At 55.8% G+C, this 57,671-nt stretch carries 54 protein-coding genes and 2 tRNA genes (2 of these 56 cut by a window edge); 8 read left to right on the top strand and 48 right to left on the bottom strand.

Features of this window, described 5'->3' with window-relative positions; all coding sequences use genetic code 11:
• The 20 genes from K8I01_13205 to K8I01_13110 all read right to left on the bottom strand — a co-directional run.
• Positions 1–444: the 5' end (the start) of an efflux RND transporter permease subunit gene (locus tag K8I01_13205; protein ID MBZ0221373.1), read on the bottom strand. It extends 2,676 nt beyond the left edge of the window; only the first 444 of its 3,120 coding nucleotides appear in the window; its start codon is at positions 442–444; the stop codon falls past the left edge of the window.
• A gap of 12 nt (positions 445–456) precedes the next feature.
• Positions 457–1,581: an efflux RND transporter periplasmic adaptor subunit gene (locus K8I01_13200; GenBank protein ID MBZ0221372.1), complete on the bottom strand. Its 1,125-nt coding sequence runs from the start codon at positions 1,579–1,581 to the stop codon at positions 457–459.
• Between the two features lie 343 nt (positions 1,582–1,924).
• Positions 1,925–2,012, bottom strand: a tRNA-Ser gene (locus K8I01_13195).
• 28 nt (positions 2,013–2,040) lie between these two features.
• A tRNA-Ser gene (locus K8I01_13190) sits at positions 2,041–2,130 on the bottom strand.
• 262 nt (positions 2,131–2,392) lie between these two features.
• Positions 2,393–2,965, bottom strand: a complete 573-nt coding sequence (locus tag K8I01_13185; GenBank protein ID MBZ0221371.1) for a hypothetical protein — start codon at positions 2,963–2,965, stop codon at positions 2,393–2,395.
• 77 nt (positions 2,966–3,042) lie between these two features.
• Positions 3,043–4,371 (bottom strand): tetratricopeptide repeat protein, encoded by a 1,329-nt coding sequence (locus K8I01_13180; protein ID MBZ0221370.1) that lies wholly within the window; start codon positions 4,369–4,371, stop codon positions 3,043–3,045.
• A gap of 57 nt (positions 4,372–4,428) precedes the next feature.
• Complete coding sequence (locus K8I01_13175; protein ID MBZ0221369.1) at positions 4,429–5,139, bottom strand: GAF domain-containing protein; 711 nt, start codon at positions 5,137–5,139, stop codon at positions 4,429–4,431.
• Positions 5,140–5,326: 187 nt separating this feature from the next.
• A complete protein-coding gene (locus tag K8I01_13170; protein MBZ0221368.1) occupies positions 5,327–6,271 on the bottom strand; it encodes a DUF4115 domain-containing protein in 945 nt (314 codons plus the stop codon).
• 221 nt (positions 6,272–6,492) lie between these two features.
• Positions 6,493–7,248 (bottom strand): tetratricopeptide repeat protein, encoded by a 756-nt coding sequence (locus K8I01_13165; protein ID MBZ0221367.1) that lies wholly within the window; start codon positions 7,246–7,248, stop codon positions 6,493–6,495.
• A 45-nt stretch (positions 7,249–7,293) separates the two neighbouring features.
• Complete coding sequence (locus tag K8I01_13160) at positions 7,294–8,205, bottom strand: bifunctional hydroxymethylpyrimidine kinase/phosphomethylpyrimidine kinase (protein ID MBZ0221366.1); 912 nt, start codon at positions 8,203–8,205, stop codon at positions 7,294–7,296.
• Between the two features lie 87 nt (positions 8,206–8,292).
• A complete protein-coding gene (gene mtnP, locus K8I01_13155) occupies positions 8,293–9,165 on the bottom strand; it encodes an S-methyl-5'-thioadenosine phosphorylase (protein MBZ0221365.1) in 873 nt (290 codons plus the stop codon).
• A 190-nt stretch (positions 9,166–9,355) separates the two neighbouring features.
• Positions 9,356–10,381 carry a 23S rRNA (adenine(2503)-C(2))-methyltransferase RlmN gene (gene rlmN / locus K8I01_13150; GenBank protein ID MBZ0221364.1) on the bottom strand — a complete coding sequence of 342 codons (1,026 nt, stop codon included), beginning with the start codon at positions 10,379–10,381 and terminating at the stop codon, positions 9,356–9,358.
• A gap of 58 nt (positions 10,382–10,439) precedes the next feature.
• Positions 10,440–11,324, bottom strand: coding sequence for a phosphate-starvation-inducible PsiE family protein (locus K8I01_13145; protein MBZ0221363.1), 885 nt, complete (start codon positions 11,322–11,324; stop codon positions 10,440–10,442).
• Between the two features lie 13 nt (positions 11,325–11,337).
• Positions 11,338–11,757 (bottom strand): nucleoside-diphosphate kinase, encoded by a 420-nt coding sequence (gene ndk, locus K8I01_13140; protein MBZ0221362.1) that lies wholly within the window; start codon positions 11,755–11,757, stop codon positions 11,338–11,340.
• Between the two features lie 18 nt (positions 11,758–11,775).
• Positions 11,776–12,522, bottom strand: a complete 747-nt coding sequence (locus K8I01_13135) for a hypothetical protein (protein ID MBZ0221361.1) — start codon at positions 12,520–12,522, stop codon at positions 11,776–11,778.
• Between the two features lie 388 nt (positions 12,523–12,910).
• The gene (locus tag K8I01_13130) at positions 12,911–13,570 is read right to left on the bottom strand and encodes an endonuclease III (GenBank protein ID MBZ0221360.1); all 660 of its coding nucleotides are present in this window, start codon (positions 13,568–13,570) and stop codon (positions 12,911–12,913) included.
• 302 nt (positions 13,571–13,872) lie between these two features.
• Complete coding sequence (locus tag K8I01_13125; GenBank protein ID MBZ0221359.1) at positions 13,873–14,478, bottom strand: hypothetical protein; 606 nt, start codon at positions 14,476–14,478, stop codon at positions 13,873–13,875.
• A gap of 231 nt (positions 14,479–14,709) precedes the next feature.
• Positions 14,710–15,111, bottom strand: a complete 402-nt coding sequence (locus tag K8I01_13120; protein MBZ0221358.1) for a hypothetical protein — start codon at positions 15,109–15,111, stop codon at positions 14,710–14,712.
• Positions 15,112–15,466: 355 nt separating this feature from the next.
• Positions 15,467–17,125: a chaperonin GroEL gene (gene groL / locus K8I01_13115; protein ID MBZ0221357.1), complete on the bottom strand. Its 1,659-nt coding sequence runs from the start codon at positions 17,123–17,125 to the stop codon at positions 15,467–15,469.
• Between the two features lie 52 nt (positions 17,126–17,177).
• A complete protein-coding gene (locus tag K8I01_13110; protein MBZ0221356.1) occupies positions 17,178–17,465 on the bottom strand; it encodes a co-chaperone GroES in 288 nt (95 codons plus the stop codon).
• 437 nt (positions 17,466–17,902) lie between these two features.
• Here K8I01_13110 and K8I01_13105 point away from each other — a divergent pair, with 437 nt between their 5' ends.
• Complete coding sequence (locus K8I01_13105) at positions 17,903–18,103, top strand: cold-shock protein (protein MBZ0221355.1); 201 nt, start codon at positions 17,903–17,905, stop codon at positions 18,101–18,103.
• Between the two features lie 266 nt (positions 18,104–18,369).
• Positions 18,370–18,942, top strand: a complete 573-nt coding sequence (locus K8I01_13100; GenBank protein MBZ0221354.1) for a hypothetical protein — start codon at positions 18,370–18,372, stop codon at positions 18,940–18,942.
• Between the two features lie 122 nt (positions 18,943–19,064).
• Here the strand turns inward: K8I01_13100 and K8I01_13095 are convergent, their stop codons facing one another.
• Positions 19,065–19,904 (bottom strand): hypothetical protein, encoded by an 840-nt coding sequence (locus tag K8I01_13095; protein MBZ0221353.1) that lies wholly within the window; start codon positions 19,902–19,904, stop codon positions 19,065–19,067.
• Positions 19,905–20,103: 199 nt separating this feature from the next.
• On the opposite strand from K8I01_13095, the gene gcvT reads away from it, so the two are divergent.
• The 4 genes from gcvT to gcvPB are packed head-to-tail and all read left to right on the top strand — an operon-like array spanning position 20,104 to position 24,507.
• On the top strand, positions 20,104–21,201 hold the full coding sequence (gcvT, locus tag K8I01_13090) for a glycine cleavage system aminomethyltransferase GcvT (protein MBZ0221352.1): 1,098 nt from the start codon (positions 20,104–20,106) through the stop codon (positions 21,199–21,201).
• Between the two features lie 38 nt (positions 21,202–21,239).
• Positions 21,240–21,626, top strand: a complete 387-nt coding sequence (gene gcvH, locus K8I01_13085; protein ID MBZ0221351.1) for a glycine cleavage system protein GcvH — start codon at positions 21,240–21,242, stop codon at positions 21,624–21,626.
• Between the two features lie 6 nt (positions 21,627–21,632).
• Complete coding sequence (gcvPA, locus tag K8I01_13080) at positions 21,633–22,976, top strand: aminomethyl-transferring glycine dehydrogenase subunit GcvPA (GenBank protein ID MBZ0221350.1); 1,344 nt, start codon at positions 21,633–21,635, stop codon at positions 22,974–22,976.
• A 55-nt stretch (positions 22,977–23,031) separates the two neighbouring features.
• Entirely contained in the window at positions 23,032–24,507 is a 1,476-nt protein-coding gene (gcvPB, locus tag K8I01_13075) for an aminomethyl-transferring glycine dehydrogenase subunit GcvPB (GenBank protein MBZ0221349.1), read from the top strand.
• Between the two features lie 95 nt (positions 24,508–24,602).
• Here the strand turns inward: gcvPB and K8I01_13070 are convergent, their stop codons facing one another.
• The 4 genes from K8I01_13070 to K8I01_13055 form a co-directional block, all read right to left on the bottom strand.
• Complete coding sequence (locus K8I01_13070; GenBank protein ID MBZ0221348.1) at positions 24,603–24,941, bottom strand: cupin domain-containing protein; 339 nt, start codon at positions 24,939–24,941, stop codon at positions 24,603–24,605.
• Between the two features lie 185 nt (positions 24,942–25,126).
• Entirely contained in the window at positions 25,127–25,768 is a 642-nt protein-coding gene (locus tag K8I01_13065) for a TlpA family protein disulfide reductase (GenBank protein ID MBZ0221347.1), read from the bottom strand.
• Positions 25,769–25,787: 19 nt separating this feature from the next.
• A complete protein-coding gene (locus tag K8I01_13060; protein ID MBZ0221346.1) occupies positions 25,788–26,813 on the bottom strand; it encodes a transporter in 1,026 nt (341 codons plus the stop codon).
• Between the two features lie 228 nt (positions 26,814–27,041).
• Positions 27,042–27,443, bottom strand: coding sequence for a hypothetical protein (locus K8I01_13055; protein MBZ0221345.1), 402 nt, complete (start codon positions 27,441–27,443; stop codon positions 27,042–27,044).
• A gap of 222 nt (positions 27,444–27,665) precedes the next feature.
• On the opposite strand from K8I01_13055, the gene K8I01_13050 reads away from it, so the two are divergent.
• Positions 27,666–28,178 carry a DUF2062 domain-containing protein gene (locus K8I01_13050; protein ID MBZ0221344.1) on the top strand — a complete coding sequence of 171 codons (513 nt, stop codon included), beginning with the start codon at positions 27,666–27,668 and terminating at the stop codon, positions 28,176–28,178.
• Positions 28,179–28,280: 102 nt separating this feature from the next.
• On the opposite strand, the gene K8I01_13045 is transcribed toward K8I01_13050, so the two are convergent.
• From K8I01_13045 to mnmA, 23 genes are all read right to left on the bottom strand, one after another.
• Complete coding sequence (locus tag K8I01_13045; protein MBZ0221343.1) at positions 28,281–29,822, bottom strand: sodium-dependent transporter; 1,542 nt, start codon at positions 29,820–29,822, stop codon at positions 28,281–28,283.
• A gap of 113 nt (positions 29,823–29,935) precedes the next feature.
• Entirely contained in the window at positions 29,936–31,465 is a 1,530-nt protein-coding gene (locus K8I01_13040; protein MBZ0221342.1) for a mannose-1-phosphate guanylyltransferase/mannose-6-phosphate isomerase, read from the bottom strand.
• 73 nt (positions 31,466–31,538) lie between these two features.
• Positions 31,539–32,333: a glycosyltransferase gene (locus K8I01_13035; protein MBZ0221341.1), complete on the bottom strand. Its 795-nt coding sequence runs from the start codon at positions 32,331–32,333 to the stop codon at positions 31,539–31,541.
• Positions 32,330–33,463 carry a glycosyltransferase family 4 protein gene (locus K8I01_13030; GenBank protein MBZ0221340.1) on the bottom strand — a complete coding sequence of 378 codons (1,134 nt, stop codon included), beginning with the start codon at positions 33,461–33,463 and terminating at the stop codon, positions 32,330–32,332. The genes K8I01_13035 and K8I01_13030 overlap by 4 nt, the downstream gene beginning before the upstream one ends.
• Positions 33,460–34,410, bottom strand: coding sequence for a GDP-mannose 4,6-dehydratase (locus tag K8I01_13025; GenBank protein MBZ0221339.1), 951 nt, complete (start codon positions 34,408–34,410; stop codon positions 33,460–33,462). Before K8I01_13025 ends, K8I01_13030 begins: the two co-directional genes overlap by 4 nt.
• Positions 34,403–35,368, bottom strand: a complete 966-nt coding sequence (gene gmd / locus K8I01_13020; GenBank protein MBZ0221338.1) for a GDP-mannose 4,6-dehydratase — start codon at positions 35,366–35,368, stop codon at positions 34,403–34,405. The genes K8I01_13025 and gmd overlap by 8 nt, the downstream gene beginning before the upstream one ends.
• Before the next feature lie 272 nt (positions 35,369–35,640).
• Positions 35,641–36,057 carry a helix-turn-helix domain containing protein gene (locus tag K8I01_13015; GenBank protein ID MBZ0221337.1) on the bottom strand — a complete coding sequence of 139 codons (417 nt, stop codon included), beginning with the start codon at positions 36,055–36,057 and terminating at the stop codon, positions 35,641–35,643.
• A 23-nt stretch (positions 36,058–36,080) separates the two neighbouring features.
• Positions 36,081–37,523: a phosphomannomutase/phosphoglucomutase gene (locus tag K8I01_13010; GenBank protein ID MBZ0221336.1), complete on the bottom strand. Its 1,443-nt coding sequence runs from the start codon at positions 37,521–37,523 to the stop codon at positions 36,081–36,083.
• A 60-nt stretch (positions 37,524–37,583) separates the two neighbouring features.
• Positions 37,584–38,069, bottom strand: coding sequence for a tRNA adenosine(34) deaminase TadA (gene tadA / locus K8I01_13005; protein ID MBZ0221335.1), 486 nt, complete (start codon positions 38,067–38,069; stop codon positions 37,584–37,586).
• 210 nt (positions 38,070–38,279) lie between these two features.
• The gene (locus tag K8I01_13000) at positions 38,280–38,999 is read right to left on the bottom strand and encodes a phage Gp37/Gp68 family protein (GenBank protein ID MBZ0221334.1); all 720 of its coding nucleotides are present in this window, start codon (positions 38,997–38,999) and stop codon (positions 38,280–38,282) included.
• 11 nt (positions 39,000–39,010) lie between these two features.
• Positions 39,011–39,841, bottom strand: coding sequence for a three-Cys-motif partner protein TcmP (locus K8I01_12995; protein ID MBZ0221333.1), 831 nt, complete (start codon positions 39,839–39,841; stop codon positions 39,011–39,013).
• A gap of 84 nt (positions 39,842–39,925) precedes the next feature.
• A complete protein-coding gene (locus tag K8I01_12990) occupies positions 39,926–41,026 on the bottom strand; it encodes a hypothetical protein (GenBank protein ID MBZ0221332.1) in 1,101 nt (366 codons plus the stop codon).
• 202 nt (positions 41,027–41,228) lie between these two features.
• Complete coding sequence (locus K8I01_12985; GenBank protein ID MBZ0221331.1) at positions 41,229–42,044, bottom strand: type I restriction enzyme HsdR N-terminal domain-containing protein; 816 nt, start codon at positions 42,042–42,044, stop codon at positions 41,229–41,231.
• Between the two features lie 511 nt (positions 42,045–42,555).
• Positions 42,556–45,402 carry an excinuclease ABC subunit UvrA gene (uvrA, locus tag K8I01_12980; protein MBZ0221330.1) on the bottom strand — a complete coding sequence of 949 codons (2,847 nt, stop codon included), beginning with the start codon at positions 45,400–45,402 and terminating at the stop codon, positions 42,556–42,558.
• Between the two features lie 28 nt (positions 45,403–45,430).
• A complete protein-coding gene (gene pdxA / locus K8I01_12975; protein MBZ0221329.1) occupies positions 45,431–46,423 on the bottom strand; it encodes a 4-hydroxythreonine-4-phosphate dehydrogenase PdxA in 993 nt (330 codons plus the stop codon).
• Positions 46,424–46,567: 144 nt separating this feature from the next.
• Positions 46,568–47,512, bottom strand: coding sequence for a peptidyl-prolyl cis-trans isomerase (locus K8I01_12970; protein MBZ0221328.1), 945 nt, complete (start codon positions 47,510–47,512; stop codon positions 46,568–46,570).
• On the bottom strand, positions 47,509–48,462 hold the full coding sequence (locus K8I01_12965; protein MBZ0221327.1) for a peptidyl-prolyl cis-trans isomerase: 954 nt from the start codon (positions 48,460–48,462) through the stop codon (positions 47,509–47,511). Before K8I01_12965 ends, K8I01_12970 begins: the two co-directional genes overlap by 4 nt.
• A gap of 12 nt (positions 48,463–48,474) precedes the next feature.
• Entirely contained in the window at positions 48,475–51,948 is a 3,474-nt protein-coding gene (gene mfd, locus K8I01_12960; GenBank protein MBZ0221326.1) for a transcription-repair coupling factor, read from the bottom strand.
• Positions 51,949–52,054: 106 nt separating this feature from the next.
• A complete protein-coding gene (locus tag K8I01_12955) occupies positions 52,055–52,411 on the bottom strand; it encodes a hypothetical protein (GenBank protein ID MBZ0221325.1) in 357 nt (118 codons plus the stop codon).
• Between the two features lie 119 nt (positions 52,412–52,530).
• Positions 52,531–53,337 (bottom strand): radical SAM protein, encoded by an 807-nt coding sequence (locus K8I01_12950; GenBank protein MBZ0221324.1) that lies wholly within the window; start codon positions 53,335–53,337, stop codon positions 52,531–52,533.
• Positions 53,327–54,079: a ribonuclease III gene (gene rnc / locus K8I01_12945; protein ID MBZ0221323.1), complete on the bottom strand. Its 753-nt coding sequence runs from the start codon at positions 54,077–54,079 to the stop codon at positions 53,327–53,329. The genes K8I01_12950 and rnc overlap by 11 nt, the downstream gene beginning before the upstream one ends.
• Before the next feature lie 89 nt (positions 54,080–54,168).
• On the bottom strand, positions 54,169–55,476 hold the full coding sequence (mtaB, locus tag K8I01_12940; GenBank protein MBZ0221322.1) for a tRNA (N(6)-L-threonylcarbamoyladenosine(37)-C(2))-methylthiotransferase MtaB: 1,308 nt from the start codon (positions 55,474–55,476) through the stop codon (positions 54,169–54,171).
• Positions 55,473–56,579, bottom strand: a complete 1,107-nt coding sequence (mnmA, locus tag K8I01_12935) for a tRNA 2-thiouridine(34) synthase MnmA (GenBank protein MBZ0221321.1) — start codon at positions 56,577–56,579, stop codon at positions 55,473–55,475. Before mnmA ends, mtaB begins: the two co-directional genes overlap by 4 nt.
• A gap of 87 nt (positions 56,580–56,666) precedes the next feature.
• Here mnmA and K8I01_12930 point away from each other — a divergent pair, with 87 nt between their 5' ends.
• Positions 56,667–57,671, top strand: the 5' portion of a protein-coding gene (locus K8I01_12930) for a pentapeptide repeat-containing protein (protein ID MBZ0221320.1). It continues 285 nt past the right edge of the window; 1,005 of the gene's 1,290 nt are visible here — the first part of the coding sequence; it begins with the start codon at positions 56,667–56,669; its stop codon lies beyond the right edge, outside the window.

The raw sequence follows: 57,671 nt of genomic DNA, 5'->3' as shown, positions 1-57,671 counted from the left end.
CATCCTGTCGCTCGTGAGACTCATCCACAGGATGACGTCGTCGCTGGAATCGGCCTTTTCTATCTCTGGCGGGTCTGCCTCGGAAGGGAGCGTGTCGAGCACGCCGGAGACCCGGTCGCGGATGTCGTTTGCGGCGTCGTCGATGTCGCGCTCGGTGCCGAACTCGACCGATATGCGCGAACGGCCGTCGCTGCTGGTCGAGGATATGAACTGTATGCCCTCCACCCCGGCGATGCTGTCCTCGATGACCTGCGTAATGCGGGTCTCGACGACGTTCGCGGAGGCCCCCGGGTAAGACGTGTTGATCGAGACCACTGGCGGGTCGATGTCCGGATATTCGCGTAACGGGAGCTGTGAAAAAGATACTACGCCGAAGATTATGAGGAGGAGCGAGAGGACCGAGGCGAATACGGGGCGCGTTACGGAAATATCTGAAAGCTTCATTGGTCTTCCAGGCTACGGTTTACGCTGCTTGAGGAGTTCGTCGAGGGACTGGCCGCCTTCGTCGACGGCGCGGACGGTTATCTCCTGGCCGTTACGCACCTGCATGAGGCCGTGGACGATGACGCGCTCGCCCTCCTTGAGGCCCGAGGTTATCTCCACCTTGCCAGGGACGCGGCTGCCGATACTGACCGGCTTCTGCACGGCAACGGGCTTGCCGTCCTTGGAACCCGCCGCGAACACGAAGAACTTGCTCTCCCTCTGGACCAGGGCCTTTTCCGGCACGAGTAGCGCCTGGCGGGGGTTCTTGAAAAGCACGATGCTCATGAGGAGGCCGGGTCTCAGGACGCCGTCAGGGTTGGGGAGGATCGCCCTCACCCTCACGGTGCGCGTGACCGGGTCTACCTGCGTGCCTACCATGCTGACCTCGCCCTTGAAGGCCTTGTCCCCGAACGCCTCGACCCGGCCTTCTACACGAAGGCCCGGGCGGATGTCCCTCAAAAACACGGAAGGCACGTCGAAATCGACCTTTATGCGGCTCAGGTCATCGAGGGTCGTTATCACGTCTCCGGGCCTGACGAGCGCTCCCGGGCTTACGTTTCGGAGCCCCAGGACGCCGTCAAAGGGGGCCTTGATGACCCGGTCGTTTATGCGGGACTGGATGGCTTCTATTTCGCCCTCGATCTGGCGAAGGAGCGCCTGGCGCTCCTTGAGGGTCGCGGTGGAAAGGGCCTGCTGCTTCTCAAGACCCTGGGCGCGTTTATACGAGGCCGTTCGCTCCTCAAGGAGCGCCCTTGCGGCCTTGAGATTGGCTTCTTCCTCGCTCTTTTCGATCATAAGGAGCACGTCGCCCTTTGCGACACGCTCCCCGTCCTCGAATTTTATTTCGGTTACGGGCCCGGCCACCACAGCGGTTATCGTAACCGTCTCATTGGCCCTGGTAGTGCCCAGGGCCTCGACCATGTCGGCGAATTCCAGTTTCTGGACCGGGGCGACAATGACAGGGAGAGCGGAAGGCGCGCCCTTGCCTGCGGACGCCGCATGTGCGCCGCCCGTTGATAGCAGGGATGAAAGGGAAAAGAAAAGGAGAGTAAAAATGGATGCTGTGCTCTTAGAGGCAGGTTTTACCGAGCGGTTCATTTTGCCATATTCTTGCATTCACACCTTACTCGGATTGCACGGAGTACGGGCTCACTGGCGAGTTCAGGCATGCCCGCAGAGACAGGCGAAGCAGAATCGCTGAACCGCATGGATGGATGTGATTCTAAGCCCCTTTATACAATAACGCGAATGGCAGAGCTTTTGTTCCGTGCGCGGCTTAAAAAATGGCGGAGAGAGAGGGATTCGGCCTTCGCTCGTCGGCTTCCCTGCCTCCTCCCTCAGGCCCCGCGTTCTCGCTTCCGGGCGCGTCCATGCGCCCCTCTTCCTCGCTCCGCTCGGCGCTCGAACGCCTTCGAATCCTACTGGCGCGCGATAGAAAAAATGGCGGAGAGAGAGGGATTCGAACCCTCGATACATTTCTGTATATACGATTTCCAGTCGTACCCCTTCGGCCTCTCGGGCATCTCTCCGTTACTGGCCTGCGGAATTATTAAAATATGGCGGAGAGGGAGGGATTTGAACCCCCGGTGCCGTTTCCGACACAGCTGATTTCGAGTCAGCCACCTTCAGCCTCTCGGTCACCTCTCCTTTGCACCCTCAAACCTTTGTTTTTTCAAAGAATAAACGAGGGCAGCAGCAAAAAAACGCTCCCCCTTCAGGCAGGACGGGTCAAATTCCCCGAAAGAAAAATTAAACATATTTCGCTACGGTTGTCAAAAGTTTTAAGGTCCTCGCGACTGGCGACTGCGCCTGGCACGCGTTTATTTAAAGCGGCTAAAAATTATCGTGGCGAGACAAAAAAGGCCCCCGGACAGCTCTCTGCCCGGGGGCCTCGGGTAACGAACTGGCCTTATTTCTTTGCCGCTGCCGGTCCCGCTGAGAGGAATCTCATCGGGAACCTTCTGTCGTTATAGGAGTTGAACTCCGGGTAATCCCTGAAGACCCAGCCCCTGGTAATGCTCTTTTCATTCTCGACGAGGTCCACGAGGACCGCCGGGTTGTTTAGCTCGTTGGACCTGGTCTCTATCCTGCTCTCGGCGATGGTGTAGTCGGGCACGACCACTTCGACCTTGAGCCTTATGCCTTCCTTGAGCTTAATGTCGCTGCCCACCTTTACAGTGACCGTCTGGCTCGCGCCTGATTCGGCGTCCAGTATCTCAAGCTGCGCTTCTTTCCATTTCGCCTTGACCTCGTCGGAAATGGAAACGGTTTTCTGCGTCTTGATATTCGCGTGCTGGACCTTGCTTATGTCCTCCTGCATGGACGGAGCCCCGGGATGGCCCTTGGGCAGCTGCTCCTGCGTCGCTGCGGGGGCATCTTCTGCCTTCTCGGCCTTTTTTTCCCCTCCGCAGCCCGAGACCGCAAGAAGGATGACGGAAGCGGAAACCAGGAACATGCCTTTGTAAGAACCTGTCAGACTCATGATACAATCTCCTCAAGGGGTTGTAATCGAATCAATGTCGCAATATACCACATAAGGGCCCTTTGCAAAACATTTTTTTACCTCGAAGCCAGGGAGTCCTTCCAGGACTTTTCGAGCTCCTTGTAGGACAGGCTGAGGGCGGAGTAGACGGCCTCGTCCATGCCCATTCCGCGCCCCAGGTTTTCGAGTATGTTGCGGACGGAAAAGATCCCGAACTCCCGTATAACGTACTCTGTTGCGGAGAGGCTCAAGAGATACGCGAGCTCGGCCTGGTCGCTTCGGAGGCCCATGAAGGAGCCCTCCAGGGACCTGAGGCTCAATTTTCCGCTATTTGAGGCCCTCCGGAGGGCCTCCTCGTAACCTGACGTGCTTCTCCCCTCGAAGTACTGGGCTATGCCTTCGTTAAGCCATACCGGCGCCCTGCCATTCGACGCCTCCTTTACCACCGCATGCACATACTCGTGATATATGACCCGCTCCAATAACGCGGTCTTTTCGGTTATGCCGCCTGCCGGGAGCTTTATCCTGCCGTCGTATATGGCGCCCGCCCAGGAAGGGCTCCGGGTGATGTCCCTGAAAGCGTCCCTCGAGTAAAGGAGCGCGTCCACGCGCTCCTCGGGCCAGAGTCCGAGCTCGCTTCCGACCTTTATATAAGCCTCTTCAAGGAGGATGCCTATCACATAGCCCGCGACCGCGTTCTCGCCGCCCTCGAACCTTACGAGAAAACGGCTCCCCTCCCTGGTTCCCATCCTGTCCTCGGCCGCTTTCTCACCGTCGACCCTGGCGAGCTCCGCCCTGAGCCCCTTATCCGAAGGGTCGAGCGCGAGCGCCTTTTCGAGAGATTCCGCCGCCCCGGGAAGGTCTCCCTTGGAGTACCGCTCCCTCCCGAGCCGGTGATATATGCGCTTAAGCTCGACAGCGGCTCCAGGGGCTCCGGAGGCCGCCTCGAGCGTTTCAGCCGCGTCCTCAAGCTCCCCTGCCCGGGCCTGCACGCGGGCAAGGTTTATGAGGATGACCGGGTCGGATGAAAGCCCCGAAGCTTCCTTAAGGAGCGCGGCCGCTTCATCAAGCCTGCCGGAGCGCGCCTCTTGAACCGCCATTTCATTCAGGACCGCCGCGCGCCTCGGGTCTCCTCCTTCGAGCTCGACATCCTCTTCTCGGGCCGCACGGCTTGAATATGCGGCGCTCTCTTCCGGATACGCGCCTTCATCTCCGGACTCGGCTTCGATACCTGGGTCCGTTTGATCTAAATCAGCAATGGGCGCTTCAGGAACGGCTGCACGCTCCGGGGAGGCGGGTTTAACATACGTAGGCCCGCCCTTCAAAGAGTAGAAGAGGAAAGCAAGTGCGGAAATGGCGAGTAATAAAGCTATAAGGAGAAGGGCCGCGCCCCCTTTATTGTTCAACCGGGGGCCCGGTCCGATGCGTGGCAAGGCAGGTGGCATCTTCACGGCCGGGCGGGCCTAAAGGCGCTTTCTCATCTTGACCGCGCCGAGGATTATATTAGCGATCGTGGACATGAAGTATATCTCGTCGTCCGTGAACTCGCGCGTTACGACCGTCTGCGCGTTAAGGACGCCGAAGGGCTTCTCACCCAGGAATATAGGGTACGAGTACATGGTCTTTATGCGGTACTGCTCTTCCTTGGTCTCGGGGAAGTACCTGTAGCGCTCATCTTTTGAGACGTCGTCTATGAGTAGCGGCCTCCTTGCCTCAACGGCAGAGCCTGTTATGCCCTCGCCGATCTTCAAGCGCGCCTTGCCCACGGCCTCTTGCGCAAGGCCGTATGTGGCCCGGAGCACAAGGTGCTCGCCGTCCCAGAGGTATATCGAGCAGATATCCACCCCGAGCCTCCGGGCGGTCTTCTCCGCCACCCTTTTAAGGACGTCCTCGAGGTTATAATCCGAGGAGGCGAGCATGCTTATCTCCTCGAGCGTTATTATCTCCTTCTGCTCGCGGTCGGCCTGCTGCTGAAGTAGAAACCGCCCGGTGTCGTCGAAGGTAAGCGGCAGTAGGCTCTCCTTGGAGAAATGGGGGTTTATGGCCTTTGAGGCGGCCGGGGCGGTCCTGTACTCGGAAAAACCGCAGCTGCAGGAGAACTTCATCCTGTAATCGTCGACACGGAGCGGCTTCATCTTCTTGCCGCATTTCCTGCACCTTAAAATCGACTCCATGTGTTCTCCCTTCCCGGTTGTCTCCCTGTGAATTCGCCTTAGCCGTTTTAGAGGCCCGATCGTCCCGAAACGGGAACCCGATAGCCCCCGGCCCCTCGGCACAGGCTTAGTATAGCCGAACCTGCCCTTTTTTGCATTACCAATGTATTCCCGGGGCAACTGTGCGCCGCCCGCCCGGGTTGATGTCTCAAGTAGCCTTTTCCGGTGCCTTCATCTTCTCCTGGTCCTCGGCGGGGAGCCTTAGCATTATGACCTCGCCCTGGGCCCCGAGGGCCGGAAGTTCCCTTCCATTATATGTAAGCGTAACGCCCCCGGCGTTCCCTACAACGACGGAGAAGCCCTCGGCGCCTTTCCATGTAAACCTCTCCCCCTCACGGAGGAGTACCTCTACAGGCGCGCCCCCGTCTACCCCTATTTTTATCCATACCATTTCGCTTGCTCTGGCCGTAAGCGTGTGGATGGCCTTTGGAGCCTCCTGAGCGTTCGTTACAGAAGCTGCCTGCTTCTGGACGTCCTTTTCGATTGCCTTCTCAGGCTGGACCTTTGCGGGAGACGGGGCGACGACCGCTGGAGGGGCAGCTTCAGGCGCGGTCTTTTCGGGAGAAACAGCCGGGCTTTCAGGTACGGCAGGAGAAATGGGAGGAACAGGGCTCAAGGACGTCGGGGCAGCAGCATCTTCGACCTCGCTTATTCCGCTCCCCTGTCCTTCGACCTCAACTGACGAGTCCTTTTTAAGGGAAACAGCGTAGGCCGCGGCTATAATGAGGACCGCTGCCGCGATAAACGCGTACTTCCTAAGCCCCTTAAGCAGCCTGAGAGGCGCTGCCTGCTCCTTTTTGTTCGGTTTTGAGGGGCCGGGTACCGCCCTCCTTTCATCGGATGCGGTCTCAGCCTCCCTTTCCTTCAAATAGACCTCATACCTCAGGACAGCGTCATTCTCGTCAAGGCCCAGCACCTTGCAGTACGACCTGATGAAGCCCTTTACAAAGGCCTTGTGCGGAAGCCCCTCGGTCCTATCCGCCTCTATGGCCTCGAGGAACTTCATCGGCACCCGCGTGGCCTCGAATATTTTCGTGAGGGATACCCCTCGCAGCTCCCTTTCTCTTTTCAGGTATTCGCCTGGACTCTCCATTTTTACCCCCCTGAGGATGCGGAAAGGCCATCTCCGGGCTTTTCCGCCGTGCCCCGGCCAAGGCAAATTAGGTCGAGGCTTCGCTGACCGCCCATTGCCCCTCACGGCACGCGGTCCGTATGTTTTCAATGCCCGGTCCCTCTGGCCCTTAAAAATTCGAGCCATTGGGCCAGGCGGCCTAATGGCTTCGGTCGAGACAAAAAAAAGATTTCCGCATTACCCTACTTTATGAGGTTGATGTACTCTTTCGCCGACTGGGCCTTGTCGCTCTCCGGCGCAAGCTCTATGACCTTATCGAACGCCTTTACGGCCCCGGCCTTGTCCTTGTATTTCGCGAGCGCCATCCCGAGGTTGAAGTAGGCGTCCAGGAAATTCGGGGCCGCGTTCACCGCCGCCCTGTATGCTTCGATCGCTTCCTTGAGCCTTTCGGCCTTTTCATAGGCAAGGCCCATGTTGTAGTGGGCGAGCGCAAAATTGGGGTTTGCCTGGAGCGCCTTGGAGAAATACTCGACCGCGCCCCTGTAGTCCCTCTTGTTGTAATAGGCCCAACCCATGTTGTTATAGGCAAGCTCGGGGGTCTTGTAGAAGATATTTCCGGCGGCCTTGCCGGCGGACGCTATGGCCCTGTCCCATTCGCCCTCCTCAAGGTAGAGGGCGGACTTGTTCAGGTGGGCGTCTGAAAGGCTGGGGTCGAGCGAGATGGCCTTGTCAAAGGCATTATGCGCCTCTGCGCCCATGCCCCTTATGAAATAGGCATAGCCGAGGGCGTTCCGGTAATGGGCGTTGTCGGGCTGGAGCTCGACAGCTTTGGTAAGCTCCTTAAGCGCCTCGGCGATGTTCCTTTCCATCAAATGGACCTCGCCGAGCCTGTAATGGATGTCGGCCTGGTCCTTCTTTTTGGCGAGCGAGGGCCCGCACGCGGAGAGGCCCGCCGAGAGGAGGACCAGGAGAACTATCCTTGAAAACCTTCCGTTCATCTATTCACCGCGCTGGGTTAAATGCGTAAGTACTTGAAAATCATATCATATGCCTTCAAAGTGGGTCAACACCTTAAATTGCGCGAACCTCTCGTTTATCTCCGGGAGAGTGAGATTCTCCAGTCTCTCCAGGCTGAAAGCCTCGACATTGAACGAGGCCATTACAGAGCCGAATATGATGGCCCGCCTGATGTTCTTTTCGCTTATGTCGCCGGTATTGGCGAGATAGCCCATGAGCCCGCCGGCAAAGGTGTCGCCCGCGCCCGTGGGGTCGAATATGTCTTCGAGCGGATAGGCCGGGGCAGAGAAGACCGAGCCGCCGTTGAACATGAGCGCGCCGTACTCGCCGCGCTTTACGATCAGCGTCTTGGGCCCGTAGCCCAGTATTACCTTTGCCGCCTTAACGAGGCTCGACTCGCCGGAGAGCTCCCTTGCCTCTCCCTCGTTTATGACGAAGAGGTCGACCTTCTTAAGGAGCTCCTTAAGCGCCTCGGATTTCCCCTCTATCCAGAAGTTCATGGTGTCGCAGGCAACGAGCTTCGGGTTCTTTACCTGCTCGAGCACCTTCATCTGTAGCTCCGGGTCGATGTTCGCAAGGAATACGAAAGGGGCGTCCGTGTATGCCGCGGGTATCTCGGGGTTAAAGGAGCTGAAGACGTTCAAGTGCGTCTCGAGCGTGTGCGCCTGGTTCAGGTCGTATCCGTAATACCCCTTCCACCTGAACGTCTTTCCCGGCACCTTCTTGAGGCCCGCGAGGTCGATTCCCTTTGTAGAGAGGGTCTTTATGTGAGCTTCAGGAAAGTCCTCGCCCACGACGGCGACGAGGTTCACCCCGGCGAAGAAGCTCGCGGAGGTCGAGAAATATGTAGCAGAGCCGCCAAGCACCTCTTCCGCCTTGCCGAACGGGGTCTCTACCGAATCGAAAGCCACAGAGCCTACCACTAATATCCTGGACATTCAGAAAGCTCCTTATGGGGGATTGGCTGCCATATGTTCCGGGCCGGGAAAAGGCCAGTTCCGAGCGCATTAATGAGAGCGAAAGCCTTACGCAACTGTATCCGGCGCGAGGTATTTGCCTATGAGGAGGCCCATGTCTTCCCTGACCCTGTCGGGTATGGCCTTTGGATCTGTTATGGTGGCGTACTTGAGGGCGCTCGCGCACTTACATTTCCTTTCAGCCGCGATAGCCGGGACCGCCTTCCTTATTATCTCCTTTGCCATGGCCACGTTCGCCTTGAGGGTGGCTATTATGGCCTCGACCGTGACCGACTCCTCGGTCGTGTGCCAGCAGTCGTAGTCGGTCGAGAGCGCTACGGTGGAGTAGCAGAGCTCGGCCTCGCGGGCGAGCTTGGCCTCCGGGAGGTTGGTCATGCCGATGACGTCCACGCCCCAGGTCCTGTAGATCCTGGACTCGGCCCTTGTCGAGAACTGCGGCCCCTCTATGCAGATGTAGGTGCCGCCCTTGTGGACGGTAGCGCCTGCCTCGAGCGCGGACCTGTGGAGCACACTCCCCAGGTCAGGACATACTGGGTCCGCGAACTCGACATGGCCCACTATGCCGTTTCCGTAGAAGCTCGACGCCCTGCCCTTTGTCCTGTCGAAGAACTGGTCGACTATCACGATGTGGCCGGGCTTTATCTCCTCTTTCATGCTGCCGACCGCGGAGACCGATATGACCCATTCGGCCCCGAGCTTCTTCATGCCGTAGATATTGGCCCTGTAGTTTACCTCGGACGGCAGGAGCCTGTGCCCCCTGCCGTGCCTGGGGAGGAATATCATTTTCACATCCCCCAGCATGCCGGTTATATACTCGTCGGAAGGCTCCCCGAACGGAGTTGAAACGGCGACGAGCCTTACGTCCGTAAGCCCTTCCATCTCGTAAAGGCCGCTTCCGCCTATCACACCGACTACCCTCATTGGCGCATTCTCCTTTTGAAAAAGATAAGCCTAACCCTAAACTTGTAACATCTGCGGCCCGCTTTGGCAAGGCCATTAATGTGTTCCCGCCGGACGGACAATTGCACTGGAACGCCTTTATAAAATTCTCGGCAGCCTGTCCGACAAAAATACTTGATCGCCAACGGGAGAGCGCCTCCGTGGTCCGCCCTCAGCCGGGGTAAGCGCCCCGGAGCTGGCCGCAGGCCGCCTGTATCTCGGAGCCCTTGCTCGCGCGCACTATGACCGTATAGCCCGCTTTTTTTATTATCGAATGGAAAGAGTCGACCCTGGCCTCGGATGGCCTTTCGAAAGGCGCGCCCGGGAAGGGGTTGAAGGGGATGAGGTTCACCTTGCAGCGTATGCCGCGAAGAAGCCTTATGAGCCTCCTCGCGTCGTCGTCTGAGTCGTTCACGCCGGAGAGGAGCACATACTCTATTGTTATGTACCTCCGTTGCTTGAGGGGATATGAGCGCAAGGCTGAGATGAGATCGGCGAGCGGGTACTTTTTGTTTATCGGCATGAGCCTGTCCCGCGTCTCGTCTGTCGTCGCGTTGAGGGATACCGCAAGATTTACGTTCGAGTCCTCTCCGAACTTTTTAATCGCCGGGACGAGGCCGGCGGTAGAGACGGTGACCTTGTTATGGGAGAAATTGAAGCCCAGGTTGCTGGTGAGGACGCTCGCGAACCTCACGACGTTTTCGTAATTCGCGAACGGCTCCCCCATGCCCATGAGGACGATATTCGATATCTCCTCGCCCTCGTCGAGTATATCGTAGGCGGTAAAAACCTGGTTAGAGAGCTCGGCGAGGGCAAGGTTACGAACGAAACCGCCCATCCCTGTCATGCAGAACCTGCACCCGAGGGCGCACCCGGCCTGCGAGGAAACACACAGGGTGAGCCTGCCGGATTCGGCTATAAGGACCGACTCGATTCGGGAGGAGTCCTCCAGCTCCGAAAGGAACTTACGGGTGCCGTCCGAGGAGCGCCTTACGTCAACGAGCCTGTTCCCCCGTATCTCGTACGCTTCCGAGAGCCTGACTCTAAAGGCCTTAGAGACGTCGGTCATGGCCGAGATGTCGGAAGCGCGCCTCATGAAGACCCACCTGAATATCTGCTCGGCCCTGTAGGGGCGCTCTCCCATGGAGGCGACCTCAGAGGCAAGCTCCTCTAATGTGAAATCCCTTAGGTTCTTCATTGTGCCTTTTCAGGTGAAAGTGTGGAGAAAGGGGCGGAAGAACAGGCAGGAAGCTCCCTCAGCGCTCGACCTTTGAGATCAGCCAGTAAATGCCGCCCAGGACCGCTACCGCCGCAACGAGCGAGAGCTGCGCGCCGACAGCCTCGCTCGAAAGGCTGGTGACGAGTATCTTCCTTATCACGGCCACAAGGGCTACGCTTATGAAGACCCTTATCGCGAACTTGCCCCCCCGGAGGTGCTTTATCTCGGTGTCCATGAGCTCTATTACCACCCAGAGCATGAGAAGGCTTCCGAGCGTGCTCAAGAGCCCCTTTTCGATGTCGCCGTCGAGTATGTGAAGGAGGTCGTAGGCGAAAAGGCCCATTACCATGAAGCCCAGGAGCACGAGGCCGACGACCAGGATTAGGTTCAGGCCGTGGGAAAAGCGGTTTGCCATCTGGACGAGGTAAGATTCGACCCTCTGCGAGAAGAAGAACTTCTTCTCCTCCTCCACGTAGGAGTTAGTGAAGACGTCGAGGTTTATGTCCAATATCTTCTCGACAGATTCGAGCATACGGGCGCGCTCGTTTATCTCCGATACTTCCCTGTGGAGGATGCCGTGGATGTATATCTTTACGAAATGGAAGGCGGCGTTCACGTAATGGGTGTGGAGGCCCACTTTTACGTGGACCTCTCCCACCTTCTTCAATTCGGAGAGATAGTGACCGCCGTAGGAGCCGGAGAAGAGCTTCATGAACCAGAGCTTCAGGGCGTCCTGGTGGCGCTTTACGGTGGCCTCGTCCTTAAGGAACCGCTTCGTTTCCTCGAAGTCCTTGACGAAGTTGTAGAACTCCTCGACGAACTCTTCCCTGTACCGCTCCATCACGGGCCTGAGCCTCATGAGAAGCGATACGTCCTCGTCCGTGAAGCGGTAATGCTCTTTTATTTTCTCAATCGACTCCATGCGGCCCGCGTCTCTACTCGAATATCTCCATCGCGCTGAAGAAATAGCCTATCTCGAAGGCGGCGGTATCCGGGCCGTCCGAGCCGTGCACGATGTTCGACTCTATCGAATCCGCGAAGTCCTTCCTTATGGTGCCCGGAGCTGCCTTCGCAGGGTCGGTAGCGCCCATGAGCTCCCTGTTCTTCGCTATGGCGTTATCGCCCTTCAATACCATGAGGACCACCGGCCCCGATGACATGAAGTCGGTAAGGCTCCCGAAAAAGGGCCTTTCCCTGTGGACGGCGTAGAAGCCCTCGGCCTCCGCCTTCGAGAGGCTTGCCATCTTAATGGCGGCGACCTTGAGGCCAGCGGCCTCGAACCTCCTTATTACCTCGCCTATTATCTTTTTCCTTACACCGTCCGGCTTGATTATCGAGAGCGTCTTTTCAACCATCTTCCGTCTGCGTCCTCCTTAGGGTATCCGCTGTACTAGCGTCTCTATCGCGTATTTGGTAATTTCCTCGAATGGTATGGGCTTGGCCATGAGCTTCTCGCTCGCCATGTTCGCCTCTGCCGAGCCCACCCACGCTATCCTGCCGGTCTCTGTGTTCCAGACCTCCATGTAGAGCTTTATCTGGGATTCGTGCGTCTTGAAGAGGCTCAGGCCGAATACGCTCAACCTGTTCGACTGGCCCTGCGTGAACTCTATAAGCTTCGGGTAGATTATGTACCTGACACCCAGGAGCCGCCCTATCTTCTGTAGCCTGGTGCTTTCGAGTATCCCGGTCGAGTAATATTCCTTGAGCATCCTGGCGAAGTCGGCCGAAAGGCCGCCGCCGTTAATGATGCTCAGGGTGTCCCAGTAAGGGACTATCCTCACCTCGGGCTTTATGCTCCGGAGGGCCTCCTCCGTGTAATCGCCTATGAGCTCCCTGTACTCAAAGCCTTTCTCGGAATTCGAGGCCGCGAGCAGGGCGACCGAGACCCCGTTCCCGAAGATGGAATCAACGGAACGGAAGGGCTCCCTTGCCCTGAAGTTCATCTGCGTGAGCGGGTCGGAGGCGCAGGCCGTTAAAATGAATACAAGGAGCGCCGGGAAAAGATACCTCGCTTTTTTTAAGAGAGACCCGCGCCGGGCCGGATCCGTTGCGCGCGATTGCCCGGCATTGCCGTGCCGCACCCCATCAAGACCTGCGTCCGAGAGGTCCCCTTGCTCCATGTGAGCTTTTCCTCCTTTTTTAAGGAGAGGCGTTAACCTGACTGGGAATAGGTCAGCAGCCTTTCCGGGCAGCTTTGGGGGCCGCGTGCGGAAAGGCTATCCTGCCGGATAAAACCTAATTATACCCTAAAAAGCTCCAGGCAGGAGTCGCCGGGGCCTCAAAATATAACACTTAACAGGTACTTTTTACAAGTTTTTAAAATGGAGGCGGCGGGGCGGCCTTTTACCGTTGCGTTGAGACCCTCCCCTCCCTTGATGGGAGGGGATAAGAGGGGAGGGTGAAATATCTTCACCCCTCCCAGCCTCCCCCCCTCAAGGGGGAGGAGTGATATAAAAGCCGCAAGCGGCGGGGAACTCAACCCTTAGAGACTAAAGCCCCCGGACATTCTCACCGGCTCTTTCCCACTCCGGCCTTGGCGCAATAGGGAGCAATGCGGCAGGTACTGCAAAACGGGGAGACAGGCCTGCAGAGGTTCTGCCCGTAAGCCACAAGAAGGTCGTTTATCTCGATCCAATGCCTTTTAGGTAGCTTTTCGCGGAGGGCACGCTCGGTCTCGTCAGGGGTTTTCGTCTTAACGAAGCCCCATCGGTTGGTGATCCTGTGTACATGGATATCTACGCAGATGCCGGGCTTTCCGAAGCCCAGGGTCACGACCAGGTTCGCGGTCTTCCGGCCAACGCCTTTTAATTTCAGTAGCTCATCTATCTCGTCGGGGACTTTCGAGGAATGCTTCTCGACCAGCTCTCTTGATATGTCCCGTATGACCTTCGCCTTTGTCCTGTAGAACCCTGCCGGGTATATGGCCTTCTCTATCCGGGAGAGCGGGAGCGAGGCGATTGCCTTCGGCAATGCTCCGAGCTTAAAAAGCCTTTCGGATGCGTCTCTCGTTACGTCGTCTTTAGTGCGAAGGCTTATGATGCAGGAGACGAGCACCTTGAATGGGTCTCGACGTAGTCTCTCCGAAACCTCTGTGACATAGGGCGTGCGGAAACTCTTATATTCGGCCCTTAGTATCTTTATGATTTTGGTGATGTCTTCGAGGCGCATGGAAAGAAATTATAGGATTTGAGAAATAGCGTTGGTGTGGTAATTTTTTACAGTAAATACTACCCTCTTAGACTAATTCGCCTATTTAAAATCAGAATATTCAATTGTAAACCGAGCAGTATTCTCAGGAAACAAATCGAGCATAAAGAATTTTTCTTTGTAATTATAAAAATCCGCTCTTGTATCACCTAAAGCGCGAGATATGCTATTTATGCTTGGCAAATTCTTTAATTTACTTTTTTTAATCTGTTTACGAACAAATCGTGCACGCTCTTTAAGCGCATTTGGCGAACAGCGTTCTCTTATATATTTATCGAAAACTTTTTCAAAAAAAATCTCTGACGTGTAATGTAATATAAAGTATCTTCTTCTTTTGCATTACTATTCAATACTTGAACAGCTCTGCCACCGTCCCCTGTTACGAGCATCTCTTTATAAAAATCAGTAAAATCTCTTAATATCGCATTAGAATCAACCTTCTTTATTGGCCCTATTAAAGCACAACATGGGGCTCTGTCCGTTAAATCCAAAATTTCAACAATATGGGCACCATAACAAGCAGCCAAAACAATAAAAAGATTGTTCCTTGTTGCCATAATAGAAGGAGTTTTCAAATCACTCCAACTCACAAATTCTCCTGAGGATAAAATAATGCCTTCTTTATCCTCACTGCCGTGTGCTTCAATATGAATAATTGGATATCCTTTTGAGCTTACCTCTTTAATCAATTCCTCTAATTTCGCTATTAAAAAATTCTTTGTACTTACCTCAAATAACTCTATTTCCAAGCCAAAGTCATATGCGTCATTGAGTACACATAAGTCCTCACGCAAACGAGAACCTGAATGCAATTGTTCTGCTGGCAAGGATTGAATTATTATGATCCTGCTGAAGTGGAATACGTTCATAGATGGTGCGCGTAAGCGCATAGTGTCGTAGGGTGCGCTGTGCGCATCAATCTTTTCTGAATGATTCCGACTTTGCTGTCCTGCAAAAAATTGTCGGGCTCTCCGCTCCCTCAGAAAAGATGGTGCGCAAAGCGCACCCCTACCAGGTAAAAGTAGCTTCCCGCCTTGTTTCGCTCGCCTTTGGCTGCACGACCTCAACCGAATGTCTTTAGAGCCACACCTGTGTACATATCAGTTCAGCACCTTCGCCTTCTTAACGAAAAAGCTCATCTCGTAAAAAAGCTCGTCGTCGAGGTACATCTTGAGGTCGTATCTGCCTTCGTGGTTTATGCCGAACGGCGAGACCATGAAATTTACGTGGCTGTAGCCTTCCCTTGCGGTCATGTTGAAAGGGGTGAACCTTGAGAGCAGCTCGTCCCCGTTCGGGTCCTTTATGCTGAACTTCACGCTGAAAGTCCCTTCTCCACCTTTCATACGGGTGAAAAGGCACAGCTTGCTCATCATCGCCGGAAGCGCCTCCACTATGATGTCCTGCGTGTAGAGGCCTATGAGGGAGAACTTCCCGCCCCTCTCCTCTCTTATGTCGTCCAGCATCAGGGTAATCTCGTGCCTGGGCAGGGTCTTCGGGGACATAACCACCTCGCGCTTTCTATTTTTTTGTCCGTAAATGTGCCTGGATTCTTCCGACCTTTAAAGCATTTCCACAATGATATGTCAACAATTCCGGCTTATAAACTGTGTTTACCCCATCTTTTCTAAAGAGACGCCAGGAGATTGCCTTGAAGGTAGTTCATAATCCCCCTGAGTCCCCCTTTAGGAAGGGGGAAATCCGCTCTACCTTTCTCGCGCCCGAGTGCCGGGATTTTTCCCCTTCGTTTCACTCAGGCTTCGAGCTCACACGCTCAGAATTACAATGTATCTCTCAGAAAAAAAGGGGGACGGAAATTTTTCCGTCCCCCTTCGGTCGTTCGCGGTATGCGAAACGGGCTTACATCATGTCCATTCCGCCCATTCCGCCCATTCCACCCATGCCGCCCATTCCGGCGGGCATTCCGCCGCCGCCCTTTTCTTCCCTGGGCTTCTCTGCCACCATGCACTCGGTGGTGAGCATGAGCGAGGCGATGGAGGAAGCGTTCTGGAGCGCGATCCTCGACACCTTGGTCGGGTCTATGACGCCGGCCTTCACGAGGTCCTCGTAGCTCTCGGTCGCTGCGTTGAAGCCGAAGGCGTCCTTGCCGTTCTTTACCTTATCGACGACTATCGAGCCTTCGAGGCCCGCGTTCGCCGATATCTGGCGGATGGGCTCCTCGAGGGCGCGGAGCACGAGCTTAACGCCGAACTGCTGGTCGCCTTCGAGGTTGAGCTTCGATATGGCGTTCAAGGTGCGGAGATAGGCCACGCCGCCGCCCGGGACAACGCCTTCCTCAACCGCTGCCCTGGTCGCGTGGAGCGCGTCCTCGACCCTGGCCTTCTTCTCCTTCATCTCGGTCTCGGTGGCCGCGCCGACGTTGATTACGGCAACGCCGCCCGCGAGCTTCGCAAGCCTCTCCTGGAGCTTCTCCCTGTCGTAGTCGGAAGTGGTCTCCTCTATCTGGGCTCTTATCTGCTTTATGCGGCCCTCGATGTCGGCCTTCTTGCCCGCGCCATCGATGATGGTGGTGTTCTCCTTGTCGATGACGACCCTCTTGGCCCTGCCGAGGTCCTTTATGTCGACGCTCTCGAGCTTTATGCCGAGCTCCTCGGCGATGAGCTTGCCGCCGGAGAGGATGGCTATGTCGTCAAGCATGGCTTTCCTTCTATCGCCGAAGCCGGGGGCCTTCACCGCGGCGGCCTGGAGCGTGCCGCGGAGCTTGTTGACGACGAGGGTAGCAAGGGCCTCGCCCTCTACGTCCTCGGCGATGATGAGGAGGGGCTTGCCCATCTTGGCGATCTTTTCGAGCACGGGGAGGAGCTCCCTCATGTTCGACACCTTCTTCTCATGGATGAGTATGAAGGCGTCCTCGAGCACGCACTCCATCCTCTCGGGGTCGGTCACGAAATAGGGCGAGAGGTAGCCCCTGTCGAACTGCATGCCCTCGACGACGTCGAGCTGGGTCTCCATGCCCTTGGCCTCTTCGACGGTGATGACGCCTTCCTTGCCGACCTTGTCCATTGCCTCGGCGATTATCTCGCCGATGGTGCTGTCGCCGTTGGCGGAGATGGTGCCGACCTGGGCTATTTCCTTCTTCTCCTTGACATTCTTGGAGAGCTTCTTAAGCTCGCCTATGGCGACCTCGACGGCCTTCTCGATGCCCCTCTTAAGGTCCATAGGGTTATGGCCCGCGGCCACGAGCTTGCTGCCTTCCCTGAATATGGCCTGGGCAAGGACGGTCGCGGTGGTGGTGCCGTCGCCGGCGACGTCCGAGGTCTTGCTCGCGACCTCCTTCACCATCTGGGCGCCCATGTTCTCGAACTTGTTCTCGAGCTCAATCTCCTTGGCCACGGTCACGCCGTCCTTGGTGATGAGCGGAGAGCCGAAGCTCTTCTCTATTACGACGTTCCTGCCCCTGGGCCCGAGGGTTATCTTGACCGCGTCCGCAAGGGTGTTTACGCCCTTGAGTATCGAGCTTCTCGCATTATGGCTAAAGGAAAGTTCTTTGGCTGCCATTTGGTTCCTCCTTAGATATTAAATGTTTTTACGGGTCAATTGCCTTCCCGGATTATTTCTCGACGACGCCCAGAATGTCTTCTTCCCTCATGATGAGCAGGTCCTCGCCTTCGACCTTTATCTCGGTGCCGGCGTATTTGCTGAAGATTATGGTGTCATTGACCTTGACGGCCATGGGCTCGACCTTGCCGTCCTCCTTCTTGCCTGGGCCTACCGCGATGACCTTGCCCTCGGCCGGGGTCTCTTTCGCGCTCTCGGGTATTATGATGCCCCCCTTTGTCTTCTCCTTCTCTTCGAGCCTCTTTACAATGACTCGATCGTGAAGCGGTCTGATCTTCATTCTCTGCTCCTCCTTCTTGTGTTTAAGTTTTCAGATTATTGTCTTATCCGGCAGGGTGTAAAAGTTATTTTCGGACTAAATATATGGCCCACTCCGGACTTTGTCAAGGCGTTTTTTAGCACTCGCGAAAAAGAGTGCTAAAATATCGAAATATCTCGGCTTTTATCCAAATCCCATGTTTTTTGCCGATAGGGCCGGGTCCACTGAAAATTTTTTACAGGCTGAATAAAGCCGATGAAAGGGGGTGAAACGGGAGCAAGACGGGCCTTAAATGATTACCAGGGGCGGAGAGCCACTAAAAACATTTGACAATAGACCGCCAATAGGCTACAGTGTTCAGGAATAAGTGGTTGCAGGTCGGTATTTTGCTGAAAAAAGCTTTGTCTTTCCAGGCAGGACCTCAAGAACTTATATACTTAGAAAGGAGGTCCTGAACAATGGCAAAAGGCAGAGTGAAATGGTTCAATGAGTCCAAGGGTTTCGGGTTCATTGAGAGGGAGTCCGGGGACGATGTTTTCGTCCACTACTCCTCGATCCAGGGTGATGGTTTCAAAACCCTGAAGGAAGGCCAGGAAGTAGAGTTCGAGATAGCCAAGGACGCCAAGGGTTCCAAGGCGGTGAACGTAATACCCCAGTAAGGCCTGAAAACGAAAGCCCCCGCGAAAGCGGGGGCTTTTTTTTCGCCCTGAAAGGGGCCAGCCCCTCCCTCCGAATGTCTTCCAGCTAAAAATGCAAAAAATAAAGCAATTTCAGGTTATTTGCCCTCTGGCGGCCTGTAGTCCAACAACTTTCCTCTTGTAAGTTGAGCCCCCCTTGAAGTATAATAAATGTAACTTTTGTAACCTGCTATAATCAGATTGGGAGTCAGGTTCGGAAGCGGGTTACTGGCAAGGAGGTGTGGGCTATGGTTACCGAGATGAATCCCATAGAGCACTTCAAGGAGCTGGTTTCCGGCGCGATGAAACGCCAGAAGGTCAAGGCCGGCGAGCTGGCCGAATTCTATCTCTCGTCCCTTCTCACCAGCTTCCTGACGGTAGAGAGGATCCCGGACGAGCCCCTGGCCGTAACCTACCTCAAAGCCCTGGGCGCGACCAGGGAGGTGCAGTTCCGGCAGATGAAGCAGCTCGGAGACGTCTCGCTCTTCACCTCCGGTTTCTTCTCGGACAGCCTGAAGAGGAAGATAGTCGACATAGACTACTACATGGCAATGGGCTCGGCTTCCTACGGCTTTCTTGCGAACATGCACAGGGGCGGCAGGAACGAGGAGGTCTCAAAGCTCTTCGGCGAGCTTGCGAGCAAATTCGCCGCCTTTGCCGACGTGCTTACCGAGGTAAGCGAGCGGAGCAGGCTCACCTCGCCGGTAGATATCCTCCGCATCTACGAGAGATGGCTCCGTACCAGGAGCAGGCTCGCCGAGAAGGTATTGCGCGAAATGGGAATAGAGCCGCAGGACGCGAGCACGAAGTCGATACACTGAGCTACCGATACTCAAGGCCGCCTGTCCGGGCTTTTCCGGACAGGCGGTTTGTTTTTCAGCTCTCTATTGAATACGGATTCAGCGCACCTTGCGCAAAAAAAAATTATCTGTAACAGAAAACCTCAGAAAAGTGCCCTGGCCGCCCCGATTATGATGGTCGTGAACGCCGCCCCGCGAGGTAGCGGCGAGCGGACCACGAGCCTCCCTTTTTCAAGGCGGTCTTCAACTATATAGCCGAGCGCCAGGTCCCTTTGCGTATCGTCCCTCAAGGAGAGGAGTCTTCCTCCAAGGCCCTCACCATCTTCTTTCGTGAACCTCAAGCCTACTGAGCCGGTCTCTATTACAATCTCCCTCGCGTCCCTGAAATACTCCCTGAACCTCTTCGCCCTCCACTCAGCCCTTGTCGCCGCGCTCTTGGGGACTGCCCGGGGCGGCACCCGCACCCTTAAGACCCTGGGCCGGGACTGGAACCTGTACGCGTCCAGTATGTGCCCGAGCTCGTCTTCCCTTTCGATCCCGACGACCACGTCCGGGGAAAGGAGTTCGATCTTGTACTGCTTGTATATCCTCCCTATGCTTCCGGTCACAAGGCCCGAAGTGTCGATAATAATCCTTTCGCACCTTCTTAAGGCCTCGTCCATGAGGAGCTTCGCGCCTGTAAGGGACGGAACGAGGTTACCCGGAGGGCTCAAGGCCCCGGTAAAATAGAAGCCCTCGACCGCTATCTCCTCCCATCCCCTGAACCCGTTTTTCACCAGCCCCCACGCCATGGTCGCCGGAGGGCCTATGTGCGATTGCCCTGTGTCGAGGTCGAGCGCGCCCGCTTCGCCTTCCATTGAAAGGCGGTCAAAGATCCGGCCCGCCATCGCGGTCTTTCCCGTATCCGGGCCCCCGATGAGCAGTATGCTCCGGGTGTTGCCGGAGGAAACAGCTTTTATGATATCTCCCTCGGAGTAGGCCATGCGTGCCCCGGGCGCCCCGTTCGGGCGCCGTTAAGCGTATGATATCAGAAAAACCATGTTCGGCACGCGCACTCGAAATAGACGCGGAAAACTTCCGATTTTTTCTTTGACATTTTTCGACCTTTTGGTAATATTCAAACTGCCTTAATAATCCGGAGGTAATTTTCAAGGCTTTTTACGCCTGTTTCGCTCATTTCACCTGGTGCTTAAAAGAACCCCGTTATATGACACTCACGTTTCCCTGGGGGCCCGGATGGTCCCTTTCGCCGGCTGGGAAATGCCTGTACAGTACAGTGGAGTGAAAGAGGAACACCTCGCGGTGCGCTCCTCCTGCGGGCTTTTCGACGTAAGCCACATGGGCGAGATAGAGGTCTCGGGCGACAGGGCGATCGACCTCGTCCAGCTCCTTATAACAAACGACATAGAGCGCGTATCCGACGGGCAGTGCCAGTATGCGCTCCTTTGCAGGGATAACGGCGGCGCGGTGGACGACCTTATCGTCTACCGTTTCAATATCGACCGGTACCTCTTCGTGGTCAACGCATCCAACGCCGGGAAGGTCCTCGGCTGGATGAAGGAAGTCCAGGCAAGGGAAGACTTCTCGGACGTGGGGATAGAGGACCAGGGCGGGCAATACGCGCAGCTTGCGCTCCAGGGCCCGGCGGCGGTTGAGATTTTAAAGCCCCTCCTCGACACAGACCCGGCCGGGATAGGGCATTTCAGGTTCCACATGGGCCTCATCGGCGATGATGTCGAGGCCATTGTATCCAGGACAGGCTACACCGGCGCTGACGGGTTCGAGATATACCTTGCCCCGGAAGACGCCGAGGCGGCCTGGAAGGCTCTCATGGAGGCCGGGAGCACACACGGGCTCCGCCCTGCCGGGCTCGGGGCACGTGACACGCTCCGGCTTGAGATGGGTTATCCCCTCTACGGGCACGAGCTGGGAGAGGACATAACCCCGATAGAGGCGGGCCTCGCTAAATATGTAAGGTTCACCAAGGACTTCATCGGAAGGGACGTCCTTGAAAGGCAGGCCAGGGAAGGCACGGGAAGGACCCTCGTGGGCATAAGGATGCTCGAGCCCGGAGTTCCCAGGCAGGGCTATGAGATACACACCGGCGGAAAGAAAGTCGGTGAGGTTACAAGCGGGACCGTCTCCCCTTCCCTCAATATAGGAATAGCGATGGGCTTCGTATCCCCCGAGTCATCAAAGCCCGGGACCGAGGTCAGCATAGTAATAAGGGGGCGGGCCGCGAAAGCGGAGATAACCACCCTGCCGTTTTATAAAAAGTAGCGGCTAATACCCAAAAGCAGGAAAGGAGAAGCACCGTTATGGAGTTCCCGAAGGACCTTAAGTACACCAAGGAGCACGAATGGGTTAAGGTCGAAGGAAAGATAGCAACCATCGGAATAACCGACTACGCCCAGGACTCTCTTGGAGACGTGGTCTACGTGGAACTGCCGCCCGAGGGCGGCTCGGTCACGAAGCACGAGCCTTTCGGGGTGGTCGAGTCCGTAAAGGCGGTCTCGGACCTCTACTCGCCGGTCAGCGGCAGCGTAACCGAGGTGAACGACGCCATCATCGACAGCCCCGAGGCGATAAACGAAGACCCGTACGGGGACGCCTGGATGATAAAGGTCGAGATATCCGGCCAGAGCGAGCTTGACGACCTTCTTACCGCCGACGAGTACCAGAAGTTCATCGAGGAAGAGAAGTAAGCCGCTGTGCCCTACATCCCCCATACCGAAGAAGACATCGGAAAAATTCTTAAAGCAGCCGGCGCGTCCAGTATAGACGACGCGCTGTCGGCGCTTCCGGCAGGCTTACGCTCCAGGACGCCGCTCGAGATACCAGCGGGACTCTCGGAACAGGAGCTTTTTGGGCACCTCAAACGGCTCGGCTCAAAGAACTCGACGGTGGAGGATTATTCGAGCTTCCTCGGCGGCGGGGCATACAACCATTACATACCGGCCGTAGTAGACAGCCTCATATCAAGGTCCGAGTTCTACACATCCTACACGCCTTACCAGCCCGAGCTCTCCCAGGGCACGCTCCAGGCCATATTCGAGTACCAGACCTTCGTATGCCAGCTTACGGGAATGGACGTAAGCAACGCCTCCCTTTATGACGGGGCTACGGCAGTGGCCGAGGCCGCACTCATGGCAAGGAGGATAACCGGCAGAAACGGGGTCGTCCTTTCGGCCGCCCTGCACCCGGAGTACAGGGATACGGTCCGGACCTATCTCTCCGGGAGCGGCGACCACCTCTCGGAAGTAAGTTTTTGCACGGAGACGGGAACTACCCTCCCGGAAGCCGTTGAAAAGGCCACAGGCGACGATACTGCGTGCGTGGTCGTCCAGCACCCGAGCTTTTTCGGCTGCATAGAGGACGTGGAGGCGCTTGCGGAGATTGTCCACAGAAAAGGCGCCCTTTTGATAGTGGCCGTAAGCGAGGCCGTTTCCCTGGGTTTATTAAAATCTCCGGGCGAGATGGGCGCTGACATAGCGGTGGGCGAGAACCAGTCTTTCGGAAACCCGCTCTCCTACGGCGGCCCGTACCTGGGCTTCATGGCTACGAGGACCGGATTTGTCCGACAGATGCCGGGGCGCATTGTCGGCCAGACCGTAGATAAAAACGGCAAAAGGGCCTTCTGCCTCACCTTCTCCACGAGGGAGCAACACATAAGGAGGGAGCGGGCTACTTCAAATATCTGCACTAACCACGGCCTTTCAGCGCTAGCGGCTTCCATCCATTTGGCGGCCCTCGGCGGCGTGGGCCTTAAAAGGCTCGCGCACCTCAACCTTTCCAAGGCCGGATACCTTAAAAAGAAGCTCATCGAGGCCGGGGCAGAGGCCGCCTTCACCGGGCCCACCTTCAACGAGTTCACGATAAAAGTCAGAAAAGACCCTGAGGTGGTGCTTGCGAATCTCCTCCGGAAAAAGATCATCGGGGGAATTCCGCTCAAACGGTTCTATCCCGCGCTCGACCGCCATATCCTCGTGGCCGCGACAGAGATGAACTCGAAAGAGGAAATGGACAGGTTCGCCTCGGAGCTCAAGGGCGCATAGTTTTTTCAGGAAGGCTACTCCCCCTTCCTCCAATCTTTTTTTACAGGTTATTATAATGGAAGCCAACGGCACAAGAGGCCTCCTCCTTGAGGAGCCGCTGATATTCGAGAAATCATCGCCAGGCCGTACAGGCATAGGGCCGGCCCGTTCCGACGTCCCGGAGACCTCGCCTTCGGAAGCGATTCCGGGTAAGTTTCTCAGAAAAGACCTGGACGGCTTTCCCGACCTCTCGGAGATAGATGCGGTCCGCCATTATACGAGGCTATCGCAGTGGAACTTCGGCGTGGACTCGGGCTTCTATCCCCTCGGCTCGTGCACCATGAAATACAACCCCAAGATCAACGAGGCGGCCTGCCGCCTTCCGGGCTTCTCCCATATCCACCCGTACCAGCCTGAGGAGCTTACCCAGGGCGCGCTCGAGCTCATGCATTCGCTCGAAAGCTATCTTGCCGAGATTACCGGCATGGCGGCGATCACTCTCCAGCCTTCAGCGGGCGCTCATGGAGAGCTATGCGGCCTTCTCATGATGGCCGCCTACTTTAAATCAAAGGGAAAGCCGCGCACAAAAATAATAATCCCTGATACGGCCCACGGCACAAACCCCGCAAGCTCGCATCTCGCCGGCTTCAGGGTAGTGCCTGTAAAATCCGAAGGCAAGGGCGTCCTCTCGGTCGAGGCGGTGGCCGCAGTGATGGACGAAGAGACCGCCGGGCTAATGCTCACGAACCCCAACACCATCGGCCTCTTCGAGAGGAACATAAAGGAGATCGCCGAGATCGTCCATTCAAAGGGCGGCTTCGTCTACTGCGACGGCGCGAACATGAACGCGCTCATGGGGCTTACGAGATTAGGCGAGCTGGGCGTGGATGTTGTGCAGCTCAATCTCCACAAGACCTTTTCCACCCCGCACGGCGGCGGCGGCCCCGGAAGCGGTCCGGTCGGAGTAGGAAAGGCTCTGGAACCATTCCTGCCGGTTCCAAGGATAAAAAAGGAAGGCGACAGGTACAGCATCGACTTCGGAAGGCCTGATACCATAGGCAGGATGAAATCCTTCTACGGCAACTTTTCGATCATGGTCCGGGCATACGCATACATCAGGCGGATGGGTGGAGAGGGCTTGAAGCGCGCATCCATTGCCGCAATACTGAACGCCAATTATATAAAAGAGAGGCTTAAGGGCGCCTACCACCTCGCCTTTGACGAGCCCTGCATGCACGAATGCGTCTTCTCGGACCGGATCCAGCTCGGTAGCGGCGTGTCCACCATGGATATAGCGAAGCGCCTCATCGACTACGGCTACCACCCGCCGACCGTCTATTTCCCGCTGGTCGTCCCTGGCGCGATAATGGTAGAGCCCACGGAGACAGAGACAATAGAGACGCTCGATAGGTTCATCGATGTAATGAAAGCGATAGCAGAAGAGGCGAAGACGAACCCGGAGCTACTTAAGAACGCGCCTACAAGGACAAAAACCGCGCGGGTCGATGAGACGCGGGCGGCGAGGGAGCCGGTCCTGAGGTGGAAAAAGTAAAGCTTTTTGCCAAAAAATGAAAGGGCAGGGATAAAACCCTGCCCTTTTCTCATTCGTGCTAAAATAGCCCGGTCTTCTATGCCGGCTATCCGCGCCTATCCCCTCTTCTCGAAGCCCGCGGGCTGGCCGGTGGCCTGCGATACCACGAGCTGGGTCTTGGCCACTATTTTGTGCCACTCCCCTTTGGGCGCGAGCACAATGACGCCGGGCTTCAAGGCCGTGGTCGATTCCTTCCCGTTATCCAGGTAGTAGGTGCCCTCGCCCTCGTGGACGAAGAATATCTGGTCGCCGCCCGGGTGCCTGTGGTAGTCGAGCACCTGGCCGGGCTTGAAGTAATAGGTATCCTGCGCGAGCTGCTCGGTCTTTATGTAGGTGACCTTGTTTACCGCATCGTCCTTGAATTCCTTTTTAGCCGCCACGTCCGCTTGCTGCATGATCATACCTCCTGAGTTTTATCTCTTTTTTTTGAGTTTTAGGGCTGCCCTGAGGCAGCATACGTTGTAATTATACACAAAGGGATGGAGAGCGCAAGGAAAATTTTGGACTATTTAGGTCTTTTTTTACCTATTTCTCGCCGCAGAACTATTTCAGCAGATTTTCCACGCAGTTACGGAAGAAATTATCTCAGGTTCTTCTCGAGGAATTCCGCCGCAGCGGGGCTCCCGTAGTCCCTCGGCCCTGCAAGCACGCCCTCGATTTTTCCGCTCTTTCCGATTATCACCGACATTGGGATGACCCCCACCCTGTAGCTCTTTTTCGCCTCTCCGTACTGGTCGATGAGCATCGGAAAGCCGGCGGGGCTTTTTTCGAGGAATTCCATCACTCGCTTTTTCGAATCAATGGCGACGCCGAGGACGACCAATCCCCTGTCCCTGAAATCGGAGGCGAGCTTCGAGAGCGCGGGGAATTCTTCTCTGCACGGCTCGCACCAGCTCGCCCAGAAGTGGAGGAGGACTGTTTTGCCCTTGAACTCCGAAAGGCTTCGCTCAATGTCGTCCAGGTCCCTGAGCCTGAAATCCGGCGCAGGGCCGCTTTCACTCGAGGGCTGGACTATGAAGGGAAGGAGTATATGATTTCGATGCCGCTCGTCCGCATCGGCCCGATTCGGGGCGACTATCATGAAGACGAGCGCAAGGATTGCCAGGGATAGCGCGGCTACAAAGGCAGGATACTTCCGCGCGCGTTCTGCGCCCCTGGCGCGCCCCCCTTCACGGGGGGCGCGCGGCAGGGTTGAATCCTTGCAATCCAACATGTTTCTCATTCGGATTCGCCTCGACATCTCAGAAGACCCAAACGAGTATCGCGAAAAGCCTCCAGTCAATCACCTGCTGGAAGCCGTTGACCCTCTGGTATACAGGGACCTGGTACTTGAGCTCCGCGCTCCCGCCGGTCTTCGGTATCTTGGCCTGCACGGCAGGGGTTATGAAGACGGAATCTAGGCCGGTGAACTCGGGGTTGTCGGCCATGGAGGTAATAGGCCGCGAATACCTGCCCTCGTGGTCCCTGTCCCTTTCCGCGTGTATGCCGTTCAGCTCAAGGCCTACGTTGATATAATTTGAGGCCTGATATCTGGCGATGAGGTCGAGAGTGGTCTTGTCCCCGAACTCGTATCCGTTATTGCCCTCGGTCGTGAGCTGGTGAAAGAGGTTCGCCTGGAGGACGAGCGGGTAGAGCCCCCTCGTGTAGCTGAGGAGAAATAGAGGGTCCCATGACCCGCTACCGGGCTGCATCATCGCGTGCACCAGGTTCCCTGACGCGGTCCTCTCGCTTGTGGTCCCGGTCGGCGTCTTTACGCCGAGCCCCGCGACCAGCCTGTGCCCCGGCCTTATCGGCGCGTCGGTATAGAGCGTATAAAGGCCCATGAGGGATATGTCGCCGATGCCCGAGACCGTGTCCATGGTCATGTCCATCGTCATTCCCATCGCGCTACGCCTTCTCATGTCCATGTCGTTTATGATATAGGGGACCGATGCCATGAGCTGAAGGCGCTCGCTCACTGGTAGCACGCCGATAAGCGATATCTTCTGCATCCGCATCTCGGTCGGGACGCTGTATGGCTGGCCCATCTGCTGGTTCTCCGCAATCGCCTCGTCCGGGCTTACGCTCCTCGTCCCGTTCCTTATTGTCTCCATGTGCATGTACTCGTATGCGAGCGAGAGGCCGAAATTCTCGGCCAGGGTCACGCCCGATGAGGCCGCGCCTGCTATGCAGCACGAGAGGCCGCATTCGCCGGCCGCATGGGCCTGCCTGCCGCTAGAAACAGTTACTGCGACGATTAAAAGCAAAAAGAGGATACACTTCCTCATCTCGAATCTCCTGTGAACGGTTTTGGGCGCGCGGGCCTTTAGAAACCCATCGCCTTGCTGAAGCCGTAAGACACTCCATGCCCGTCAGGATGCAAAGCAACTCTTTTCGGAGTAAAGTAGTAACCCGGAAGAAGGATGCGCGAAGGTAAGGGCGCAATCGCTCAACCAAGCAACTTTCCGACACAGAGCCGCTCGCCCATGCTTAAAGGAAAATGGAATGCCTTGTAATCAGGATACGAGAGGGCTTTCGGGGGGTTCTTCGCTCGCGGCCGCGAACGTACCTGTGAAGAAAGAGCGGGTATAAATGACAGGCGCTATCAAATGGTCCGGCCCGGGCGCGAGCGCCTTACCGGCAAGGAAAGGCATATCAAGCGGGTTAAGGGCGACCATACCTGCTACGTCATTTCCCAGGTACCTTCCGCAACTTAAAGATTCAGGGGCATGGCCTTCATGCGACTCTGTGCTGCCGGTATGGCAGACCACGGTCTTGATGTCCTTTGCCATGACCGGGCACCTCTCCCCATGCCGGCAGTCCTCGCCCATGTGGAGGCAAACGCTCCCTGACAGGGGCGAGAGGGCCTGGAAAAGAAAGAACATGATGAGTAATGGCGCAAGACTTTTCACGGGCATATTATATCCGAACCAGGTTTTAAGGGCAATTTTTTGAAGACACGTCCTCTTTAACCCGAGGGGGCGTAAACGGCCTGAAAAAACGCCGGAACGGACGCTTTAATTTCAGAGCGCCTCCGATTAGTCTTGCGTAGCGCACTCATGATGGTTTATTCTGGTATTATAATAACTCTTATCTTATTAATATCATTACTATAACCAGAAACACCCCGGCCCCCCGGAATGAAAAAGGAAAAACCGAGAAACGGCTCCAAAAAGCGCCTCCTCTCACGGTTTAAAAGGAGGGCGAAACTCGTCTATTACAAAATACTCAGGCTCGAAGACCCGCCCGAGCGGATCGCAAGGGGAGCGGCTATCGGGGTGCTCATGGGGGTGCTCCCCACCTTCGGCCTTGGCACCATCCTTTCGCTTGCGGCGGCCTTCGCGCTCAAGGCAAACAAGGCGGCCGCCATCCTCGGAAGCCTTATCATGAACCCGCTTACAGCGCCCTTCTTCTGGATGCTGAGCGCCTTTGTGGGAAGCGTTCTGCTCCAGGAGAACTACTCTTCGATTTACGCGAACATCAAAAATAACGGCCTTGCTACCGGCGCAGGCTGGGCCTATGCCGTATTCCTCATCGGGAACGGCATAGTTTCCGTAATATGCACGGTGGGCTCGTATTACATCGTAAAGCACGCGGTCATAAGGCACCGGCGGAAAAAGGCAGAGAAGCTCAGGAGAAAAAGAGGGCACTGAGCTATTTCAGCCCCACGCTCCTTATGAGCTTGTAGAAGCAGAAGATCGTGAAGGCGGCCACAGTCCCCCACGAGAAAACAAGAAAAGCCCATCCTCCTGCCGTCATCTCCTCCTCCTTTTCCAGGCGACCCTTACAGAGACGACAAGGGCCGCCAAAAGCCCCGCCAGGAACGCCCTTGCCGCCCATACCCCAGCCTCGCTCCTCGCAAGCACCGAAGGGAGCTGCTCGTATGTCCAGGCCGCGAGTATGATTATGAGGAACATGGGCGTCACGTATTTCATCACGTAGAAGAAGAACCTCGGTATCCTTATGTGCGCCCCCCTTGTTATCTCGCCCCAGGCCTTTTCAGACCCGAATATCCAAAAGAATATCACGACCTCCATTAGCGCCAGGACCACGAGCCCGAATGTCCCTGCCCAGAAATCCATCTCGTCGAGCGCGCCGCTTACGAATATCGGCAGGTGAGCCGAGATGAAGAAAACGGCCCCGAGCACTATGACCGACTTCTTCCTCTCCCAGCCGAACTCGTCCTCGAAAAAGGCCATCATGGGCTGGGAGAGCGCTACCATGGAAGTAAGGCCGGCGAGGAAAAGAAGGAGGAACCAGATGAAGCCGAAGAACTGGCCGTAGCTCATGTAGGAGAAGACCGCGGGCATGCTCATGAAGCCGAGCTTGAAGGCGCCTCCCGAGGCTATCTCGGATGCGCCCTGCATCCCGAAGAAGATGACGGCAGAGGTGAGGGCGATGGTCGAGCCGAATATCACCTCCGCGAATGTATTGAGGCTCGCTGTGGAGAGGCCGTCTAGCGCGATGTCCTCGTCCCTTTTTACGTAACTCGCGTAGGTAAGTATGGCCCCCAAACCGAGGGACAGGGTGAAAAAGACCTGCCCGGCGGCCGCGAGCCAGACCTTGGCGCTCTTAAGGCCGCTTAAGTCCGGCTCCCAGAGAAAAGCAAGCCCTTCCCTGATCGTGAATGACGGGTCCGTCGGCGAGCTCAAGGTAAACACCTTGATAAAGAGCACAAGCGCCATTATGAAGAGGGCCGGTATGGCTATCTTGTTAAGCGCCTCTATGCCGCCGGAAACACCCCTGCCGAGTATCCAGAGCCCCAGGAAAAGAGTGCCGAGGAAAAAGGCGTAAGCCACAGGCCCGGGCGTAAGTATGTCGCCGCCCCCTGAGGCGCCGATATAATCATAGAGGAACGCCTGGTAAGGCTTCAGGTACTCGGAAGCCGAAGCCGCTTCCGCCAGGCTGTCGGTACCGGGGAAGCTACCCATTAAGGAGAAGATGCCGAAGGCGAGGGTCCAGGAGCAGATGTATGTGTAATAGATGACCACCACGAGCGGCAGGAAGACCCCGAGTATGCCGGCGTACTTTGCGGCCCTGTTCTTCCAGAGCTCATCGAACATGCCCGGCGCGGTGCCGTGTCCCCTTGAGCCGCCGTACCGGCCTATGCCCCATTCTATCCACATGAGGGGTATGCCAAGCACGAGGAGCGATATGAAATACGGTATCATGAACGCCCCGCCGCCGTTCTCAGCGGCCTGGACGGGGAACCTAAGGAAGTTCCCGAGGCCGATGGCATTCCCGGCCATCGCAAGTATAAGCCCTATCCTTGTGCCCCATTGTTCGCGCGTCCTCATCTTTTCTACGCCCCGCAAAATGTAATTCGGCCCTGCGTAGACCAGCGCCGAGCTGAAACTCCTGAACCGTAAAGCGCACGTGAAGGACTAAGCCCGCCCCAGCTTCTGAGGCGTCACTTCCTCTGGAAGTCGTCCTCGAATCGCACGATGTCCTCTTCCTCGACGTACTCGCCGTTTTGCACCTCGATTATCTCAAGGGGCACGTCGGTCGCGTTCTCGAGCCTGTGCTTTACGCCCCTGGGTATATAGGTGGACTGGTTGATCACGATATCCACCACCTCCTCGCCCCTCTGGACCCTTGCGGTCCCGGAGATTACGACCCAGTGCTCGCTCCTGTGGTGGTGGAGCTGGAGGGAAAGCCTCCTCCTGGGCTCGACCCTTATCCTCTTTATCTTGTAGCCCTCCCCGGTCTCGAGGAGGGTATAGGAGCCCCAGGGCCTCTCGACGGTCCTGTGTATCTCGTGCTCCGTGTAGCCCTTTTTCTTCAGGACCGAGACGACCTCCTTGACCTCCTGGGCGCGGTCGCGGGGGCAGACGAGAGTCGCGTCCGGCGTATCCACCAGTATCATATCCTTGAGCCCGATCGTGGCCACGGCCCTGTCAGAGCCGAGTATTATGGAGTTCTTGGAGCCGATGTCCACGACCCTGCCGCGGACGATATTGCCGTCCGAGTCTGGCTTAAGGACCGCGTTAAAGGAGCTCCAGCTGCCCATGTCCGACCACGGGAAACTCGCGGGTATCATGACCACGTCCTCCGCCTTTTCGAGTATGCCGTGGTCTATGGATATATCCTTTATCGACTGGTATGCGGCGATGAGGCTTTCGGTGTCTTTGCACGCGGATAGGGCCTCGAAGGTCTCGGGCAGGTGCTTCCTTACCTCCTCGAGTATCCTCTCGGCCTTCCAGAGGAAGATGCCGGAGTTCCAGTAATAGCCGCCCTCCTTTAGATACCGCCTGGCCCTTCTTATATCCGGCTTCTCGACGAACTTCTCAACACTCCGCATGCTGAAGCCGGATATCTTCTTTACCGCCCTCGGGAGCGCCTTTATGTAGCCATAGCCCGTCTCCGGGTGCGTTGGCACTATGCCGAAGGTCACGAGGCGGCCTTCCCGGGCGGCCTGAAGGGCCGCCTTCATTGCGGTCCTGAAGGACTTGCCGTCCTCTATGACGTGGTCGGCGGGCAGGACCGCCATCACCGCGCCGGGGTCTTTCCTGTATAGCTCGAAGGCCGCCAGCGCTATGGCTGCGGCCGTGTTCCTGCCCATAGGCTCTATTACGTAGCCGGGGTCCACGGCCTTGCCGTCATAGGAGAGGTGCAGCCTTATTATCTCGGCCTGCCTCGCGTTTGTGACGATAAGCACCCTCTCGGATGGCACGAGCGGGCTAAGCCTCTTTATGGTCGACTTAAGGAGGCTTTCGTCGCCTGCGACCTTAAGGAGCTGCTTCGGGGTGGTTTCGCGGCTCAAGGGCCAGAACCTGCTCCCTATGCCTCCGGCCAGTATTGCGGCATAGAGCTTGCCTTTTGAAGCGGGCCTTCTCCTCACGCCGGCCCCCTCGGCAAGCGCCTTCTTAAGGGGCTTCACTCGCCCTGCCGTGATTGCGCCCGAGAGGGCAGCCTTGCTCCCTGAACCGTTCCGCGACATGGCTCTTCCTTTCCCCGGACCTCCGATTCCGTCACGCGGAGGGCCGCGATGGGTTACTCACAACTGGATCGAATCAAAAGACCTTCCGCCTTGCGGCCGCGTCAAGGGCCGTGTAGGCGGCGCGTATCCCCAGGTAGCTCAGGTAATGGAGGCCGGTCAGGAATACGGAATCCGTATACTTCCTTGCGACCTCAAGCTCCTCCCTGAAGGTGCGGTGAAACGAGCTCGAAGTTTTCGAGCCGGGATGCACCCTGAACGAGGCAAGGCGGTCGTCGATAAACCCCGGCGGGTATTTCCGCCCCAGCCTCAGCCAGAACTCGTAGTCCATCACCCTGTGCTGCGACTCGTCGAATAGGCCGAGCTCGCCGAAGGCCTCCCTCCTTATGAAGGTGGCCGGCTGCGAGACGAAGTTCGTGACAAGGAGTATATTATAGCCGTACCGCCGAAGCAAAAAGTTCTTGTACGAGGTTATGTAGCGCCTCGTCTCCCTGCCCTCCGCGTCTATTATCCCGCACCTCCCTGTCAGCCATAGGCAGTCCGGGTGCGCCTGGAAGTATTGGGCGGCCTTTTTGAGGGCCCCGGGCTCATAGAGGTCGTCCGAGTTCAGGTAAGCGATTATGTCGCCGGTCGCCCTCCTGATGCCCTTGTTTATGGCGTCAGACTGGCCGCGGTCGCGCTCCGAGACCCAGGCGAGCCGCCCATCATACCTTTTAAGCACCTCCAGCGTCCCGTCATTCGAGCCGCCGTCGATTACAAGGTATTCGAGATCCGGGTATTCCTGGACGAGTACGCTTTCTATTGTCTCTGCGATGAAGCCACCCTGGTTGTATGATGGCGTTATAACGGTTATTCTCGGAGGGTTCCTCATTGCCTTAGCCCCGCGGCAGAGCCTGATATGGCCTGGAAGGTCTCTTCCGCAGTGCGCTCCCAGCTGAACCCGGCGGAGCGCTTGAGGCCTTCCGTGACGAGCCTTTCCCTCAATGCCGGGTCCTCGAGCACCCGGAGCATCCCGTGCGCTATGCTCTCTACGCTCAAGGGGTCGACGAAAAGCGCCGCGTCTCCAGCGACCTCGTCAAGGGGTTCTATTCCGGAGCAGACGACCGGAACGCCCGATGCCATGGCCTCGAGGACAGGTATGCCGAAGCCCTCGTGGAGCGACGGGAAGACGAAGAGGCCGGCGGCCGAGTATACCAGAGGTATGTCCTCGTAAGGGAGCCATCCCAGGAATATGATATCCTCCTCGAGGCCGAGCTCGCTTATCTTGCTCCTTATACCCTCGTGCCCGTAGTCCCTCGCGCCGATGAGGACGAGCTTAAGGTCCGGCCTGCTTATCTTTACGAGCTTGAACGCCTTGAGGAGCCGCTCATAGTTCTTGTGCGGAAGCGACGAGGCGATATAGAGGACGAAGCCCGGCGGGAGCCCGTATTTCCTCCTTACGGCCGCGGCCTCCTCCGGCGGTCTCTTCCTGAAAATCGATTTCTCCGAGGCAAGGTGCGTGACCGTGACCTTACCGGGATTCATGGAGTAGAATTTCACTATGTCCCTCTTGGACTTCTCCGAGAGCGTGAGGACCGCGTGAGCGCTCTTCGCGCTCATGTAGATTATGGATTTGAGGAAGAGGAGGTACCACCTGTTGAAGTTCCCCGGCTGGTTCACGTGCTGCAGGTCGTATACCATGAGAAAGGACGGGACCGGGGAGAAAAAGGGGGCCGTCATGCCGGCTGAAAAGAGCGCGTCGAGCCTGTCCCTCTTAGCGAGGAAGGGCAGCACCGCCTGCTCGTATGCTATCCTCATGGGGCGGTTCGAGGCCCTTACTTTGCAATGCACCACTTTAATGCCGCCTTCGCCCAGGAGCCCCGCGGATTCCCTGTTGACATAAAGCAGGAACTCGTGGCCCGGCGCGACGCGCGGGAGCCACTTGATGATGTTCCTCAGGTACACCTCGCTACCGCCCACCCTTCCGGGCAGGAGATAAAGCGCGTTTATGCCGACCCTCATCTCAGAACCGCGCCCCTCCAGTACTCGAGTATCGATTCGAGGCTTTCCCTGAGCGTGTACTTCGGCACCCAGCCGAGCGCCTTTATCTTCGCCGCATCGCCGTATATGGCAGCGGTCTCGGTGTGCCTCCGCCTCGAGGGGTCCTCCTTTATGACTATCTTCTCCGTGGAGAAGGATATGAGCGTCTCGGCTATCTCCCTTATGCTCGTGGCCCTGCCTGAGCAGACGTTATAGGCCTCTCCGAAGCTACCCTTCTCGACAAGTAGCTCGTAGGCCGCGACCACGTCCCTTACGTCAAGGAAGTCCTTCGCGGTCCTCAGATTTCCCACTTTGAGGGCCTTCTCTTCCCTTATCCCGGCCTCTATCTCGGCTATCTGCCTGGCAAACTCGGAAGTGACGAAGCTGTCGGACTGGCGCGGCCCGAAGTGGTTGAAGGGGCGCGCCCTCACGGCCTTGAGGCCCCGGCTCCTCCAGTACTGGAATGCGAGGAGGTCCTGCGTCACCTTGCTCACTGCATAGGGGTTCAGGGGCTTAAGCTCGGCTTTTTCAGGGACCGGCAGAAAATCCGCGGCAGCGTCCCCGTACTCGTCACCCGAGCCTATATTGAGGACCACGGCCTCGGGAACATGCTTGAGGACCGCCTCGAAGACGTTCAGGGTCGAGAAGATGTTCGTCTTGAGGGTCTCTTCAGGGTGGTTGAACGAAAAGGAGGGTATGGATTGGGCCGCGAGATGGAATACGATGTCGGGCCTCAGGCGCTCTATCGCCGCCTCGACCGCCGCCCGCTCGGTAAGGTCGCACGGGACAAGGTTCAAGCCCTTTATCCCGGAGAGGTTCGCCGTGTTGTCGTCTATCCGCGTGCCACAGACCTCGAACCTCGAGGCGAGCCTTTCAGCCAGATGCGACCCTACGAACCCGGCTATCCCGGTTATGAGTACCTTACGCACACTTGAGCCTCTCTATATCGGCGTCCACCATCATGCGGACGAGCTCCTCGAACGAGACCCTGGGCTTCCAGCCGAGGACCGCCTTGGCCTTTGCGGGGTCGCCAACGAGGAGCTCGACCTCTGCGGGTCTGAAAAAGGCGGGGTCTATAACGACGTGCTTTTTCCAGTCGAGCCCGGCGCGGTCGAACGCGAGCTCCACGAACTCGCGGACCGTGTGCGTGTCGCCCGTTGCCACTACGTAGTCGTCTGGCGCGCCCTGCTGTAGCATCATCCACATCGATTCCACGTAGTCTCCGGCAAAGCCCCAGTCGCGCTTGGCATCGAGGTTTCCGAGGCGAAGTTCGGTCGCAAGCCCGAGCTTTATCCTTGCCGCCCCGTTGGTTATCTTTCTCGTCACGAACTCGAGCCCCCTTCTCGGCGACTCGTGGTTGAAGAGTATCCCGGAGCAGGCGAATATGTCGTAGCTCTCGCGATAATTCACGGTTATATAGTGCCCGTAGACCTTCGCGACACCATAGGGGCTCCTTGGATGGAAGGGCGTAAGCTCGTTCTGGGGGACCTCCCTCACCTTGCCGAACATCTCGCTCGAAGAGGCCTGGTAGAACCTAGTATCCGGCTTTATCCGCCTTATTGCCTCGAGGACCCTCGTAGTGCCGAGTCCGGTAAATTCTCCGGTAAGCGTCGGCTGGTTCCATGAGGTCGGCACGAAGGACTGCGCCGCGAGATTATAGATCTCGTCGGGCATTATCCCCTTAACGGCTTCGTCAAGCGAGGACTGGTCCATCAGGTCGCCCTGCACGAGGCGGACTTTCTCCCTTATATGCTCTATCCTCTCGAACTTGTCGATACTGGACCGGCGGACCATGCCGTATACCTCGTACCCTTTTGAGAGGAGGAACTCCGCAAGATACGAGCCGTCCTGTCCGGTAATACCCGTTATCAAAGCTTTCTTTGCCATCCGACCCTTCGAGCCCCTTTCCCGATTGATTGAAGCCCCGGAGCAAAATTTATGGAAAATACAATCATACCACTCCATGCCCGGGTTTTCACCAGCAAAAAACCTTAGTTGGGCCTTGGCCTGATTGTATGTTCACGAAATGAACGATACCACGACCAAGGAACTCGCGTCAAGAGAGAACAACTTGTTTTCCGGAACAAAACCGAAGAGATATGTAGCCGGGTCCGGCCGATGAATTGCAGAGGTTTTGAAAAAAGGACCCTCGATAGGGACTATTCCTTGTCAGATGCTTTCAAGACCGTGTCTATGGCCGACTTTATGGCCCTCGAATGGGACTCATCCGGGCTTCGGAGGACCTTGAGGAGTTTCATTATATAGGCGGCCTCTTCCGCCTCGGGCGAGCCAACGTTCGCGGCCTGCCCCTTAAGGGAGTAAAGGGCCGGGCTTTCGCCTGCCAAAGGGGCTTTTCCGGGCTTGAAGACCTCGCCTCTGCCGCTTATAAGCCAGTCGAGGCCCACGCCGAACCTCTCGGAAAATGCAAGCACAAGCCCTGAGGGCATCTCTCCGCGCTTCTTGTAATTGGAAAGCGCCTGCGGGGTGACCTCCAGGGCCCGCGCAACGGCAGAGTCGTTCTTAAGGCGCGCAGCCCACTTCATCCTCTCTATCACATCCGCGTAGTTTACGCCCATCTTCAGTCCTTATGCGCCCGTACTTATGCCTCAAGCTCTACTCTGCCGTCCGGCATTTCGGCCTCGAGCCGCTCCTTTATGAAGGCCTTTGCCTTATCGAGCTTCTCCTGATCCGTTGCCTCGAACCTCAAGACCAGCACAGGCTGGGTGTTCGAGGCCCTTACAAGGGCCCAGCCGCCCTCGAAGTTCACCCTTAAGCCGTCTATCTTGATAATGTCCTTTACCCGGAAATCGTCCGAACCCCGGCCGATGGCCTTTTCGAGCTTTTCGATTATCAGGAACTTGAGCTCGTCAGGGCAGTCTATCCTTATCTCCGGGGTGACTACCGTCTCCGGAAGCCCCGCGAGCATGGAGGAGAAACGGAATGCGGGGTTTGCGGCCCTTTCCCTTGCGGCTATCTCGGCCACCCTGCAGGAAGCGTAGATGGCGTCGTCGAAGCCGAACCACCTGTCCGCGAAAAAGATGTGGCCGCTCATCTCGCCGGCCATGGCCGCGCCGAGCTCCTTCATCTTGGCCTTTATGAGCGAGTGCCCGGTCTTCCACATGACAGGCTTGCCGCCCATACGGGCTATCTCGTCGTACATGACCTGGGAGCACTTGACCTCGCCCACGATGGTAGCGCCGGGCTTTTCCTTGAGGATGGATTGCGAGAGGACCACCATGAGCTTATCGCCCCAGATGACCGAGCCCTTTTCGTCGACCATGCCTATCCTGTCCGCGTCGCCGTCGTAGGCGACCCCGAACTCGGCCCCGGTCCTCCTTATCGTCTCGATAAGGTCGAGGAGGTTATCCATTACGGTCGGGTCCGGGTGGTGGTTGGGAAAAGAGCCGTCAGGCTCGCTATAGAGCTCGATCACGTCGAAGCCGAGCCTCTTAAGGAGCTTCGGGGCGACCGGGCCCGCGGTGCCGTTCCCTGAGTCGAGGACTATCCTCATGCGTTTGGGGAGCTCCGGTATATTGAAGGAGCCCGCGACGTACTCTATATAGCTCGGGATTATGTCATGGACCTCGACTATGCCGGGAACAGTCTCAACCGGCGGCTTTCCGAGGACCTCTTCCTTTATTATCTTCTTCATGGCCTGAATCTCTGAGCCGTGTATGGTCTCTTTTCCGACGCTCACCTTGAAGCCGTTATACTCCGGGGGGTTGTGGCTTCCGGTTATCATTATCCCGCCGCCCACATTGAGCGTATGCATGGAGAAATACTGAAGCGGCGTGGGGCACTCGCCTATGTCGATGACGTTTACGCCGCTCTGCGTAAGTCCCCTTACAAGGGCGTCCCGTATGGGTTTGGAGCTCGTCCTTACGTCCCTTCCGACTGTAATTCTAAAGTCCGGGCCTATCTTCGCGCCCCGCCTTTGGGCGTAAATGGCATACGCCCTGCCCAGTAGCTCCGCGACCTCGGCCGTAAGGTCCTTCCCCCATGTGCCTCTTATGTCGTACTCCCTGAATATCGCGTCAGAAATGCTCATCGATATAACCCCCGGTTTATTTGAACAGGGAAAGGCGGTCCGCCGGACCCCGCTTTAAGCGATCCCCTTCCTGGAGCGCTTCTCCTGCCTTAGCTTCCTGAAAAAAGACTTTAAGACCTCTTCGGATTCAGAGGCGAGCACCCCTCCGGTCACATGGACCCTGTGGTTCAGCCGCGTATCCGTTGGGATATCGTAGAGCGAGCCTGAAGCGCCCGCCTTGGGGTCAAGCGGGCCGAATACGAGCCTCGGTATCCGGGCGAGCACAATGGCCCCCATGCACATGAGGCAGGGCTCGAGCGTGACGTACATGGTCGCGCCGGATAGCCTCCAGGTCTTGAGCTTCCTTGCCGCGCTCCTTATCGCCAGAAGCTCGGCATGCGCGGACGGGTCGGCCTTCGTCTCCCTCAGGTTGTGAGCCCTGGCTATGACGCGCCCCTCGCGGACGATGATTGCGCCCACCGGGACCTCTCCCTTAAGGGCAGCCTTATGGGCCTCCCTGAGGGCCTTTGCCATGAAGGCCTCGTCCAGCTTTATGCTCAAAACACCTATCCTCTTACCTGCGAAAGAGTAAAAGGTACATTAAATATGAGGTGTTGTCAACCGGGACACTGAGTGTAGGGGGTTGAGATAAGTAAGTATATAAAATTGCGATAATTAGGCTCGCGGATGGTTTACGAATGCTTAACTGTAGGGGGCTGGTTGATTAGGTCAAACAGGGTTTAATAAGAATCCGGGCAGAAATTAATGGCTTTACAGGCCGACTACGGTAGGCATTTCATCCCAGGTCCGCCCTTCAAGCTGTCGGCCTGTTTTCTTTTTCCAAATGCCACCCCACTGTTTAAAAAAGAAAGGAACACCCATTTTCTGGCATTTATCACGAACATTAATAACCCAGGACGGGTCAATATATCGAGCCCCTGGCCCTGACTCCCCCCCCGCGATAACCCAGTCTATACCTTTCAGATTCAGGCGTTTTACCGGGCCGAGTAGTGGCTCGACGGAGAGAAACTTTACGTGAGCAGACGTTTGGCGAAGGTGATTCGCTCGATAAATATAATCCTCGTTTTCAATGCTAACTCCCATCCATATATGAGATGCCCATGGTAATCGAGGGGCGAGCTGCGCCAAGCGGTCTGATCTTTTCGTGAGGACCTGATAGATATGCCAATCGGCGCGCTTCATTACATCGAAAACGGAGAGAATAAAGTTATCGCTTACACTTTTATGGAAAAGGTCTCCCATAGAATTAACGAAAATAAGTTGCGGCTTTCTCCATTTAAGAGGGTAATCGAGAACATGCTCGTGCATAGAAACGGTGAATCCTTTGGAGTAGTTGAGCTGACCCATAGCCTGAAGACGCTTGGCCATGCGCTCGGCATAGCAGTTTTTACAACCGGGACTTATTTTGGAACACCCTGTAACAGGGTTCCAAGTAGATTCGGTCCATTCTATCGAAGAATTAACTGCCATTGGAATCGGGTCTATTTACGATATTTATTGAAAATATAGCTTGCGATCTTTTCGCCAGTGCTGTTTTGCGAGGCGAAAAACAGGTAATATACTACGGCGTTATTCGAGTTTTTCATTGCAAGGGGCTTGGGAACGTATTTAAAACCCGCCACTTTCTTGAGTCGTTGCCGGAAAGCGTCAGCAATGGTTTCGTTATCGGCCTTTTCCTCAAACCCAAATAAGTTTCCATCAGTAGTATACGCTATTTTTCTCCAAGAGTCATCCCCCCAGAAGGCATTCATGCGCTCTATATCCGCCGGGTCGACGCCCTCTGGGTTTTTCCATAACACATTACGATTCATATCGGCAACAGGGAAGTTTAAGAATATCTCTACGCTTTGCATTTCTCCCGCCCTGGCTATTACCTCCCAGTTAAGATGAAGGCCATAGGGATCCAGGAGGCAAAGGCCCCGGCGATAATCTTCATATCGGACTTTGGGAAAAACGTCCTTCAGCAGAACCGCATTGCAATCTCCTTCAGAGATAAAGACATCCGCCCGGTGACCGACCGTTTTCTTCAATGCCGCGACTTTCTCACCATCAAGGTCTATGAAGTGATATTCACGGAAAGGAGGGACGACGTTAAGAGCCAGCACGGGGCTTCCATCTACGAGCTCTCCAGTGGTTCTCGAAACATGCATACCTCGACCAGAAAAAGCGTCTATATAAACGTGGTGAAAATTCACCTTCTCCTGGGCAGCCAGAATTTTGGAGAATTCTTCGGCATAGCGCCTTACGATATCGAGCTTAATTTCTGACCAGTGCCCGATTTCGTCGAATTTAATTCGAGAAGTTTTTCCCAATATGCACCTGTTTAATAGATATATTTGGGGTAAAAATGCGAACACTCATTCTAAAGAATGGTTGCCTCACAAGGTTTTTTCCACTTAAGATTTTTCAAGGAGATTCACAGGATTTTTAGCTTTTACCGGAAGTCTTATCGTGACAGTGGTACCTCCAGGTCTTGAATTGATTTTGAGAGTGCCGTTATGTTCTTTTATTGCTCCAATTGATACGGTAAGGCCGAGCCCCTCATGAAAAGTTTTTGTCGTGAAGAACGGGTTTGGTGCACGAGCCAGTGTCTCTTGAGACATACCAATGCCCTCATCAATTATTTTAATCACAACCTGCTCGGCATCTTTATCATATTCGGTGATTACTCGTACTCCCTTATTTTTATCTGTGAGCGATTCTAATGCATTCATAATGAGATTAATAACGACCTGCTCTAATTTCAATAAATGTCCAGATAGAAATGGAATATCCTCTCCATAATGCACTTGAAAATTTTCGGTATACTTACTTATCTGACCACTTAATAGGTCCACGCACTGCCTCACAATTATATTTACGTCTAACGAGTTTTCCAGTCCTCCTTGAGCAACTTCTTTCAATTTTTCTATAGTTTTTAACAGAGCATTATATTTTGTTTTGACGGTTTCTTTTTCTTGAATTTCTGATCTTAACGATTCGATAGAATCCCTGATTTTATAGAGCTCTAATTCAAGCTTTGAAATCACTGGTCTTTCGGGAATATCTTGAATGTCTAGGAAAATTGGAAGCACGGACTCAAGCGGTGAATTTAAAATAGTTCTAATTGAAGAGGTAATGGCAAGCTGTAATTTTTCTCCCCAATTTGGAATATTTTTATCATAAACTATGTGCCTCAATGCTTTAAGATCGAATGGGATATCTTCGGCAGATTCAGTGATGAGAATAGCCTGCTTACCTATAGCATGTGCAAGGCCAAGCTCGTAAAGAACGTTTGGATTTCTTTCAGTCAGATCGGCAAGGACAATTTTTGCTTGCTTAGTAAATTTCCATATATCATCAATGATTCTCCCGGAAGAATATATCTCGTCTGCTCTCTTAGGTATAAGGTCGGCATTTATGATGGCTGGTTTATAAAGCACCTCGTAATAAAGATCATAATGTCCTCCAAAAGGCATAATCACGAAACACAATGGTTTTTCTGACTCTTCAGCCATTTCGATTCCAACCCCTTTTTGTGAAACCCTGATTTAATTTTTATATGCAATAAAAATTAAATGTCTCTTCTTAAAAAACCACAGCAGTGATTTATTTTTTCCAGGCAGTTTTTCATATGCTTCGGGACTTCCGAAAAAAACTTTTCACATTTGGCTCGGTCGAATGGTGGCCGATGAAGCTATCGGTGATCCAGCCTATATACTACACCTTAGATAAACTCCCTCCCTTTTCAGCGCACTCTGCTTCTGTTGCTGCTGTCGATTCAGGTAGCGGGCTTGTCGCAAACCCTGTCACCGCAGGCTGTTCCTCCTGTTGCTTCCTCTGCCGAGTTGCCTTACGTTGCCTCTTTACCTTTACAGCTCCTATGTCTTTCCAGACTTCGGCCGAAAGCATTTGTTTGATGCTGGCTACCAAGTCCTCCTCATCCACTGTTATCCCGGTCATCTTTTTGAGATGTCCGCGGATCATCCTGAGAGTATTTTCCTGAAACACAGCTTGGATAACGCTTTTGGGAGACAATACCTTTATTTTGGCGTAAAAGTCTTCATGCTCGCCTTTGAGAACGCATTTTTTGTGAAGAAGAGATATTTTTGAGGATGCGTCTTTTAAATCCCCGGCCAGTATATCTGCGGAAAGGATGAGGTCGCTCTGAATGCCATCGTCAAAAGTCAAATGATACAGCTGCCAAGACCTTCCGTTCGTAAGCGCCACCCATGATACGCCTGCGTTTGCCGCATAATTACTTGCCTGCTCGATGTGCTTTTCCCTCAACTCAATGCCCGCCTGCTTGATCTCAATAAAAAAAGCGACCTTGCCATTCAGCTTGATCGCGTAGTCCACGAACCGGTCCTTAACTGTATGTTCCTTTGTTATATCCTGAAATACATCATAGCCGAGAACCTCCTCAAGGAATTTCCCGACCCTTAGAGATGTTTCAGCTTCGTTGATATTCTGTTCATAGGCTTGTTGGAAGATCGGGACATATTTCTTCAGGCCGCGAGAGATGTCTACAGGCATAGTGACCTCCGGTTTATAATCGATTTTGGGTTTTTATTCCAGAATCAGCACGGGTTCCCTGGTCTCGAAGCAATAAAGCTGTCTGCGGCCGGATCTCAGAATGTGCCTTAAATAGCCCCTATCATACTTCTTTATCGGCATACTGAAAACTGTACTTTTGGCAGGCGCGCTTTTTATGGTCTGCAAGCTATTAATTGAACAAATAACAGCATCAAATGTCGAACTGTGATTTAAAGGCACTTAAGGGGAATGGTGTCAATGTAACAAATTGTAAGGACAATGGCTACAAAAAGGTATCAAAGACTGGCGCACAGCATATCAATATGCCTCAAACTTCCCCGCCAGAAGTATAAGCCAGATAATCCGCCAATCTATTCCGCGGTAATAAGAAGAATGTAAAAAAGAACGGATGTAAGCGGAGATACCGCTGCGACCGACTCCTGATTGCACCACTAAGTATGATTGAAATGTTGATGAAGAGGTAACTTGAGATGGCCGGAGCCGGAATGCACTATCGAAGATGGGCGAGTCCCTTTTGCCCCAGGATGCCCCTGAGGTATGCCCCGGTATGCGAGCCCTTGACCCCCGCGACGTGCTCGGGCGTGCCTTCGGCAACTATCTCGCCCCCCTGGTCGCCGCCCTCTGGGCCGAGGTCTATTATGTAGTCGGCTGATTTTATGACATCGAGGTTGTGCTCGATTATGATGATGGTGTTACCCGCGTCGCGGAGGCTTTTCAGCACATCGAGGAGCTTGTGTATGTCAGCGAAGTGGAGGCCTGTCGTGGGCTCGTCGAGTATGTAAAGCGTCTTCCCCGTGGCCCTCCTCGAAAGCTCCCTCGCAAGCTTTATCCTCTGCGCCTCTCCGCCGGAGAGGGTCGTCGAGGCCTGGCCGAGCTTTATGTAGCCGAGCCCCACGTCGTTCAAGGTCTTGAGTTTTTCCCTGACCTGGGGGATGTTCTCAAAGAAGACGAGGGCCTCGGCTACCGAGAGGTCAAGACACTCGGAGATGTTCCTGCCCTTATATCTTATCTCCAAAGTATCGCGGTTATACCTCTCCCCGCCGCACGCGTCGCAGGTGACGTATACGTCGGGAAGGAAATGCATCTCGACCTTTATAAGGCCGTCGCCCTTGCAGGACTCGCACCTGCCGCCCTTCACGTTGAAGCTGAACCTGCCGGGGCTGTAGCCCCTGACCTTGGCCTCCGGGAGCTGGCTGAAGAGGTCCCTTATGGGCGTAAAGAGGCCGGTGTAGGTGGCCGGGTTCGAGCGCGGCGTCCGGCCTATGGGCGTCTGGTCTATATCCACGACCTTGTCTATGTGCTCAAGCCCGGCGATTGCTGCCGCCTCTCCGGCCCGCTCCTTCGAGTCGTAGAGCTTCCTCGCGAGATTTCTATAAAGCGTATCCACCACGAGCGTGCTTTTACCCGAGCCCGAGACCCCGGTTACGCAGGTCATAAGCCCGAGCGGGAACCGGACGTTAAGGTCTTTGAGGTTATTGGCCTTCGCCCCCTTTAATGTAAGGAACCTCTTGTCAGGCATTTTCCTCTTCTCCGGCACAGGTATCCTTAAAGAGCCGGAGAGGTACTTGCCGGTAAGCGAGCTTTCATTCGCGGCTATCTCATCGAATGTCCCCTGGGCCACTATGCGTCCGCCCGAGAGCCCGGCCCCGGGGCCCATGTCGATTATGTGGTCGGCATCGTTCATGGTCTCCTCGTCGTGCTCTACCACTATGACCGAGTTACCCATGTCCCTGAGCCTTTTTAGCGCCTCAAGCAGGCGCCTGTTGTCCCTCTGGTGGAGCCCTATCGAAGGCTCGTCGAGTATGTAGAGGACGCCCACGAGCGAGCTCCCTATCTGGGTTGCGAGCCGTATCCTCTGCCCTTCGCCCCCCGAAAGGGTCGCGGCAGGCCTGTCGAGGGAGATATAGTCGAGCCCTACTTTCGAGAGGAAGCCGAGCCTTTCGCCTATCTCCTTAAGGATCCTCCGCGCTATCTCCTGCTCGAAAGCTGTAAGCCTCAAGGCCTTGAAGAACTCCAGCGCCTCCTTTATGGACATTGCGGCGATATCGCGGATGGATCTATTACCTACCTTTACGAAAAGCGCCTCTTTCTTGAGCCTCGACCCTTCGCATACGGGGCAGGGTTGTGAGTTCATGAACCGTTCGAGATCCTCCCGGACGTCCTCGGAGTCGGTCTCGCGATAGCGCCTTTCGAGATTCGCGAGCACGCCCTCGAAGGGGGCCGTGTAGGCGTACTTGCTCTTCTCGCCCTCGTGCCTGAACTCGATCTCCTCTTCTCCGGAGCCGTTAAGTATTATCTCCCGGATCCTCGGCTGGAGCTTCTTGACCGGCGCATCCAGGCTGAACTTATAGTGCCTCGCAAGGGAGGAGAGCATGTTGAGGTACCAGGAAGCCGCCTTCTTTCCTCCGGACCTGCTCCAGGGCGCTATGGCTCCATCGCGTATCGATAGCTCCGCATCCGGTATGACGAGCTCAGGGTCAAAATAAAACTTCTCGCCGAGACCCTTGCACTCAGGGCAGGCCCCGTAGGGGCTGTTGAATGAAAATGTGGTGGGGCTTATCTCGGGGTAGCTTATGCCGCACTGCGCGCAGGAGAGCTTCTCGTTAAATAAGAGCTCCTTTCCGCCCACTACCTCGACCTTGACGAGCCCGCCCGAGAGCCGAGAGGCGGCCTCAAGCGAGTCGGTAAGCCTCCTCAGTATCCCCTCCTTTATGACAAGCCTGTCTATGATAACGTCTATCGAGTGCTTCTTCCTTTTATCGAGGACTACCACGTCCTCGAGGTCGCGCGCCTCGCCGTCAATCCTGGCCTTGGTGTAGCCGTCCTTCCTCAGGGATTCGAGCTCCTTCCTGTATTCTCCCTTGCGGCCCCGGACTATCGGGGAGAGGAGGACAAACTTCGTGCCTTGGGGAAGCGCGGCCACCCTGTCGGCCATCTCCTGTATGGTCTGGGAGGTGATGGGGCGGCCGCAGTTGAAGCAGTGAGGTTTCCCTATCCTGGCAAAGAGGAGGCGGAGGTAGTCATAGACTTCCGTGACGGTTCCGACAGTCGAGCGCGGGTTCCGGGAGGTGGTCTTCTGCTCTATCGATATGGCGGGCGAAAGCCCTTCAATGGACTCAACGTCAGGCTTGTCCATCTGCTCGAGGAATTGCCTGGCGTAGACGGAGAGGCTCTCGACGTACCTCCTCTGCCCTTCGGCGTATATGGTGTCAAAGGCCAGGGAGGATTTGCCGGAACCTGAAACGCCTGTTATGACGACGAGCCTGTCTCTCGGTATCTCAAGGTCTATGGACTTGAGGTTGTGTACCCTCGCGCCCTTTATTACTATCCTGTCCATCAGTTTTATCTTTCAAAAAAGAGGGCTGCTACTTCTTGGCGGCCTTCTCTCTTCTCTTTCTAAGAGAACCTCTGTTCAAGGCCATCTGAACGGCCATCTCTATTGCCGCTCTTAAACTACCGTGGCTTGCAACACCCTTCCACGCGATATCATAAGCCGTGCCGTGGTCTACGGAAGTCCTTATTATGGGAAGGCCGAGGGTTGCGTTCACCCCGTCTTCGAAGTGCATGAGCTTAAGCGGCCCGAGCCCCTGGTCATGGTACATGGCAAGGACGCAGTCGAACTCCTTTTTTCTCACGGCCCTGTAAAAGACCGTATCAGCCGGAAGCGGCCCCAGCGCGTTTATGCCCTCTTTCCTGGCCTTCGCGACCGCGGGCATTATTGTCCTTTTCTCCTCATCCCCGAAAATGCCGCCCTCGCCCGCATGCGGGTTAAGGCCGCAAACCGCTATCCTCGGGTTCTTGATGCCGAAGTCCCGCGTAAAGGCCCGGTGCATTACGCGGAGGGCCTTCAAGACCGCTTTCCCGGTCACGAGGCGGGGCACATTTTTAAGGGCCTCGTGTATGGTCACGAGCGCGACCTTGAGGTCGCGACCCCCGAGCATCATCACGAAATCGTCCGTATTCGTAAGCTCCGCTATGAACTCCGTATGCCCCGGGAATTGGAAGCCTGCGAGCTTCGCGGCCTCCTTGCTTATGGGGCAGGTCACCATCGCGTCCGCGTCGCCTATGGCGGTCATGAATACCGCCTCTTCTATGTAGCTTATGAACGCCTCTCCGGCGGCTTTCGCTGGCTTCCCGGGCTTAAGCTTCTTAAGGTCCAGCCTTGAAACTCCGACGAGCTCGCTTTCGCGCGGCGCCTTCAACCCGAGCTTTTTGGCAAGATGGGCTAGGAGCCCGGCATCCCCGACGATGATCGGGTTGCAGAGCGCCCTGACCCTTTTATCTCCGAGGGCCTTGAGTGCGAGCTCGGGGCCGACCCCTGCAGGGTCGCCCATTGTTATGGCTATGTTGGGTTTCATAATTTTTCCAGAGGCCGGGTATGCAGGAGGAATCACGCAAAGTCTACTCCAACCTGTCATTCTGAGGGAGCGTTAGCGACTGAAGAATCTTTTTAAATACACATGCGAGTTCTTCGCTACGCTCAGAATGGCATATAAGCTCCCCTACATCCTTATCTCTATATGCGCGAACTTCCTTGTCTCGTTAAGCCAGAAAGCGTACCTCTCGTCCATTATCTTTTTAAAAAGCCTGTCCTGTATCTCTCCCCTCACCTCCGCGAGCGGCCTCGGGGACTGCGGCAGGAAATCCGAGAGGCGGACGAGGTAAACGCCCTCGGACCTCTCGATTGCCGGACTTACCTCTCCAGGCTTAAGCTTCAAGGCGACCTCCTCGAGCCAGGGCTCAAGCTCCCCGGATTTCAGGAGCCCCAGATCGCCTCCGTTTGATGCCGCGGGCCCTTCGGAGTACTGGCTTGCCAGGTCCCTGAAGTCCTCCCCGGCCTGGAGGCCGCCAGTTATGAGTTTCAAGCGCCTCGCGAGGACGTCCTTATCTTTGCCGGGCAGGAATATGATATTGAGCCTGTAAAGGGCGGGGGACTGGAAGTCGTCTATGTTCCTTCGATAGTAGTCCTCTATGTCCTCGGGCTGGATGGATATCCTGGACCTGAACTCCCTGTTCACGAACTTTACCTGGCGTATCTGCTCTTTTAGCTGCTCCCTGTACTCCTTTTGCGTAAGCCCGTTTCCGGCCAGGGCCAGGAGGAGCTCCTCATGGCTGAGCCTGTTCTGCTTCTTTATGTCTTCTACGGCGTTGTCTATCTCGCGCTCGCTTACCTCTATGCCGGCCTTGTCGGCCGCCTGCTTCACAAGCCTCTGCTCTATGAGCCCGTCCAGTATACCGCCTTCCATCTCGCGGGCCTTTTCGGGGTCGATCGCGCCGCCCTCAACCCCGAGCTTCTCCATCGCCACGGCGGTGGCGGCCTTCAGCTCAGAAAGCGTTATGATGCTGTCGTTTATGACCGCCACTATCCTGTCCATCACCTCCGGGCGCGCCTGGGCAGGGAAGAGCAGCATTGCGGTAAACGCCAGGGCGGCGATGAATCCTCTCACAGGAGCCCCTCCCTTATCTCTATCCTGGAAGCGCGCTTCCTCTCGGCTATCCACTCGTCCAGGAGGACCGCGGTCTTCTCGTTTTTGAGGCGCTCGACTATCCTGGCCTTGACCTCCGGATACGGGATCGGCCCGCCCTTTCTCTTTTCCTCAAGGAGGAATATGTGGAAACCGTATTCCGTCTTGACCACCTGGCTTATCTCCCCCGGCTTGAGGCTGAAGACCACGGCCTCGAACTCGTTCGGCATGTCACCCGCCCCGAAGTACCCGAGGCTTCCGCCCTCCTTGCCCTCAGGGCTCAGGGAGACTTCCTTCGCGACCTCGGCGAAGTTTTCAGGGCTGAGCCTCAATCTCACTTCTGCCGCGTCCTCCTCGGAGGAGACGACTATCATCCTGGCCTTCACCTGCTCGGGCCTCGAAAACCCTTCCTTGTGCTGCTCGTAATATTGCCTGGCCTCCTTTTCGGAGACCTTTGCCTGCCTTGTTATCGACTCTATGGCCTTCTTTACCAGGAGCTTCCTTTTTATCTTCTCCTCCCATTCACCGAGGCTGCCATAGCGCGACTCTATGGCCGCCTTGAACGAGGCGTCGCCGTATTCCTTTTTTATGAGGTCTACCTCTGCCGCGAGCTCGGCCGCGCTCACGGAGACGCCGGCCTTCTCGGCCTCCTCAAGGAGGAGCTCCTCTTCGATTATCTCGGCTACGAGCTCCTTTTTGAGCTCTATGAACTCGTCCGCCTCTTCGCTCCTTTCCGAGGGCACGAGCCTTTTCAGCGCGTCCCTGTACTCCCCGGCTGTTATCGAGCGCCCGTTGACCCTTATTATGACCTCACCGGAGTCGTCCTTGAAGGAGCCGCACCCGGCGGCGAGGGTCAAAAGGAAAAGGAAGGCAACGGCCTTTAAAAGCGCGTTCCCTGAGCCATTTTTAACGGGTAAACCCCTGCCGGCCATCACGAAATGATATCACCCCTTAAGAAGCTCTTTCAATACATATCTGGCCGTCTCGAGCGGGGATTCGTCCTCTTTCATGAAGGTTATGAACCTCCCCTCCGGAGTGACCCTGTGCCTTTTCGGCTCTTTCCTCGCAAGCTCCGTCGCTTTTTTTACAGCCCCCTCTGGCGGGAGTTTCCCTTCCGCGCTCTCGAACGAGAGATAGAGCCTCGTGCCCTTTTGCGTGAGCTCGCGGGCGTTGAGGGCCTTGAGCATGATCTTCAACGAAGCGGTCGAGAAGAGGTTACGCGTAAGCGCCGGGACCTCGCCGTACCTGTCCTCCAGTTCCTCGGTCAGGGCGGATATGTCGTACTCCGAAGAGATGGAAGAGAACCGCTTGTAGAGGTTGAGCCTCTGCCTCGTATCAGGCACGTAGTCCTCGGGTATGTATTGCGAGACGCGGAGGTTTATTTCCGGCTCGACCTCCTCTTCAACCCTCTCGCCCTTTATCTCGCGGACGGCCTCTTCAAGGAGCTGCGTGTACATGTCGAAGCCGACCGCGGCGATATTGCCGGACTGGGCCGTGCCCAGAAGCTCCCCTGCCCCGCGTATTTCAAGGTCGTAGGTGGCCACCCTGAAGCCCGAGCCCGGCTCCGAGAGCTCCTGTATGACCTCTATCCTTTTCCGGGCGTCGCCAGTGAGCTCGGCGATGGACGGGCATATGAAATAGGCATAGGCCCGGTGCTTGCTCCTTCCGACCCTGCCCCGCAATTGATAGAGCTCGGCGAGGCCGAACCTGTCCGCCCTGTTTATGATTATCGTGTTGGCGGTCGGTATATCGAGGCCCGACTCGATTATGGAGGTCGAGAGGAGTATATCGGACTCCTTGGCAACGAACCCGAGCATCTTCTTCTCAAGCTCCCCTTCCTTCATCTGGCCGTGCGCTACCGCCACCCTCGCGTGGGGCACTATTCTACGGAGCATCTCCTCGATAAGCCCTATGGACTGTATCCTGTTGTGGACGAAAAATACCTGGCCGCCCCTTGAAAGCTCCCTCTCTATGGCCTCGCGGATGACCTCTTCGTCGTGCCGTACGACATGGGTCCTTATGGCGAGCCTGTCCTCAGGGGGCGTGTTTATTATCGAGAGCTCCCTTATCGAGGCGAGCGACATGTGAAGCGTCCTCGGTATGGGCGTTGCCGTAAGCGTAAGCACATCGACCCTGGCCCGTAGCTTCTTGAGTTTTTCCTTGTGCGCGACCCCGAACCTGTGCTCCTCGTCTATTACTATCAAGCCCAGGTCCTTGAACTCTATATCGGCCTGGAGGAGCCTGTGGGTGCCGATTATGATATCCACCTTGCCTTCCGCAAGCTTCTTTACTATTTCCTTCTGCTCCGCTTTTGACCTGAACCGGGAGAGGACTTCCACGGTGACCGGGTACGGCGCGAGCCTGTTCGAGAAGGTCCTGTGGTGCTGCTCGGCAAGGACGGTAGTGGGCACGAGCACGGCCACCTGCTTCTTATCGAGCACGGCCTTGAACGCGGCCCTTATGGCGACCTCGGTCTTCCCGTAACCGACGTCCCCGCAGACCAGCCTGTCCATCGGCCGGGGCTCCTGCATGTCCTTAAGCGTTTCCTCTATGGCCCTGTCCTGGTCGGGTGTTTCCTCGTACTCGAAACCTGCCTCGAACTCGTGGAAGAGCCTGTCAGGAGGCGAGAATGCGAAGCCCTCCGCGGCCGCCCTTTCGGCGTAGAGCTTAAGGAGCTCTCCCGCTAGCTTCTCGACAGCCTGCTTGACCTTTTTCTTGGACCTTTCCCATCCCGGGCCGCCTAGCTTATCGAGCTCCGGAGAACTCCCCTCGACGCCGTGGTACTTGGTTACGAGGTCCATCCTCCAGACCGGGAGATAGAGCCTGTCGCCGCCCCTGTACTCTAGGAGCAGGAACTCGTTTTCCAGTCCGTCAATTGTGAGCTTATTAAGCCCCCTGTATAGGCCGATGCCGTGCTGCTTGTGGACTATGAAGTCTCCTGCGGAGAGGTCCTGCAACTGAGTAAGAAAGGCTTCTAACCGCCTCGATGGCGGGCCCCGTTTCTTTACCCTCTCCCCGAAGACCTCCTCCTCGGATACTATTACAAGCCCCTCGGAAGGGAGTCTGAAACCGGTCGAGAGGGAGCCGGTCGCCACATAAAGGCCCGCGCCCTCAATGGCAGCTACTTCAACGCCTTTCGTGAACGCGGGCTTGAGACCATATCCTTCGAGTAGCTCCCCTGTCCTCTCGGCCTGTCCCCTGTTGTGCGCGGTTATGAAGACCCTGCTCCCGGACTCGGTCCACCCGGATATCCTGTCGACGAGCGGCTTTAATAGCTCCTCGCCCTTTCTCGACGATATCTCCTGCCGTATGTCGATGTTGGATTCAGCGTATATCTCGCGGCCGCCGCTACGGAAGGATTCGATCTCAAGGAGCGCGAATTTATAAAGGCTATCCAGGGCCTCCTCAGCCTTTAGATAGCTCGCCGAAGGCTCGGTAAAGAACTCCTTCCGGGCGAGAAGGCGGCGGGCCGCCTCGTCCACCTCGTCCCCGAACGCCTTGAGGCCGCCGCTTACGAGCTCGGGCTCGATAAGCGCGGTCAAGGTGTCGGGCTTGAGATAATCGAAGAGCGTATCGAGCCGCTCATGGAATAGGGGGAGGAGGAAGTCGAGACCAGCGAGCGAACCCTCGCGTAGCCTGTCCGAGAGCGGTTCCCACCTCTCGCGCGATATGTCCAGCTCCTCCGCCCTTTCTATGAGCCTTTCGCGGGCATCGAGCCTCGAAGACCTCCGGGAGGCCGTCTCCCTTGCAGGCACTATGAGCGCCTCTTCGAGCTCCTTAAGCGACCTCTGCGTCGCGGGGTCGAATGTCCTTATGGATTCGACCTCGTCCCCGAAGAACTCTATCCGGACGGGGAAGTCGTACATTGGCGGGAATATGTCGAGTATGCCGCCCCTTACCGATATCTCGCCCCGCTCCTCTACCATGCTCATCCGGGAATACCCGGCCTCAGTGAGGCCAAGCGTGAGCGCGTCCCTGTCCATTTCCTCGCCTTTCCTTATTGAAATGGACTTCCGGGAGAGGTCGCTTCTGGGCGTGACCTTCTGCATGAGATTGGATGCCGGGGTAACCAGGACAAAGGGCTTGCCGGAAACGAGCCTGAAGAGGGCCTCCATCCTCCGGGCCTGTATGTCCTGGTGAGCGGGCTGGGGCTCGAAAGGGAGCACCTCCGGGGCCGGGTAGAGGAGCACGTCTTCCTCGCCCAGGAAAAACCGGAGGTCGCCTGCAAAGGATTCGGCGCTCTCCGGCCCGTCGGTCACGGCCAGTAGCGGCCTTCCAAGCTCGCGGAAGAGCGCGGAAAGAAGATACGTCCTGGATGAGCCGTAAAGGCCGGATATGGACGTCCTTCTGCCGGGCCCGAGCTGGAAGGCGTCCCTAAGGGCGTCTTTTATGGAATAGGTCTTTTCTCTGGTGGACATATCGGGTCCCCCGTTGCATCCACGGCTGAACGGGGGAACAAAAAATTATAACACACCGGGCGCTTCGGGGAAAAGCGGTGATTTATGGGCGAAAACGAGGGAGGGACTACAGGGCGGATGGTTCAGGGCCCGTAAGGGCTTCTTTCGTATCGTCGCAGCAGTACCTGGCATAGCTGTCGATGTCGCCGACAGGCCTTGCGAAGGTGTATTTAAACGGGTCCGCGATGAGCTTCTCGGCTGTAACCCCGACGCTGCGGGCCGGGATGGTGAAAGGCAGGCCCACGATGAAGACCGCGGTGCCGAGGACTGTAGCCACTATGCCGAGCGGCCTACCGACGAGGACGTCAAATATTATCTCGCTCGATGTGGGCTCCCCTTTTTCCATTGTCGAGGCGGCCTGTGCCGGGGCTACGGCGAGAAATAAGACAAGGGCTGCAAGGAGCGCGGAGACGGTCCTTTTCATGGGCATTCCCCCTGCTTTTTTGCCCCGTGAACGGAGAGGCATATATAAGGATAACCCCGGTTTTACGGTTTGCAAGCCCTCAGGGGGAAAAGATCGATTTTTTTAGAGATTGCCATGAATCAGATGATTGCCTCGACCAGCTGCCTGAAGGAAGGGTGGTACGGACCGGCGGCTATGGATTCCTCGAGCTCTTTTCCGGGCTGGAGGCCCATGCGGATGACCGGCACTCCGGCCTCATCAAGGAGCCGCTTGACCTGCACGCAAGCCTCTGTCATGTCTTCGAGGCTCCAGGGATTATAGAGCCCGCCTAAATACATCCTGTGGAGGGCCGTGCCTTTGAGGACAAGGGAGGGATAGACCCTTACGAAATCAGGCTTGAGAGCGATTATCTGTCGGGTGGTGTCGAGGATGGTCTCGATGGTGTCGCCGGGAAGCCCGGGCATGAACTGAAGGCCTACCTTAAGCCCAGCCTCCCTGAGCGCGGCCACAGCCGATAGGGTCGCCTCGGGGCCGTGCCCCCTTCCGGAGAGCGTAAGCACCTTCGGGTCCATTGACTGCACCCCGAGCTCTACGGTCCTTACACCGTGGTCTAAAAGGAAAGCCGTCCTTTGGGCGTCGATATAGTCGGGCCTGGTCGATACCCTTATGGAATCGAGCCGCCCTTCCTTTATAAATGGGAGCGCCGCTTCGAGATAGTCTTTCTGGGTCTTTTCCGGGAGACCGGTGAAACTCCCGCCGTAGAACGCGGCCTCTTTCGCGCCCTTGCCCTTCCAGGTGGAAAGATAAAGTTCGATTTGCTTTGCCGCTTCCGCTGGCTCGGGCAGCGCCTTTACCGCGGATATGCCCTTCTGGTCACAGAATACGCACTGGTGGGGGCAACCGCCGAAGGGTATGAATATGGGGATTATGAGCTGCTTATGCGCCATGCAGGACCCCGTCGGGCATCCTTTCAGGAAAGAACTCGGTAAAGCGCTCGGTCATGTTCTTGAGCGCCTCCCCTGCTGCGGCCTGCTCGGCATCTTTCTTCCTGCATGCCGAGCCTGAGCCGAGCACCCTTCCATTGACCATGACCTCCACCTCGAAGGTCTTCTTGTGCGGCGGGCCTTTTTCGCCCTTCAACAAATAGACCGGGGCCTCCTTGAAGAGCCTCTGCGAGAGCTCCTGCAGTTTCGGCTTGAAGTCGAAGTGCCCGGGCGTTTCGAGCGCCTCCTGCAGAAGCGGCGAGAAAAGGCTCTCGATATATTCAAAGGTCTTCTGGAAACCGTGGTGGAAGTAAACGGCGGCTATGAAGGCCTCGAAGACCCCGGCGAGAATGGAGGGGTTATCCACCCCGCCGCTACCGCGCTCGCCCTTGCCGAGGAGGAGGTATTTATCGAGCGAAAGCTCCTTTGCGAGCAGGGCCAGTGCCTGCCCGTTCACGAGCTTGGCCCTCATCCTCGTAAGCTCGCCCTCGTGTATGTCCGGGAACTTTCTGAAGAGCATGTGGCTTATGATGTTCGAGAGTATGGCGTCGCCGAGGAACTCGAGCCGCTCGTTGGACTTAAGGCCCGCTCCTTCTTTTTCATTGAGATAGGACCTGTGGACGAAGACCTTCCTCATGAGGTCCGGGTCCGTGAAGCTGAAAGGAAGGGTCGCGAGAAAGGACTCAAAAGAATTAACGTCTTTCAAAATACACCTCCGGCTGGATCGTGTGGCCTAAAAAATAACCATGAAACTCGAAATCTTCATTACCCTCTCACAGGCTCAAGAGCGCAGATTTACCGCTCCGCGAGCCTGCCTTTCATGCCGCCATGCGCAACGGCCAGAAGCTCTGTTATTATAAGCCTTCTCTTCATGCTGTCATCGCCATCGAGGAATACCCGTATATAGTTCCGCGCCCTCCCTGTGAGAAGCCCTGAGCGCCTGTCCCGGCCGCCCTCGACCAGGACGCTCGCCGTCTTTCCGATGAAATTTTTATGAAAGGCGTCCCTCTTGGCCCAGTCAAGCTCCTGGAGCCTCGAACAGCGCTCTTTTATAATATGGTGCTCGACCTGGTCTTTGAAATCCGCGGCAGGCGTGCCGCGACGCTTTGAAAACGGGAATACGTGGAGGTAGGCTATCGGCAGGCCGGAAAGTAATGAGAACGTATTTTCGAATTCGGCCTCTCCCTCGCCCGGGAAGCCGACTATCACATCGACTCCGACCGAGATCTCAGGGATTAATGCGACAAGCTTCTCGACCTTATCCGCGAATAGTTCCCTCGTGTACGGCCTTCTCATCCGCTTTATAATGTTATTATCGCCGCTCTGCAAACAGAGGTGCACATGGTTGCAGATATTTTTAGAGTCTTTCAATATCTCGATGAGCCTCTCCGTCACCTCGTCCGGGTCGAGCGAGCTAAGCCTGAACCTGCAGGGGTAGTCCTTTTTTTCGATAAGCTCAAGCAGCGTTGTAATGTCTGTTGAAGGCGAGAGGTCCGCGCCCCATGCGCCGAGGTGTATGCCCGTGAGCACTATCTCTTTGTATCCGGCCTCCGCGAGGGAATCGAACTCGCGCTCGATTTCATTTAAAGGCAGGCTCTTTGAGAGGCCCCTTGCCCTGGGTATTATGCAGTAGGAGCAGGCCCTGCCGCAGCCTTCCTGAATCTTCATGTTTGCCCTGGTGCGGCCCGATGACGAGCGGGCCCGGAGGGTCCACGGCGTGCCCTCCTGCCATTCGCCAAGGTCTTCTGTAATCCCCTGCCGCCTTCCTCCGAGAAGGTATTCCACTATCCTTTCCTTCTCGGGGTTCCCCACCACGAAATCAACGCCGAGGGATTTTACTTCTTCAGGCGAGACCTGCGCGTAGCAGCCCGTGACGACGACCAATGCCTCGGGGTTCTCCTTCCGCGCCCTCCTTATTACCTGGCGCGATTGTGTATCGGTCCTGCCCGTGACCGTGCAGGTGTTTATGATATATGCATCGGCAGGGCCGGAAAACGGCGCGACCTCGAATGACGCGGCGCGGAGCGCGTCCTCAAGCGCGGAGGAGTCGTACTGATTGGACTTGCAGCCGAGGGTCGTTATGGCGACTTTCCTCACGCTCACTTTATCGCCTCCCGTATCCATCCGCCGCCGAGCACCTCGTCACCGTCGTAAATGACTACACCCTGTCCGGGTGTGATTGCCTTCTGGGGCTTCTCGAAAACGACCTCTATTGATCCGTCAGGAAGGGCCTTCACCATGCACGGCGCTTCCTCGTGGCGGTAACGGATTTTGGCGGCGGCGATCAGTTTGCCATCTCTTGCCTTCTCCATCGACTCAGGGTTTATCCAGTTCACGTCAACCGCAATAAGTCCGTCGGAAAATAGCCTTTCAGCGCTTCCCACAACGACCCTGTTCGAGGGAACGACGATATCCAGCACATAAAAAGGGCCTCCCGAAAGGTTAAGCCCCTTTCTCTGGCCGATGGTGTAATTGAATAGCCCCTTGTGGCGGCCAAGCACCCGGCCTTCGATATCTATGATATCTCCGGGCGCGTTCGGAACGCGCGCTGAAAGAAACTCCGCGTAGCTCGGCTCCTCGACAAAGCATATCTCCTGGCTCTCGGCCTTTTCGGAAGTCCTTACGGAAAGCGAGCGCGCAAGCTCCCTTACTTCCGGCTTGGTTAAATTCCCAAGAGGAAAAAGTATGCGCCCGAGCTGGGCCTGAGTCATGGTAAACAGGAAATAGCTCTGGTCTTTGGAATGGTCAACGCCCTTCAGGAGGCGCATGCCCCAGGGCGCGCTCTCTATCCGGGCGTAGTGGCCTGTCGCGAGATAGTCCGCCTCAAGTCCGATGGCTTTTTTAAGGAGCACCTCGAACTTCAGGACCTGGTTGCACTTTATGCAGGGGTTTGGGGTGGAGCCGCTGGTGTAGGAGGAGACGAAGTAATCGACGACCTCGCGCGAGAAGGCCTCTTCCACGTTAACGACGTAAAAGGGCACGCCGAGGCTGTCGGCCACGCGCCTCGCGTCGTGGATGTCGTCGAGGGAGCAGCAGCTTCCGGAGGTTGCGCCGCTCCCTGCCTCGTTTTCGAGTTCTTTTCTGGAGTAGTCCCAGAGCTGCATCGAGACGCCGATGCATTCATAGCCCTGCTCCTTAAGGAGAGCAAGGGCTGTGGATGAATCGACACCGCCGCTCATGGCGACTACCGCCTTCTTTCGGGACATTCGATAAGTCCTCGGCCTTTGAAAGCGGCCCTAAAGGGGTAATCCCCCTAATTTTAATAAAGAATCAGGCATTTTGCCAGAGAAAAGTTGGGGGAGGATGGGTTATCGGATGAAAGGATTGCCTGTTCAGGCCGATTTGTAAATGGCTTGTGTGGTGGACAAAATGTGCGGTATAAGAAAGATAAAGAATTGGTGGGCGGAGCCCACCCTACAAGACTATTGAACCAAGGAAAACAAATGCGCCAGCAAAGATTGACACAGTCTATCGGGTACGCATGGTCCCGACTTAAAGCTTTTAAAAATGCAGTTTTTCACATTCACATGTATCCTCATATTTTAATTATCATTGCTATCTTTATTTGCTTTTTCTTAGATATTTTCCCGTCGAAAGCTGCCATTCTTCTGAGTGTTTTTGTCTATTTTTCATACTATTATTTTTCGAAAATTTTTCCAAATATTATTAACATTGGAGCAGCTGCGCCTGAAGAGAGGCCAAAGCTTTGGATTAATATTGCAAAACTTTTCATTCAATCGTTCCTAATCGTATCTATACTTGCCGGAATCCTTGCAACAATCAGAACAATAGAAAATAATCGAGCAACGCTTGAAAACGATAGAATGGACCGCGTAACGGAAAGATTCTTCAAAGCGGTTGATGCCCTGTCCAATGAGGATAATTACGGTACTAAGCGAATGAGCGGCATATTTACTCTTCAGCAGATTGCGACCAGTGATAAAGATTTCAAAATGCCGGTTATATGGGTATTGACTAACTTCATAAATGAACGATGTCCCTGGCCAGAGCAACACGACACAAAACCTGATTGCATAAAGCTAAAAAGAAATAGGACGATATCGGATATTCAGGCTGTCCTCAACGCACTTAATGACATTAAAAAGCATTATAAAAAAGTAGAAAAAAAAGACAAAATTGACGTGCTATTATGGAATACTGACCTAAGCGGGTCATTTTTTGAATACCACCAATTAGAGCATGTAAGATTCAGCGGCTCCAACCTGACGGGATCGAAGATGAAAAAAGCCATATTAAATGGCGCTACTTTCGGCCATTATAAACGAGCCGGAGGTAAG

Source organism: Deltaproteobacteria bacterium (genome assembly GCA_019912665.1).
Lineage (GTDB): Bacteria > Desulfobacterota > GWC2-55-46 > GWC2-55-46 > GWC2-55-46 > UBA5799.
Note: the sequence above shows the minus strand (reverse complement) of the source record. Positions and strands in the feature narration are given on the sequence as shown.

Excerpts from the sequence above, each read along its gene's own strand:
- K8I01_13200 (MBZ0221372.1), bottom strand. The coding sequence starts at position 1,581 with ATGAACCGCTCGGTAAAACCTGCCTCTAAGAGCACAGCATCCATTTTT.
- K8I01_13185 (MBZ0221371.1), bottom strand. The coding sequence starts at position 2,965 with ATGAGTCTGACAGGTTCTTACAAAGGCATGTTCCTGGTTTCCGCTTCC.
- K8I01_13175 (MBZ0221369.1), bottom strand. The coding sequence starts at position 5,139 with ATGGAGTCGATTTTAAGGTGCAGGAAATGCGGCAAGAAGATGAAGCCG.
- K8I01_13170 (MBZ0221368.1), bottom strand. The coding sequence starts at position 6,271 with ATGGAGAGTCCAGGCGAATACCTGAAAAGAGAAAGGGAGCTGCGAGGG.
- K8I01_13165 (MBZ0221367.1), bottom strand. The coding sequence starts at position 7,248 with ATGAACGGAAGGTTTTCAAGGATAGTTCTCCTGGTCCTCCTCTCGGCG.
- K8I01_13160 (MBZ0221366.1), bottom strand. The coding sequence starts at position 8,205 with ATGTCCAGGATATTAGTGGTAGGCTCTGTGGCTTTCGATTCGGTAGAG.
- mtnP (MBZ0221365.1), bottom strand. The coding sequence starts at position 9,165 with ATGAGGGTAGTCGGTGTGATAGGCGGAAGCGGCCTTTACGAGATGGAA.
- rlmN (MBZ0221364.1), bottom strand. The coding sequence starts at position 10,381 with ATGAAGAACCTAAGGGATTTCACATTAGAGGAGCTTGCCTCTGAGGTC.
- K8I01_13145 (MBZ0221363.1), bottom strand. The coding sequence starts at position 11,324 with ATGGAGTCGATTGAGAAAATAAAAGAGCATTACCGCTTCACGGACGAG.
- ndk (MBZ0221362.1), bottom strand. The coding sequence starts at position 11,757 with ATGGTTGAAAAGACGCTCTCGATAATCAAGCCGGACGGTGTAAGGAAA.
- K8I01_13135 (MBZ0221361.1), bottom strand. The coding sequence starts at position 12,522 with ATGGAGCAAGGGGACCTCTCGGACGCAGGTCTTGATGGGGTGCGGCAC.
- K8I01_13130 (MBZ0221360.1), bottom strand. The coding sequence starts at position 13,570 with ATGCGCCTCGAAGACATCACCAAAATCATAAAGATACTAAGGGCCGAA.
- K8I01_13125 (MBZ0221359.1), bottom strand. The coding sequence starts at position 14,478 with ATGAACGTATTCCACTTCAGCAGGATCATAATAATTCAATCCTTGCCA.
- K8I01_13120 (MBZ0221358.1), bottom strand. The coding sequence starts at position 15,111 with ATGTCCCCGAAGACCCTGCCCAGGCACGAGATTACCCTGATGCTGGAC.
- groL (MBZ0221357.1), bottom strand. The coding sequence starts at position 17,125 with ATGGCAGCCAAAGAACTTTCCTTTAGCCATAATGCGAGAAGCTCGATA.
- K8I01_13110 (MBZ0221356.1), bottom strand. The coding sequence starts at position 17,465 with ATGAAGATCAGACCGCTTCACGATCGAGTCATTGTAAAGAGGCTCGAA.
- K8I01_13105 (MBZ0221355.1), top strand. The coding sequence starts at position 17,903 with ATGGCAAAAGGCAGAGTGAAATGGTTCAATGAGTCCAAGGGTTTCGGG.
- K8I01_13100 (MBZ0221354.1), top strand. The coding sequence starts at position 18,370 with ATGGTTACCGAGATGAATCCCATAGAGCACTTCAAGGAGCTGGTTTCC.
- K8I01_13095 (MBZ0221353.1), bottom strand. The coding sequence starts at position 19,904 with ATGGCCTACTCCGAGGGAGATATCATAAAAGCTGTTTCCTCCGGCAAC.
- gcvH (MBZ0221351.1), top strand. The coding sequence starts at position 21,240 with ATGGAGTTCCCGAAGGACCTTAAGTACACCAAGGAGCACGAATGGGTT.
- gcvPB (MBZ0221349.1), top strand. The coding sequence starts at position 23,032 with ATGGAAGCCAACGGCACAAGAGGCCTCCTCCTTGAGGAGCCGCTGATA.
- K8I01_13070 (MBZ0221348.1), bottom strand. The coding sequence starts at position 24,941 with ATGCAGCAAGCGGACGTGGCGGCTAAAAAGGAATTCAAGGACGATGCG.
- K8I01_13065 (MBZ0221347.1), bottom strand. The coding sequence starts at position 25,768 with ATGAGAAACATGTTGGATTGCAAGGATTCAACCCTGCCGCGCGCCCCC.
- K8I01_13060 (MBZ0221346.1), bottom strand. The coding sequence starts at position 26,813 with ATGAGGAAGTGTATCCTCTTTTTGCTTTTAATCGTCGCAGTAACTGTT.
- K8I01_13055 (MBZ0221345.1), bottom strand. The coding sequence starts at position 27,443 with ATGCCCGTGAAAAGTCTTGCGCCATTACTCATCATGTTCTTTCTTTTC.
- K8I01_13050 (MBZ0221344.1), top strand. The coding sequence starts at position 27,666 with ATGAAAAAGGAAAAACCGAGAAACGGCTCCAAAAAGCGCCTCCTCTCA.
- K8I01_13045 (MBZ0221343.1), bottom strand. The coding sequence starts at position 29,822 with ATGAGGACGCGCGAACAATGGGGCACAAGGATAGGGCTTATACTTGCG.
- K8I01_13040 (MBZ0221342.1), bottom strand. The coding sequence starts at position 31,465 with ATGTCGCGGAACGGTTCAGGGAGCAAGGCTGCCCTCTCGGGCGCAATC.
- K8I01_13035 (MBZ0221341.1), bottom strand. The coding sequence starts at position 32,333 with ATGAGGAACCCTCCGAGAATAACCGTTATAACGCCATCATACAACCAG.
- K8I01_13030 (MBZ0221340.1), bottom strand. The coding sequence starts at position 33,463 with ATGAGGGTCGGCATAAACGCGCTTTATCTCCTGCCCGGAAGGGTGGGC.
- gmd (MBZ0221338.1), bottom strand. The coding sequence starts at position 35,368 with ATGGCAAAGAAAGCTTTGATAACGGGTATTACCGGACAGGACGGCTCG.
- K8I01_13015 (MBZ0221337.1), bottom strand. The coding sequence starts at position 36,057 with ATGGGCGTAAACTACGCGGATGTGATAGAGAGGATGAAGTGGGCTGCG.
- K8I01_13000 (MBZ0221334.1), bottom strand. The coding sequence starts at position 38,999 with ATGGCAGTTAATTCTTCGATAGAATGGACCGAATCTACTTGGAACCCT.
- K8I01_12990 (MBZ0221332.1), bottom strand. The coding sequence starts at position 41,026 with ATGGCTGAAGAGTCAGAAAAACCATTGTGTTTCGTGATTATGCCTTTT.
- K8I01_12985 (MBZ0221331.1), bottom strand. The coding sequence starts at position 42,044 with ATGCCTGTAGACATCTCTCGCGGCCTGAAGAAATATGTCCCGATCTTC.
- uvrA (MBZ0221330.1), bottom strand. The coding sequence starts at position 45,402 with ATGGACAGGATAGTAATAAAGGGCGCGAGGGTACACAACCTCAAGTCC.
- pdxA (MBZ0221329.1), bottom strand. The coding sequence starts at position 46,423 with ATGAAACCCAACATAGCCATAACAATGGGCGACCCTGCAGGGGTCGGC.
- K8I01_12965 (MBZ0221327.1), bottom strand. The coding sequence starts at position 48,462 with ATGGCCGGCAGGGGTTTACCCGTTAAAAATGGCTCAGGGAACGCGCTT.
- mfd (MBZ0221326.1), bottom strand. The coding sequence starts at position 51,948 with ATGTCCACCAGAGAAAAGACCTATTCCATAAAAGACGCCCTTAGGGAC.
- K8I01_12955 (MBZ0221325.1), bottom strand. The coding sequence starts at position 52,411 with ATGAAAAGGACCGTCTCCGCGCTCCTTGCAGCCCTTGTCTTATTTCTC.
- K8I01_12950 (MBZ0221324.1), bottom strand. The coding sequence starts at position 53,337 with ATGGCGCATAAGCAGCTCATAATCCCCATATTCATACCCTTCGGCGGT.
- mnmA (MBZ0221321.1), bottom strand. The coding sequence starts at position 56,579 with ATGTCCCGAAAGAAGGCGGTAGTCGCCATGAGCGGCGGTGTCGATTCA.